The organism is Sphingomonas colocasiae (assembly GCF_019880585.1).
Lineage (GTDB): Bacteria > Pseudomonadota > Alphaproteobacteria > Sphingomonadales > Sphingomonadaceae > Sphingobium_A > Sphingobium_A colocasiae.
Window position 1 is genome coordinate 1,242,365 of sequence record NZ_JAINVV010000004.1, and the last position, 55,581, is coordinate 1,297,945.

Below are 55,581 nucleotides of genomic sequence, written 5' to 3' on the forward strand. Positions count from 1 at the left end.
GGTAATCCGGCCCCTCTCGTTGTTCGGAGGCTGATTTGCGCCGATATCAGCCTGTCTTTGCCACCGCGTCGATCGCCTGGAGTTTTATCAGCAACGGCTCGAACCGTTCCAGCGGCAGCGCATTGGGTCCGTCGGACAGCGCCTGGTCGGGATCGGGGTGGGTTTCCATGAACACCCCTGCGACGCCCGCCGCGACCGCCGCGCGGGCCAGCAACGGCACGAACTCGCGCTGGCCGCCTGACCGTTCGCCAAGACCGCCGGGTTGCTGCACGGAATGCGTGGCGTCGAACACCACCGGGCAGCCGGTTTCTGCCATGATGGCCAAGCCGCGCATGTCGGAGACGAGCGCGTTGTAGCCGAACGACGTGCCGCGCTCGCACAGCATGAAGGCATCGGGATCGTGCCCCGCAGCGGTGGCGGCATTGCGCGCCTTGGCGACGACCTGCTTCATGTCGGCCGGCGCCATGAACTGAGCCTTCTTGATGTTGACCGGCTTGCCGCTTGCCGCCGCCGCCGCGATGAAGTCGGTCTGCCGCGCGAGAAAGGCAGGGGTCTGCAGCACGTCCACGACTTGCGCCGCGGCTGAGACCTGTGCGGGTTCGTGGACATCGGTGAGCACCGGAAGGCCGGTTTCCGACCGCACCTTTTCAAGGATGCGTAGGCCTTCATCCATGCCGAGGCCGCGGAACGATCTGTCCGAACTGCGATTGGCCTTGTCGAACGAACTTTTGAAGATCAGCAGCAGATTCAGCCTGCTTGCCACGTCTGCCAACGTTTCGGCGACGGAAAGCGTCAGTTCCTCGCTTTCGATGACGCAAGGCCCGGCAATCGCAAATAAAGGAGATCTCGCGTCGATCTTGTAGTCACAGAGGATCATGATGTGCCTGCCAGCTTGATTGTTGAAGCGTTCCGGATTCTCGCATGCCGCCCGCTCAATGCGCGCGCATGTGATGCAAGGCACATTCCCTGGCGGGGAATGAAATGGCTGGCAATCCCTTGCGGGTTCAAATATGCCCTCTGCTCTCCCACAAGCGTAAGTACTCGAATATGCGTAATGTACCGAGTGCCATGACTGCCGATATACTCCCGACCCGCTACGCCGACTCGGCGTTGAAGACGTTGGATATCGAACTCCAGGCGCTGGAAACTCTCAAAGAGGCCTTGCAGGCGCCGGCTCTTGGCCGTTCGGTGGACGAGGCGATTCAGACTCTCGCCGCAACGCCGGGGCGCGTGATCGTCACCGGCATGGGCAAGAGTGGGCATATCGCCCGCAAGATCGCCGCGACCATGCGTTCGACGGGAACATCGGCGCTCTATCTCCACCCCGGCGAAGCGAGCCATGGCGACCTCGGCGTCATCACCAAGGAGGACGTTGTCCTGGCCATCACATGGTCGGGCGAAACGGCCGAACTGGGCGATATCTTTCATTATTGCCGCCGCTACGGCGTGAAGCTGATCGTTGCGACCTCGCACGCGAACAGCACCGCCGCACGCGCTGCCGATATCTGCTTGATCATGCCCCCCGTGCGTGAGGCTTGCCCCAACGAACTGGCGCCGACCTCGTCGACAACGCTGCAACTGGTCCTTGGCGATGCGCTGGCGGTCGCCTTGATAGAGGCGAGGGGGTTCACCTCGTCGGATTTCCGGGTGTTTCATCCCGGCGGGAACCTCGGTGCGCAATTGTGCATGGTGGGCGATATCATGGGGACCGGCGACGCGATTCCGCGTGTCGGCAGCGATGCTTCGCTGACCAGCGCGACGATCGAAATGAGCCGCAAGCGCTATGGCTGCACCGCCGTGGTGGACGGGGCGGACCGGTTGATCGGCGCTTTCACCGATGGTGACCTGCGCCGCTGCATCACGGTATATGATCTCAACGACAATATCGGTCTGCACATGTCCCCCAATCCACTGACGGTGGCACGTGATACGCTTGCCTCGGAGGCGCTGCGGATCCTCAACGAGAACGCCATTTCGGTGCTTTTCGTGGTCGATGCCGACAAGCTGGTGGGGATCGTTCACATGCATGACATCGTCAGAGCCGGTGTCGCCTGATAGAAGCGGGGTGTGAAGCCTTCTCCGCAAGATCCGGCCGCTGCCCTCATCGTCATTCCGGCGCGTTTCGGCTCGACGCGACTGCCGGGCAAGCCGTTGCTCACGATCGCCGGGCGTACCCTGCTTGAGCGTGTGGCGGCGGTGGCGCGCGTCGCCGCCGACATTGTGGGCGGCTGCGAAGTGGTGGTGGCCACCGACGATCATCGTATCGCCGATCACGCCCGTGCAATCGGCACCGATGTGGTGATGACGGCATCGGATCTGGATTCCGGCTCGGCTCGAGCCTGCGCCGCAGCGCGGGCGAGGCTGTCGCGACCCGAACTCGTCATCAATCTGCAAGGCGATGCGCCCTTTGTGCCTCCGGCGGTGGTGGCGGGGCTGATCGTTGCGTTGCAGGAGAGCAAGGCGGATGTCGCAACGCCGGTCTACAGGCTCGACTGGGACCGGCTCGACCGTTTGCGCGTGCACAAGCAGCGTGCGCCCTTCAGCGGTACGACCTGTATCAGGGGCGTGGATGGGCGGGCGCTGTGGTTCTCCAAAGCCATCATCCCCGCCATTCGTGACGAACCGAATCTGCGCAGGGCGGGGCCGGTTTCGCCGGTGTGGCAGCATCTGGGGCTTTATGGCTACCATATGGCCGCACTGGAATGGTTTGCCGGCGCGCCGCAAAGTCCCAGCGAGGAGCTGGAGGGGCTGGAGCAGCTCCGCTTCCTGGAGGGGGGCAGGGCGATCGTCACGGTTGAGGTCGATCCGCCGGCGCATGCCATGTCTGGAATTGACACGCCGGAGGATCTCGCGCTGGCCGAGGACGCGATCGCACGGCTAGGCGATCCCTTTCCGGCCTGATACCGAGCACCTCATGTTCGTTATCGTCCGCCACGGCAACACGTTCGCCGCAGGGGAGCCGTCGCGCCGTATCGGCGCGCGGACCGATTTGCCGCTGACGAGGGCGGGGCGCGAGCAGGCACAGGCGCTCGGTGTGCATTTCGCGTCGCTTGGCTGGCATTTTTCGCGGGTGCTGGTTTCGCCGCTTGTCCGGACCGTCGAGACGGCGCGCGCCATTCTTCGGCATCAGCCCGAACCGGTGATTCCGGAGGCCTGCGAATGGTTGCGTGAGATCGACCATGGTCCTGACGAGGATATGCCGGAGGATGCCGTGCTCGCCCGGATCGGCCGCGAGGCGCTGTCCGCATGGGACCTGGAAGGACGACCGCCGCCTGGCTGGATCGTCGACGGTGAAGCGCGGCGAGCGGCCTGGCGCGACCTTTTTTCCGCGGAAACATCTTCGGGTCCGATATTGCTCGTTACCAGCAATGGTGCGGCACGCTTTGCGCTGCTCGCCGCTCCGGAACTTGCGCTGCCCGATGGAATGAAGCTCCCCACGGGCGCTTATGGCGTGATCCGACGGGGCGCGGGCGACGCGTTGACCGTGCCGGCATGGGGCATGAGGCCGTGACCGCGATACCGTCTCGTCCGCTTCTGCGCGCGCCGCCTTTTCCAGGGAGTGATGCGTCCGTCTCATGCGCCTTGCCAAATGATGGCGCCGCGCCGGACGATCCCGCCGCACTGTTCGCGTTGGTGCGCGAGGCGCGTGTGGGAGGGCGGTTCTGGGCGGATCCGGCACAACTCCAGCATCCGGTCGAAACGGTTGTGCGCGTTCGCCGAAGCGAGGAGGTCAACGCTCATCGCCAGGCGCTGAACGCCGCCGAGCGCTGCAAGATATTGTGGATGGCGAGTTCTCCGGATCGGCACTGGACGCGGCTTTTCACCCGCCTTGTCGCGGCGGATGGCGGCTATTGGCGCGATGATGTCGATCCCTGGTCGGTGCTGGAGGGAGTGCGAGAGCTTGCGGCTCATGGCGACGACGAATGGGTGGCACTCGCGCGGATTGCGGGCGTGCGGGTGCGTCTGCTCTCACCCGGCTGCTTCGGCGCACCTGATGACGATGATGCGACACTCGATTGCCGTGCGGCGAAGGCTCTGATCGCGGCGACCTGGCGCAACCCCTTCACTGATGGGCCGTCGACGATCGAAGCGACGATAGAATTGCTTGCGACCTGGCGTGAGATCCTGTCGGCGAACCGGCCGATAGCTGTAGCCTCCGGCATAGCGTGGTGGAAACGGGCCGAGATCCGGCGTTTCCTGTGGCATCCACAGCGCCGGTTGCGGATCGTCTCCTCGGCCTCCCGGGCGATCGCGACGGCGCGCAAGGCCGGCGGCGCCGTCGCGATCTGGCCTTCGCGCGTTTCACCTGCACTGATCGAGAATGCGCGGCGGCAGGACGTGCCCCTGGTGCGCGTGGAAGATGGTTTCGTCCGTTCGGTGGGGCTGGGTGTCGATCTGGTGCCGCCGTCCTCGGTGGTTGTCGATGCCTCCGGCATTCACTTCGACCCTTCACAGCCGAGCGACCTCGAATCGATACTGAACGGCGCAAGGATCACGCAAAGGCTGCTGGAGCGTGCGCGCGCCCTGCGCGAGATGATCGTCTCGGCGGGCATCAGCAAATATGCGGCCGAACCGGGCGGGCTCGCGCGTGAGAGGCAGCCCGGTCACAGGCTCGTGCTGGTGCCGGGGCAAGTCGAGGACGACATGTCGGTGCTGGCCGGCGGTGGTGGTCTGGTCTCGAATCTGGATTTGCTGCGCCGCGCACGTGCGTTGGAACCGGAGGCGGAGATCTGGTTCCGACCACATCCCGATGTTGATGCCGGCCATCGGAAGGGACGTGTCCCCGATGCGGACATTCTCGGCTATGCCGATCGCATCATGCGTGGCGGCGGTATGGCCCCTCTGCTGAACGTGGTCGACGCGGTCCATGTGCTGACTTCGCTGACGGGCTTCGAGGCGCTGATGCGCGGGTGCGAGGTGGCTTGTCATGGCACGCCTTTCTATGCGGGCTGGGGGCTTACGCGCGATCTTGGCGCAGTGCCGGAACGACGTGCGCGGACATTGACGCTCGACGCATTGGTGGCCGGCGTGTTGATCCTCTACCCGCGCTATCTTGATCCCGTTACCGGTTTGCCCTGCATGCCCGAAATACTGGTCGACCGCATCACCAGCGCAAATGTGCCCAATCGCCTTGCATGGATAGCGCCCTTGCGCCGCCGGCAAGGCAGGCTGATGGCCATTTTTCGATGACTGAAGTGATCCTGGATATCTCGCGCCTGATCTCGCGCGTGCGCTATTCGACGCCTTCCGGGGTGGATCGGGTGGAAATGGCCTATGCGCGGGGTCTCCTGAACCATTATGGTGAAGCGCTGACTTTCGCGGCTGTGCATCCCAGTGGTCTTTATGGCCGATTGTCGCGTCGCGCAGCGCTCGCCTATCTCGATGAATTGGAGCGCCGATGGTCACTCGAAGAGGGTAGCCCGCGGCAGCGCTCGCTTGTCTCGGTCATTCCGCAACTGGCGGCGCTGCTGCCCTCGCGCGGGGCGGCGCTTCTTTCCGGTACGGTCTATGTGCAGGTCTCTCCTCATCATCTGACCAACGCCGCGAAGGTGCGGCGTATCCTGATGCGCGAGAAGGCGCGGTTTCTGTGCCTGGTCCATGATCTCATTCCGATAGAATTTCCCGAATATGCCCGTCCTTCGGGGGCGGCGCTGCACCGACGGCGCATCGGGACGGTCGCGAAGCTGGCGGACGGAATAATCGTCAATTCCGCCGCCACTGGACGCTCACTCGAGCCCTGGCTCGAAAAGGCCAGGCAAGGTTCTGTCCGCAAGCCGAGAATTCATGTCGCGCTGCTCGGTACCGAGCAATTGCCGCCGGTGGCGCCCGAGCCGGGTGACGGCCGTCCCTATTTCGTGTGCCTCGGTACGATCGAGCCGCGCAAAAATCACCTCCTGCTGCTTCATCTCTGGCGACACCTGGCCGAGACCCTGCCACCACAGGAGGTGCCGCGCCTTTTTCTGATAGGCCGGCGTGGCTGGGAGAATGAACAGGTCATAGACATGCTGGAGCGTTGCCCGGCGCTCAGGGGGCATGTCGAGGAACTTGGCGGCTGCCCGGATGCGCGACTCTCGGGGCTGCTGCGCGGTGCGAGGGCGCTGTTGATGCCGTCCTTCTCGGAAGGGTACGGCATGCCGGTGGCCGAGGCGCTCTCCGTCGGTACGCCGGCGGTGTGCAGCAACCTGCCTGCCTTGCGCGAAGTGGGTGGCTCGGTGCCCGACTATCTCGACCCGCTGGACGGGGCGGGCTGGAAAGCCGCGATCCTCGACCATGCGAGGGGTGGGCCAAGTCATGTCGCGCAGATGTCACGCCTCCCGAAATGGCACAATCCCACATGGGAGGAGCACATGGCCATCGTCAGGGACGCGATCGAGGGGCTGTAGCAGGGGGAAAGAGCAAGGCGGTCCGCCTTGCGAATCCCGCAGCGCCTATCTCGACCCGGGCAGCTTGCTTCGAGGAGCAGTTATCGCTTGAACGACTTGATCTTGGAACCGAATATATAGTCCCAGAATATGGCAGAGATCGCGTAGTTCCCATGATCGTCGACATGGTGATGGCGCATATGGTGGCGCTTGAGAGCTGCACCCAGCCTGCCACGCATCGGCCATTGGTGGCAGGCATAATGGATCGCATCGTAGATCACGTACCCGGTGATGAAGCCCAGGAACAACCAGGTTCCCGGCGCGCCCAGCAGCAAGATGCAGAGTCCCCAGATCAGCGCGGAAACGGGTATGCTCACGGCAAGCGGCATCATATCCCGCATGGGATCGTTCGGGTTGTCATGATGGTTGCCGTGGATCAGGAAGACGAACCAGCGTACCGGCGACAGATCGACGGTGAGGTGAAACAGATAGCGGTGCATCGCATATTCGAAGAGCGTCCAAATCAGCAGGCCGCTGCCGACAAGGCCCAGGCACTTGAAAGGGGCGTCGAGCGGGTCTGCGGTGTTCGAACCCGCCCAAAGGATTGTCGGGAGCATGAGCGACCAGCCCAGCGCGAAGGCTCGCGGCGAGATCAAGGTAAGCTTTTCTAGGCGCTCGCTTTTGAACAACCTGACGCGTTGCTGACTGAAAACCGGAGCAGACATTGGGCACGATGCTGGACAGCAGGTGCGATTGACTGTCAAGCCGAAATAACTCCACGTTGGATGAGGTATTGAAAAAGTGGGTTGCGACGAATGAAGGCGCGCGCGTGAAGGATAGCCGTGTGAATATACCGCGTCGGCGCCATATTCTTGTGACTGGTGCTTCGGGGGGGCTCGGCGGTGCGTTGGCACGGCATTACGCGGGATGTTCCGGCGTCGGCGCAGTCCGCTTGAGCTTGTGGGGGCGAGATCCGGGGCGTTTGTCGGCTCTGGCCGAAGAGTGCCGGGCGGCAGGCGCCCTGGCCGAAGTCCGCTCGCTCGATATCACCGATATCGAGGCTGCGCTTGCCGCACTGGTCGCGGAGGACGAAGCCGATCCCTTTGATCTCGCTCTCTTGTGCTCGGGGCGGGGGGATATCCGCGCGTCGGGGGAGAGGGTCGAGGATGCCCGGCTTGTCGCTCTTCTCGGGGCGCTCAACTTTACCGCGCCGGCGGCCATGGCGGCGGCGATCGCGGCGCGAATGGCGCAGCGCGGGCATGGCGGGATTGTGCTGGTGGGCTCGGCGGCCGCCTTCCACGCCTTGCCGTTCGCCGCCGCCTATTCGGGGACGAAAGCGGGGCTGGCGCGTTTCGCACAGGCGCTGCGACTGGGTGTGCGGGAGCATGGTGTGGCCGTCACGCTGGTCTCGCCGGGATTTATCGATACCGCGGCGGGGCGCAAGGTGCCGGGGCCCAAGCCGCTGCTGATGCGGCCAGAGAAGGTGGCGGCGCGGATCGCGCGCGCGGCGGCGCGGCGGCAGCCGCATCTCGTCCTACCCTGGCCTTTCGTGGCGTTGCGCTGGTTTGATCGCTTGCTGCCGAGCTGGGTGCGAGACCGCGTGCTACTCGGCCTTACGCCTCCGGAGCGGTAGCGGGTTCGCCGAGCACCGTGCGGAGTATGGCATGGTGCAGTTGCGCCGGAGTCAGGTCGATGCGGTTCTTCTCGCCACGTGCAATTCTGCCTCCGGCATCTATCCGGATCATCACATAGGGCGTGTGCCGCCCTTCGCCCGGCGCGGTCGCGCCAGGGATGCTCGGGCGATGATCGCCGAAAAATACCAGCATGGCCGGGCGACCCAATGTACGGAGGCGCCCGATCAGCATGCTCAGCATGGCATCGCTATTATGCACCAGGCGCAGGTAGCCGGCGACAGGATCTGCGTTCGGGGAGCCATCGGACGCCCAGGGGCCGTGATTCTCGATGGTGACGGCATAGATCAGGCTCGGCTGGACGGCTGTTTCGGCCAACGCCATGATTCGCTGGGCTATTGCGGCATCGGTAACATATCGGCCCTCCGCCGGTGTGGGTGGGGTGAAGCTGTCTTCACCCACCAGTTCGGAGAAACCCGCCGCGGGCATGATCCGGTTGCGCCCGTAGAAGCGCATGTCATGTGGATGGACAAAGAGGCTGCGCCAGCCCCGGAACTGCCGAGGGAGCGCGTAGCTCGCTTCGCCCGTCGCGGTCAGGAACGGATCGTAGCGCCGGAAGCCGAGCGCTTCCTCTTCCCGCCCGAAGATCACGCCATATTCCGTGCGCATGGTATAGGCACCGAAGCCGCTGACCTCGAGCCGGCCCCACTGCCAGGCATTTTCGCGTGCGAAGGAGAGCCCCGGCAAGGCAAGGGTGGCATCATCGAAAAGGTCGGCCGGATCGGCAAAGCTTTCGCATTGTATGAGAATCAGCAGTTCCGGGGCGCATTCCGGCGTATGCCGCTCCATCTTCGGGCAAGGTGGCGGATCTGGATCCTCGCGCCATCGCAGCCAGTACAGCAGGAGCGTCGGCAGCAAGCCGTGGCGGTGCAGATCGGCATGGGTATCGGGCATGCTGGCGAGGCGACGCAGCGGCGCCACATGCAGCGACAGTGCCAGTATCGTGAGGCTGCCGATGAGCAGCGCAAGGCCCAGGACATGCGCAAGCAGATCTGCGACGGAGAGCCAAGCGATCACCGTCAGCAGCGCCATCGTCGCCATGCCGACCGCCACGCGTTGCCAGGGGCGTATGGCCGAGAGATAAAATTGAGGGTGGCGAAAGATCGCGCCGACGAGCGCGAGATCCGAAAACAGCAATGGTTCGCCGAGCACGGCATGCTTGGCATTCGAGGCCAGAGCCAGCAATGCCTGAAGGGTGAATGCCAGCATCGCCGCCACCAGGCTATTGCCGCACAGCGCCAGGAACAGGCCAAAAAGTGCCGTCGTCATGCACGCAACAAGCCACAATCCGGCTGCGTCGCGTATGGCTCCGCGGGTTCGAGGGCGCACCAGGGCGTCGAGGAGAACGGCACTGGCGAGCAGGGCAGCGAATGTCAGTCCTTCAAGCGTCACTGTCCCGCCATATCGCCATCAGCGCCGGATTCCCGCCATGGTTGCGGGGACGGGCTCATAGCGGCCATGAGCAGAGTTGTCATCCAGCAACTCTCTCATACGGGTTCTCGGCTGTCAGGCTTGCCGCATGTCATCAGAGGGACTAACTGCCTGAAAATCAGGCCGGTCGGGTAGTTGATCAAGTCTTTGCCGCTGAGCATCTTTACGGATGTCAATACGGAGCGCGTTTTTTGCATGCCTGAACTCGAAGCTCCAGAAGCTGATTCTCTTGGCGTCCGGGTGGGGGGGCGTGTGCAAATGGAGCCGACTTGTGCGCAGCGCGACGAACAGCGGACGGTGCTCCTGCTTCAGGGGTTGATGGGCCCTTTGTTCCGTCGCCTTGGTCAAGAGTTGGCCCGTGCGGGGCACAAGGTCTACAAGGTCAACTTCAACGGTGGGGACCGTCTGTTCTGGCGCTTGCCGAATGGTATCGACTATCGTGGTTCGCTGGCGGATTGGCCGGCGGTGTTCGAGCGGATGCTTCGTGCGCGCGGCATCACCGATGTGGCGCTGTTCGGTGATTGTCGCGACCATCATCTGCCGGCTATCCGCGTGTGCCGCGAACTGGGAATCCCGGTGCATGTCTTTGAAGAGGGCTATATCCGGCCCGACTGGGTGACGCTCGAACTGGGCGGCGTCAACGGGCATTCGTCACTGCCGCGTGACCCCGATTGGTATCGCAAGACGGCAGCCGCCTTGCCCCCGGTGCCGCCGCACGCGCAAGTCCCCGCGTCGTTTCGTCGCCGGGCCACCGAAGGTCTCCTCTACAACTTCGCCGATGTGCTGACGCGCTGGTATTATCCGTACTGGACCAACCATCGGCCCTGGCATCCGGTGGTGGAAGGCATGGGCTGGTGGCGAAAGCTGTGCCGCCGCAAGGAGCGTCAGGGAAGCGCGGTGGAACTCATGGCGCGGCTGGATCGTAAGGGCGATCCTTATTTTCTGTTTCCGCTGCAACTCGATTCGGATGCGCAGATCCGCCTGCATTCGCCTTTCGCAGGGATAGCCGATGCATTGAGGCTGGTGATCGGTTCTTTCGCCACCCATGCTCCGGCTGGTACGCGCCTGGTGGTCAAGGAGCATCCTCTCGACAACGGAGTGCGCGATTGGCGGCAGGTGACGGCGGACATGGCCGACTTGTTCGGCGTGGCGGAGAGGGTGGATTATCTCGCCTGGGGAGATATTGTTCCGGTTACCCGATGCGCACGTGGCGTCGTCACGATCAACAGCACCAGTGGCACCCTGGCCTTGGCTGAGGGAGTGCCGGTGGTGGTACTGGGGCATGCCGTCTACGATATCCCGGACATTACCGATCAGGGTGGGCTGGACTCCTTTTGGCAAAATCCCGTTGCGCCCGACGCCGGGGCTTTCCTTGCGTTCCGGCGTGTCCTTGTCGAGCGCTGCCTGATTCCCGGTGGCTTCTTCTCCGAGGAAGCGCTCGACAAGGTGGTCCGTCACGCTGTCGCGCGCTTCGAAGGGCGGCCGATCGCACCGGAATGAGAGGGGCTCTCATCGGGCGCGATCTTGACGAGGCCGGGGCGCCGTTGCCCGCTTCACCCGACGCCACTTGATATCAGCCCCTCGCCGATGCCGGGCTTGATCCGTCGATCCCGCAATTCGCGCTGATTCCTCCCGATGGGGTGAACTGTTCCGCAAATTGCCGCTTTCCGATCACGCGTGTTTCTCGCAAAGGGCAGGCTTGAAGATCGGGCGCGATTGGCCCGAATGCCGAACCGGAAAGGACGGATCATGGATTTTTCGCAGCTGGAATTGTCGAGCAAGATTGGCGAAGGCTGGAAATATCCGCAGCCGCCGCTGCTCGACAGCGGCTGGCTCCAGGTCGATGAGGCGCCGGCGCACCGGCTCTACTGGGAGGAATATGGCAATCGCGACGGCGAGCCGGTGATGTTCCTTCATGGCGGCCCCGGCGGGGCATGCGCGCCCGTCATGGCGCGCTTCTTCGATCCCGATCGCTATCGCGTCATCCTTTTCGATCAGCGCGGCTGCGGTAAGAGCGAGCCCAATGTCGCCTCGGCGGGGGCGGCGGTCGCGCTTCAGCGCAATACCACCGATCTGCTGATCGCCGATATCGAGAAGCTGCGCGATCATCTCGGCATCGCCGGCCCCATGCATGTCTTCGGCGGAAGTTGGGGCAGCACGCTCTCGATGGCCTATGCGATCGCGCATCCCGCCAATTGCGCCAGCCTCGTCCTGCGCGGCATCTTCCTGGGATCGAAGGCGGATCTCCATTATTTCTACCAGGGCAATGCCGCGACCTGGCAGGAGGATCCCTACGGCCTCGCCACGCCGGGTGCCTATATCCATTATCCCGACGAGTGGCGCGATTTCCTGGCGATCCTGACGCCCGACGAGCGGCAGGACGTGATGGCGTCGTACAAGGCGATCTTCGACATGGTTCCCGCGACCGCCGAGGAACGCGAGCGGCAGCTTGCCGCGGCGCTTGCCTGGTCGGTCTGGGAAGGCGCGACCTCCAACATGATCCCTGAAGCCGCCGATACCGGCAAATTCGGCGAAGCCGATTTCGCGCTCTGCTTCGCGCAGATCGAGGCGCATTATTTCGCGAACGCGCTGTTCCTGCCGCCCGCGCATTTCGAGGACAATGCCGCCACGCTGGCGTCGATCCCGGTTCATATCGTGCATGGCCGCTTCGATCAGGTCTGCCCGCTCACCCAGGCGTCGCGTCTGGTCGCGGCGCTGCGCGGCGCTGGCGCGGAACCGGCCAGCCTGGTCTTCACCAATGCCGGGCATAGCGCCATGGAGCGCGAGAACGCGCTGGCGCTGACCGCGATCATGGACGGGTTGCCGCGCATCTGACGGCTGGTCCGGAGCAGAGGCACGCCCCTGCTCCGGATATCCGGCGTATACGCGATCTTCGAAGATGCTGACGCATCCTCGATCGGTTCGCTCAAGTACCGCGCGGGCTGATACCGGGGCTCGACGAGCCAGGCTCACCGAGGCCCGGTATTATGGCAGGTCGAAGAAGTCGACCTCGCCCTTTTCGAGATGATAATAGGCGCCGACCACTTTCAGCCTGCCCGCCTTTTGCGGTTCGATGAGCAGCGGGTCGCTGCCTTCACGCAGCTTGCGCACGACGCGGCGGACATTCTGGCGCACCGCTGCTTCGGTGGCGTCACCCGCCTCGCCGCGCGCCTCGAGCACCGCGGGAATGATCGGTTCCACCATATTGCCGATCGCGCCGGGAAAACGCGCATTTTCGCTGACGACGGACATGGCGGCCTTCACCGCGCCGCAGCTTTCATGACCCATCACCACCACCAGTGACACGCCGAGTTCGGCCACCGCGAATTCGATCGAGCCCATCGCGACGGTATCGACCGTGTTGCCTGCATTGCGGATGATGAACAGTTCGCCCAGGCCGCGGCCGAAAAGCAGTTCCGGCGGAACCCGGCTGTCCGAACAGGAGACATAGGCGCAGAAGGGCGCCTGACCCTCCTTGGCGAGTTCGAGGCGTCGGGCCGAGCCGATATCGGGCTGGATTTCGCCGTTCAGAAAAGCGCGATTGCCGTCGCGCAGGGTTTGCAATGCCTCGTCAGGGGTCATGTCTACTCGCTTGTCATGGGGTGCTTCCGGTCGCGTTCAGGGTGGGGCGCGCACCGCGTCCGAAAGCCAGATGGTTCGCCGCATTCGGTCTGTATTCAGGGGGGAGGATGGAGCGGCCCGGAGGATCCGGACCGCTCGTCGAGATGTGCGATCAGTTGGCGACCGCCAGTTCGCGACGCCAATGGCCGGTCAGGCGATCCTTGACCGCGAGCTTCAGCTTCTTGAGCCGCAGCAGGCGGAACCCATCGGGTACGCGCCGCTTCGCTTCGCGCTTGATCTCTTCATCCAGCCGACGATGCATCAGGCTCAACCGGTAAAACACAGCACTCATACTGCCTCCAAATCGATACGTTGATCGATCGGGCGCTCGGCCGCCTGCATGAGGAAAGGAACCCGGTCATGCCAGCATCGGAGCTGCCCGATGCGGTCCGACATCACGATCGATCGATCGCCAGAGGGGCCCGGTCCGCACCATCATGATATGCGTGAAATGGCGGTGTTCAAGATATGCGCATGGAGAAGGCAGCATAAGTTCGAGCGGGATCAGTATATCGATCGAATATCCTTGAGGATTATCGTTCGAAAAGCCCATGAATTCAGGGGGTGACGGGGCATGTTTCTGGATTGTTGCTGATATTTTAAATTTTTGGACGGCAAGAAGGATGTGTTTCTAGGCGATGTGGTGATCGAATTTCTGTTCGTTCGAGCTGGCATGGCCTGATGGATGGCGCATGGATCGCACTCGCGCCGCGTCGCGCGATCCCGTACAAGCGCTGCCCATGAAGATTCCCGATCTTGCCTTCACCGTCACCGACTGGTCGACCGTGCCAGCGAAAACCTATCCCGGAGAGACGGGAGAGGCGATCTGGCGCACATTCGAGATCGGCGACCTGCGCGTGCGCCTTGTCGAATATTCGCCCGGCTATCTGGCGGATCACTGGTGCGAACGCGGCCATGTCCTGTTCGTGCTCGAAGGCGAACTGACCTCGGAACTGCAGGATGGGCGCCGCTTCGTGCTGACGCCGGGCATGAGCTATCAGGTATCCGATTCCGGTGATGCGCCGCACCGCTCGGTCACAGAGAAGGGCGCGAAGATCTTCATCGTCGACTGAACGGCACGGAAAGGATCCGGCGCTACTTCGCCGGCGGCACCTTGGTGGAATGATAGAATTCGAAACGCCAGCCTGCCTTGGTGCGGCTGAGCACTGCCGATTCCAGCCAGAGCGTCGGCGTGCCGGCGATCTTGCCGTCATTCTTCCATACCGCCCAGGCGGTGTTGCAGGCGACATGGGTCTCGACCGTGGCGATGCCGAATTCCAGCGTGACGCCCTTTTGTTGCGCGCCGCCGACCATCGCGAACAGTTCGGGGCCGGTGAACGCCTTGGCGACATCGAAGGAATGGAAACCGGGTGTCGTCATCGCCGCCGCCGCCGTCAGGTCGCGTCGTTCGATGGCGGCGAAGAAATCCTTGACCATGGTGGCTACGTCGGCCTCGTCCGTGGGGTTGCTCTCGCATGTCCGCGTCGTCGCCTGGGCGCCGGTGGCCATCATGAGCAGCGCGCAAGCGGTGGCGGTGAAGGGTCCTGAACGCATCCTCTTTTCCTTTTCGAATTTCGACTGGAGGAAGCATCGCGCGGCGCCGGTCGTCAAGCAGGAGATCGCAACCTGGATGTCGGACGTCGAAGACAGGCATTTATCCGTCGAAAACCGGCCGCATTATTCCCTATGATGCGCATGGACGAAGGCTTGATCGCGCGGTGGCGCGCAAAGGGGGAGGGTTGGACATGAACATCATGACGGGCAAGGCGCGGTGTGCGGCGATGGCGCTGCTGCTTTCAGGGGGGCTGGCGATCACGCTGCCCGGCGTCGCGATGGCGCAGCCGGCGGCGGCGCCGGTCGATCCATCCACCCAGGTGCCGGCGCCGAGGCCGGGGGATGTGTCGTCTCCGCACGCGGCGGTGACGGCGCTGTATCAGGTCATTTCGGGCGATGCCGGCGTGAAGCGCGACTGGAACCGGTTCCGCTCGCTCTTTCACCCCAGGGCGCAGATGATCCCGACGGGCAAGAATGCGCAGACCGGACAGATCGGCGCTCGCGTGATGACGCCGGAGGACTATGTCAACATCAGCGGCCCCAATCTGGAGAAGAACGGCTTCCATGAAGTCGAACTGGCCTATCGCGAGGAGCGCTACGGCAACATCTCGCATATCTTCACCACCTATGCGGCGCGGCGCAAGGCGAGCGATGCGGAGCCCTTCATGCGCGGCATCAACAGCGTTCAGCTCTTCAACGACGGCAAGCGCTGGTGGGTGCTGAACATCATCTGGAGCCCGGAGACGCCCGAGCATCCGATTCCGGCGGACTATATGAAGAGCGTGAAATAGCGTGGCAGGCGCGGGGGATCATGGCAGATCCCCCAGCCAATCGCCCCGGGCGACAAGCGTGCATATGGTTTCGCGCAGCACCGTTTCGACGGCGGCGCGGGCGCCGTCTTCGGCGTCGCGATCGCGCGTTTCGAGCACGACCGAACGATGGATTCGCGGATCGACGATCGCGCGCGCGCGCACCTCGCCGCGCCGCCATTCGTGCAGGAAGGCCGGCGGGGTCAGGATGGAATGGGCGCGCGATGCCTTGACGAGATCGAGGATGCTGCTGAGCGAGTCGAGTTCATATTCCACCATCAGGTCATGGTGGCGTTCCCTGGCCTGGGCGGCGATGAAGGCGCGCGCATTGTTGCTGCCGGACGGTAGCGCGAGGGGCAACCCGGCGAGCGCTTCGAAGCGGATCGTGGTCTCGTCGGCGGGCGTGTCGGCGGACGACACCAGGTAGAAGCTTTCCTTCACGAGCTGCGCGTGCGCGTCCGAACCGTCCCACGGCCGATAGAGCACGGCCAGGTCCAGCCGCCCCTCGGCGAGCCAGTCTTCAAGATATCCCGTCATCGCATCGACGATGCGGATCGATATGCGCGGCAACGCCGTTTTGCCGGCGCTCAGCAGTGGCCCGGCCAGGACGCGCGCCGCGCCGGAGGGAATGCCGATCGATACGATTCCGCTGGGGTTCGCGCGTTCCTCGCCCACCTCACGCTCCGCGAGCGCGAGCTGGCCGAAGATGATCCGCGCATGATCGAGCAGTTTCGCGCCGGCGACGGTCGGCCGGACGCCATCCGGCTCGCGCACGAACAGCTTGACGCCCAGCCGATCCTCCAGCCGCCGGACATGCAGGCTCAACGCGCTCTGCGCCACGTTCAGACGGGCGGATGCCCTGGTGAAACTGCCCGCGTCTGCGACGCCCTTGAAATAGCGGAGCTGACGAAAGTCGATCATCCCAATATGCCCCGGCTGCCATCGGAAAATGAGATCGGGAATTAACGCAGAGTTCGCAGGATACCAGTGAATCTTGGTTCTGGGACAATCATGACCATCTTGTTTCAAGATGTCTTGCTGACCGAAGCGCTATTTGCCCGCTCATGGATCGACCCCTAATCTCCGTGCCGAACGCTCGCATCGCGCCGGATCCGGCCTGCCGGGCGTATTCGAATTGGCGGAGAGGCGGATATGGCGCAGGCCGGGATCGACCTGGAGGAATTGCAAGAGCTTGCCGTTGCCGAACTCGGAGAGGATGTTCGGACCGAAGCGATCGACCTTGCGGCGGGGATCATCGCCCATATCGCGGACATGACGATTCCGGACGACGAGACTGCCGCATGACGCTGGCCCGCCTCCGCGCCGCCCTTGATGGGGGAGAAATATCGCCCGCCGAACTTTCCTCTCGGACGGTGCGCGCGATGGCCGATCTCGACAAGCTACTCAATCTTGCGATCCCCGCCGAGGATCGAGAAGGCTTGGATGTGGCGCCATCCGTTCGCGGCGCGCGCAAAGGCGCGCTCGATGGCATACCGCTCGCGCACAAGGATATGTTCGACCGACGCGGCCACCGCTGCTCGTTCGGCGCACGCATGCGCCAGCAACGGCCGCCCCGGCGCACAGCGACCGCGATCGCGCGGCTGGAGGCCGTGGGCGCGGTCACGTTCGGCGCGCTGCAGATGGCGGAATATGCGCTGGGGCCGACCGGGCACAATCTGGTCTTCGGCGATTGCCGCAACCCGTGGAATCCCGATCATGTCACGGGCGGATCCTCCAGCGGCTCGGCGGCGGCGGTGGCGGCGGGGATCGTTGCCGGATCTTTGGGTTCCGATACGGGGGGATCGATCCGCCTTCCGGCCGCCTGTTGCGGCGTTACCGGGCTGAAACCGAGCTGGGGCGCGGTCGATGCGGCGGGCGCGATGCCATTGTCGGCCTCGCTCGACTGCGTGGGGCCGATCGCGCGGACCGTCGAGGATTGCGCGCTGCTGTTCGATCTGATCGCCGGGCGTCCGCCCGCCAGGTTGTTCGAAGGGCAGGTGCGTATCGGCTATGCCGTCCGGGCCGCGGGCCGCTCCATATCCCCGATCGTGGAGCAGGCGGTGCGATCCGCCGTCGGCACGCTCGCCGCGACGGGCATGCCGGTCAGCGAGGCCGTGTTGCCCGATATCGCCAGGCTTCATGGCCTGGCCGATCTGATCCAGAAGGTGGAATCGAGCACGGTCCATCTGGCGAGGCTCCAGTCCCGGCGTCATCTGTATTCCGAACATGTCCGCAAGCGCCTGTCGGGTGGCTTGTTCGTGCCCGCGATCGCCTATCATCAGGCGCTGCGCGAGCGCCCGGCGCATCTGGCGCGTTTCGTGAGACAAAGCCTTGCCGATATCGACGTGCTGGTCATTCCGACGCTCGCTTTCCCGACGCCGTCGCGGGCGGAAACCGATGAGCGCCGATTGGCTGGTACGTTCGAGCGGGTCGCGGCGATGACGGGATGGACGCGGTGGTTGAGCTATCTCGGCGTGCCTGTGCTCGCTTTGCCGTGCGGCATCGATGCGAACGGCTTGCCGATCGGCCTGCAACTGGTGGGGCGGCCGAACAGCGAGCATCTGCTGTTCCATGTCGGCCGGATCTTCCAGTCGGCAACCGACTGGCATCTGCGGGAACCGCCGCATTTCACGCATATTCTCTGACCTGATGGATGGTAACATGATGCAGATCGCGGATGTCGTCTTCGCACGCGGAACCGGCGCCTATTTTTATGATGACCAGGCCGCCATTCGCGCCGGCGTGGAGAGTGACGGCTTCACCTATCGCGGACAGGTGCGGACGCCGGGCTTCCACCGGATCAGGCAGCCGGCCGAGGTCCTCGGCATCGGTCTTCGCCTCTCCGATGGCGCGGTGCTTTGGGGCGATGCGATGAGCGTCCAATATTCCGGGGCGGGCGGTCGCGATCCGCTCTTCTATGCGGCGGAGGCGGAGGCCTTTGCGCGCGCGGCGATCGTGCCTCGCCTGATCGGGCGGGAGGTGCGCGATTTCCGTTCGACCTGCGAAGCGGTGCTGGCGCTGGAGGATGGGCGGTCCGCGCCGGGCATGGCGCTGCAATATGGGATCAGCCAGGCGCTGCTGCGGGCGAGCGCCCATGCGCGCCGCGAAACCATGGCGGAGACGGTGTGCCGCGACTTCGGCCTGCCCGTCGTTCCGGAGCGCGTGCCGATCTTCGCGCAGAGCGGCGACGATCGCGTCGTCAATGTCGACAAGATGATCCTGAAGGGCTGCGATATCCTGCCGCACGGCTTGATCAACGCCGCCGCCAAGTTCGGCCGTCAGGGCGAGGCTTTCCGCGAATTCATCCGTCATGTCGCCGCGCGGAGCATCGCGCTGGGCGGTGAGGATTATCGGCCGATCCTGCATTTCGACCTTTATGGATGGGTCGGGCTGGAATTCGGCCTGGACGTGCACGCGATCGCTGACTTCCTGGCGGTGGCGGCGGAGGATGCGGCGCCTTTCGCGTTGCAGATCGAATCACCCGCCGATTTCGGCAGCCGCGATGCGCATGTGGCGGGGTATAAGGCGCTGGTCGAACGCCTTGCCGCCAAGGGCGTCTCGACTCGGATCGTCGCCGACGAATGGTGCAACACGCTCGAGGATGTCGAACTATTCGCCGCTGAGCGCGCGGGGCATATCCTGCAGATCAAGACGCCCGATCTCGGCAGCATCGCCAACAGCGTGCAGGCCGTGCTCGCCTGCCGCCGACATGGCGCGGGTGCCTATCTGGGCGGCAGTTGCGTGGAGACCGAGGTGTCGGCGCAGGCCTGCGTCCATGTCGCGGTCGCCACCCAGGCGGATATGATGCTGGCGAAACCCGGCATGGGCGTGGACGAAGCGATGACCATCGTCGGCAACGAACAGAACCGGTTGCTGGCGATGCTGGCGGCGGGCGGGGACCGGTGATGCGCGATCTGTCGGGATTGACGGTGGTTTCGGTCGAACAGGCCGTGGCCGCGCCCTATGCGTCGTGGCGGCTGGCCGAAGCGGGCGCGCGCGTGATCAAGGTCGAGCGGCCCGGCGGCGATTTCGCGCGGCGTTACGACGATTATGTGAAGGGGCAGAGCGCCTATTATATCTGGCTCAATCGCGGCAAGGAATCGGTTCGCGTCGATCTCGACAATGGCGAGGACCGGGCATTGCTCGACGCGCTGCTGGCGCGCGCGGACGTCTTCATCCAGAATCTGAAACCCGGAGCGCTCGCGAGGAAGGGATTCGCCTCGACGGTGCTGCGCGAACGCTTTCCCCGGCTGATCACCTGCGACATCACCGGTTTCGGCGCGACTGGTCCCAATGCGAAGCTGAAGGCCTATGACCTGATCGTTCAGGCGGAAGTGGGCCTGTGCGCGATCACGGGCAGCGCCGACGAGCCCGCCCGGGTCGGCGTGTCGGTCGCCGACATCAATGCCGGGACGACCGCCTATTGCGCGATCCTCGAGGCGCTGTTGGGGCGCGAACGCAGCGGCGCCGGGCGCGCGATCGAGGTGTCGCTGTTCGACAGCATCGCGGATTGGATGAATGTGCCGCTGCTGCAATATCTGCACGGCGGCCATGAAGTCGCGCGCGGCGGCGTCGCCCATCCCACGATCGCCCCTTACGGCGCATTCCGCTGCGCCGGTGGCGAACAGGTCATCATCTCGGTCCAGAATGATGCCGAATGGGTGCGGTTCGCGAACCTGTTCATGGACGCACCCGCGCTCGCATCCGATGCGCGTTTCGCCGCCAATATGGATCGTGTGGCCAATCGGCCCGCGCTGGATGCGCTTGTTGCCGGCGTCTTCCTGACGATCACGCTGGACGAGGCGATGGCCAGGCTTGAACGCGCCGGCATCGCCTATGGCCGGTTGAACGGGATCGCGGAGGCGGCGAGGCATCCGCATCTGCGCTTTGCGGATGTTGATACGCCGGCCGGCCGGGTCCAGGTGGTTGCGCCCGCCGCCATCCATGACGGGCGGCCGGCGGCGGCCGGCCGGGTCGCTGCGCTTGGTGAGCATGACGCGGCCATTCGCGCGGAATTCATGGCGTAAGGGCGTCCCGAACGGGACTATCTCTTGGTCGCGTTCAACTGGCGCCTGAACTGCCCGGGGGCGGCGCCATAGGCCGCCCGGAAGGCGTGATTGAGATGGCTCTGGTCGGCGAAGCCGGTATCGAAGGCGACGTCGCAGATCGAGATGTCGTCCCTGCGCAGCGCCTCGGCCGCAGCCGACAGCCGGACGTAGCGGATATATTCGAGCGGCGTGCATCCCATCAGCTTGCGGCAGACGCGCGTCAGATGGATGGGGTGGACGCCGGCATCGCGGGCCAGCCCGTTCACGCTCAACGACTCGCCATAGCTTTCCCGCACCTGTTCACGGAACCGCCGGAACCATCCGGGCGTGCCGGTTTCGCCGTCGAATGCACAGACTTCCGACAATAGCTCGAAGCAAAGCGACTGGATTTCGCCGTCGCCGCGATCGTCGGTCGATCCGCAGAGGCGCAACAGGTCGCGCAGGATCCAGCGCGCGCGCCAGCTATGTGGCTGCAATGCCCGGTCGGGCGGCAGGAAATCCTTGATATCGATCAGCGTATCGTTGGCGACCGATACCGAAAAGAAACTGCCATTGCCGATGAAGCGGTCGCTATGGACGATGTCGGCGGGCGTGTAGATGATCGGCGGCAGCGCACGATTGGGCGTGGCGGTCTCGGATTCGAAGCGCCCGCTGGTGATCCACAGGAAATGCGCCGACTCATGCGAATGCGGATGGGTGGAGCCGTCCGGATTGTTCGCGAACCAATGGCCGATGGTGAACCGCCCGCTGGCGCGCGATTGCGTGGCGAGGCCTCGGAAACGGCCTTGCGACAGGGGTTCTGCATCTCGCGTCATGCGCGCTCGGGCTTTCTTGCTCCATTGGATCCGATGACGGGAAAGTTGCGCCACCCGCCCGATCCAAGTCAATCCGGATGTTTGATCGAGACAAGACGGCGCGCGCCATTGGTCGCAAGGTCAGGGTGCAGGACAGAACATATCATATTTCGGACGTTCAGGGGTGCCGCGATCGGAACCGGGAAAGGCCGGCATGCGTGACGCATGAAAAATGGCCGAACCGCACCCGCTGATGAACGAGGGGAGGCGACATGATTGATTATTCGTCGAACGAGAAGGGCCGCCGCCGGATCAGGGGCATGCTCATGGGAACCGCGCTTTGCGGCCTGTCGATGTCGGGCGCACTCCATGCCCAGGCGTCCGCGCCCGCGACAGCGGCCGATGAGGACGCCGCCACCGATATCGTGGTGACCGGCACCAGGCTGATTTCGCCCGGCCTCCAGTCGGCGGCGCCGATCAGCGTCACCTCATATGAGGAGATCAAGACGCAGGCGGTGGTCAATGCGGAAGCGCTGATCCGCGATCTGCCGTCCGCGACGCCCGGCCGATCGGCGGCGACGAACAATAACGGCAACGGCAACACCACCATCAATCTCCGCAATCTGGGCGATCAGCGGACGCTGGTGCTGATCGACGGCAAGCGGCTGCCCGCCGTCGATTTCTCGGGCGTGCCCGATGCCAACACGGTTCCGGTCAACATGATCAAGCGGGTCGAGGTGCAGACCGGCGGATCCTCGGCGGTCTATGGCTCGGATGCGATCGCGGGCGTCGTCAACTTCATCCTCCGCGACGATTTCGAGGGGATCGAGATCGACGCGCAGAGCAGCCTGTACGGCGGCGGTGACGGCCACTCGTTCGATGCGAACCTGATGTTCGGCGTCAACACCGGCAACGGGCGCGGCAATATCACTGCCTATGCCGGCTATACCGATCGTAATGCGATCCTGGCGTCGAGCCGCGATTTCTCGCGCACCATCTTCACGTCGAACGGCACCTCGCTGATCCCGACGGGCAGCGGCATCATCCCGGCGGCGCGCGATCTCGATCGCGGGCTGATGTTCAACGCCAATCGCCAGCTCGTTCCCTATGACGGCAGCCGCTTCAACAACAATGCCAATCGCTATCTGATCGTGCCGCAGCAGCGCTATCTGCTGGGCGCGGTGGGGCATTATGAAGTGTCCTCGGCCTTCGTTCCCTATTTCCGTTTCTCCTTCTCGCAGAACAAGGTGGATCGCCAGCTCGCCGAGCCGGGCTTTGCCGGCGTGGTCGACGTCAACTACGGCAATCCCTTCCTGTCGAACCAGGCGCGGGCCATCCTGTTCGGACCGGGCAGTTTCGGCCCGAACGATGTGGCGCAGATCAACATCGGCCGCCGCTTCACCGAAAGCGGCTTCATCCAGGAACGGAACAGCTATCAGCAGTTCCAGGTCGTCGTGGGGGCGAAGGGCGATCTGGGATCGGGCTTCTCCTACGATGTGTCGGGCCAATATGGCCATGTCGACTGGACGCAGCGCCTGCTCGGCGACTTCTCTTTCAACCGCGTCCAGCAGGCATTGCTCGTCAATCCCAACGGCAGTTGCATCGATCCCAGCGGCGGTTGCGTGCCGCTCGACATCTTCACGACGGCGCCTGGCGCGGTCAGCGCGGCGGCGGCGAACTTCGTCGCGCTCGACCAGCAGGCCAATTCGGACTCCTCGCAATATGTGGTGACGGGTTCGCTCTCGGGCGATCTCGGCAAGATCGGTATCCGCAGCCCTTGGGCGGAAGATGGTGTGGCGATCGCCATCGGGGCCGAATATCGGCGCGAAAGCGCATCCTACCGGCCTGACGACAATCTGGCGGTCGGCAACAATGTCGTGTTCGGCGCGATCCCGGCCACGTCCGGCCGGATCAGCACGCACGACCTGTTTGTCGAAGCCAATGCGCCGATCGCCCAGGATGCGCCGTTCATGCATTTGCTGGCGATCAACGGCGGTTATCGCCGGTCCGACTATAATCTCGCCGGCAAGGTCAGCGCCTATAAATATGGCGCGGTCTGGGCGCCGATCGAGGATATCCGCTTCCGCGGCTCGTTCCAGCGCGCGGTGAGGGCGCCCAATATCGGCGAATTGTTCGCGCCAGCCCAGCCATCGGCGGACGTCGCGCTCGATCCCTGCTTCGCCAGTGATACCGGCGCAGCGACGGCGGCGTCGGCGCTGTGCCGGGCCACCGGGGTTCCGGCCGCGAATTACGGTGACATCAACTATCAGTGCTTCAGCACGCAATGCACCACATTGGTGGGGGGCAATCGCCGGCTGCGGCCTGAGAAATCGGATACGATCTCGTTCGGCGTCGTGCTGCAGCCGCGCGTGCTGCGCGGCCTGTCCGCGACGATCGACTATTACGACATCAAGCTCAACGGCGCGATTGCCCCGTTCGGCGCATCGGCGCAGAACATCTTCGACAATTGCTACGGCACGGGCGCGGGGCAGAATCCCGGCCAGGATCCGGGCAATATCTATTGCCAGCAGATCGTTCGCGACGATGTCGGGCGCGCGAGCGGCGGCGGCAGGCTTTCCAAGGCGGACGGCTATATCTCGCTGCTCAACTCCAATATCGGTTTCCTCCGGACCAAGGGCATCGATGCGGAAATCGCCTATCGCGGCCGGTTCGACGATCTTGGCCTGGGCCTGCCGGGCGGGTTCAGCCTGTCGGTGATGGCCACGCATGTCCGCACTTACGATCAGAAGCTCAATCTCGATTCACCGGTGCAGCAATGCGCGGGCACCTATGGCTTCGTCTGCGGCCAGCCCAATCCGAAATGGCGCGTCAACACCCGGTTTAGCTGGTCGCCCAACGATGATGTGCAGATCACCGCGCGCTGGCGCTATGTCGGCGCGGTCACGCTGGACGTCGACAGCTTCAGCGGGACGGTGAGCGATGCGGTGGCGCATCGCATCGCCAGCCAATCCTATCTCGATCTGACCGCGCAGTTCGACGTCGGCAAGGCGTTCGCGTTGCGGGCCGGCGTGATCAATCTCACCGGCAATGGCCCGCCGGTGGTTCCCAATACGGCGGCGGGCGCGAACAATCGGGGACTCTCCAATACCTTCCTGGGAACATATGATCTGGGCCGGCAGCTGTTCGTCGGAATGACGACACGGTTCTGACGGTTGGGGGATCGGGAGATGGCTTTGGGAGGTTTCCGTTCGGACGATGGCGTCACCCGGCGCGATTTCGTCAACGGCGCGCTGGTCGCGGCGACGGCGCTGGCGGCGAGCGGCTGCTCGGCGGCGGAGGCGCCGCTGGACGAAGCCGCCGCCTGGGACGGTTTCGGGGGCGTGGGCGATTATGCCCGCGCCCACGGCAACAGCCATGCGATGCAGGCCGCCGGTCATCTGGTGCGTGACGGTGCCTATGATACGCCGCCGCGCACGACGCCGACGGGCGAGACCTATGATCTCGTCATTATCGGCGGCGGGCTCAGCGGTATGGCGGCCGCGCTCGAATTTCTCGGCAAACGGCCCGGCGGATCCTGCCTGATCATCGAGAATCACGCGATCTTCGGCGGGGAGGCGAAGCGCAACGAGTTCGATGTCGACGGCATCCGGCTTGCCGGCCCCCAGGGCGCCAATTCCTTTCCGGTGCCCGCCGGGCCGGGCAGCCGTGGTTACGACGTGTTCACGGCGATCGGCATGCCGCGCGGCTTCGAATATCTGCCGGCCGGCGGAACGGCGAAGGCGCTGGAATTCTGCAAGGACAATTTCGAGTTCCAATATTGGAAGGATCGCTCGCCGTCCTTCGGCTGGTTCTTCGGCGAACAGGGCGGGGCCGGGCGATGGGCGCGCGATATCTGGAGCGACGATCTCGCGCGCGCGCCTTATCCCGATGCGGTGAAGGCCGATTTCGTGAAATGGCGGTCGCACGTCGCCCCCAATGGCGGAGCGGATCAAAGCGAGGCGGGATTCCTGCGCTGGCTCGACAGCATGAGCTACAAGGATCTGATCGAAAAGGTGATGGGGCTCAGCCCGCAGGTGACCGCCTATGCTGATCCGATCGTCGCATCCGCGATCTCGGGCATGGGGTGCGACGTCACCTCCGCACGGGCGGCTTATGGATCGGCGATGCCCGGCTTTCGTACGCCACAGGATCTCGCCCGGCTGCTCGAACCCGAACAGCATAGCTTGCCCGGCGGCAACGACGTGCTCACGCGGCATTTCGTCAAGACGCTGATCCCGGCGGCGTTGCGCGGTGACCGTTCGCTGGACGCGATCATGAACGACAGTGTCGATTTCACCGCGCTCGATCGGCCCGGCAATCCGGTGCGCATGCGGCTCGGCGCCACGGCGATCCGCGTCGTTCATGACGGCCCGGCCGGGGCCGCGCGTGCCGTGAAGATCGATTATGCGCAGGGCGGAAAGCTGTTCGGCCTGACCGCCAGATCCGTGGTCATGGCAGGGGGCAGTTGGGTTACGCGCAACATCGTGCGCGACCTGCCCGAACCGCACGGCGCCGCCTATCGACAATTCCATCGCACGCCGCTGCTCGTCGCCAATGTCGCCGTTCGCAACTGGCGTTTCCTGGCGTCGCTCGGCCTGACGGCGTGCCGCTGGTTCGACGGTTTCGGCTATTGCTGCAATATCCGCGCGGCGATGGCGGTGGGGCGGGACCGGCGGCCGCTCGATCCCGACATGCCGGCGGTGATCACCTTCTATGTGCCCGTCTTCTATCCCGGCGAAGGCACGATCCAGGAACAGGCGGCACGCGGGCGGTTCGAAATGCTCGGTACCAGCTATGCCGATTATGAACGCCGCATCCGCGACCAGATGGCGCGCCTGTTCGGCTCCAGCGGTTTCCGCCAGTCGGATATCGCCGGTATCATCCTCAATCGCTGGGGCCATGCCTATCTGTGCCCGCAACCCGGTTTCTACACCGGTATCGATGGCGCCCGGCCGGCGCGCGACATCATCCGAACGGCGCATGGCCGTATCGCCTTCGCCCATTCGGAGCTGAACGGTCAGCAGAACTGGATCGCCGCGACCGATGAAGGGCGCCGCGCCGCCGAACAGGCGATCGCGGTCCTTTAGCCATCATGCGCACCGCCCGGCCATCCGCACTCAGCCTGTTTCCCGGGCATCCGCCCGGGCTGACGATCATCGTCCTCACCGGATTGTGGGAGGTGTTCGCGCTGTTCGGCATGCGCACCATCCTGGTCTTCTACCTGCTCGAACTCGGCTATGGCGCCGGGCGCGCGATCGAGATCTATTCGCTGTCCACCGCCGCCGCATTCGCGGTGACGTTGCTGGGCGCGGTGCTGGCGGACCGTGTTCTCGGCGTGCGGCGCGCGGTCGTGATCGGCGCGCTCGGCATGGCCGCCGGCCATCTGCTGCTGATCTGGCCGTCCGTCCTGTTCCCCGCGCTCGGCCTGATCGTGCTTGCCAACGGCTTGTTCAAGCCGTCGCTCGTTTCGCAGATCGGCACGATCTATCACCGGGACGATCCGCGCCGGGATCGTGCCTTCCTGCTTTACAAGGCGGGCTGCAATGCCGGTGCGATCTTCGCCCCGATCATCTGCGGGCTGATCGGCCAGGCCTATGGCTGGCGCAGCGCGATCGCGCTGTGCGGCGGCGTGATGTGCCTGTCGGCGCTGATCTATCTGTTCGGCAATGGTCTGATCCGGGCGGTCGAACAGGATCGGGGCGACACGACCGGCGACGATGCCGCCATGGCGGCGGGCGGCGGGCAGAAGGCGCGCTGGACGTTGCTGGTGCTCATCTTCGTCAGCGGCGTGCTGTTCTGGGCGGCGCATGGCCAGCAGGGCGGCGCCGTCGCGATCTGGGCCAGCCAGTCGGTGGATCGCGGCATCGGCTGGGCGGGAGAGCGCTTCACCGTGCCCGCGGCCTGGTTCCAGTCGGTCAATCCGATCATCATCGTGCTGTTCACACCGCTACTGGCCTGGATCTGGTCGCGCCGAGACCGCCGCGCCGATGGCCGCCACGAACTGCGCAAGATGGCGTTCGGCGCGCTTTTGCTGGCGGGCTCATTCGCGCTGCTCGTCGTGGCGGCCGGCATGGCGGGGCAGGGCATGGCGGCGATGTCCTGGCTGATCGCCGCGCTGGTCCTGCTGGCGGTGGGGGAACTCTATTTCGATGCGATCGGCCAGGCGCTGCTGGTCCGTCTGGCGCCGTCATCGCTGACCACCGTCTTCATCAGCCTGTGGTTCCTCGTCCAGGCATTGGGCCTTGGTATCGCCGGCTGGCTTGGCGGCACCTGGGAAACCGTGTCGCCCGCCGCCTATTTCCTTGTCGTCACCGGCATGGCCGCCGTCGCCGCGATCGTCGCGATGGCGGCCGCCGCCGCAATGCGTGAGCGTACACCATCGTGATCGATTCCGTCCTTACTCCCCCGGCTGCCCGGTATATCGACCGGCAGGCCGCTATCATCGATGCACTTTCGCCCGACGGGATCGTCGCGCATATCGAACGTCTCGTCGACGTGCAGGATCGCTGGCGCGGCTCTGCAAGCCTGAACCTGAATCCCGCCGAAGGACTCATCTCCCGGCGCGCGCGCGCACTGCTGGACAGCGATCTGGCGACACGGCTGACCGAGGGGATCCCGGGCGACAAGATATATCCGCACGGCCCGCTCAACGAGCATGTCGATGCGATCGAGGCGACCGTGATCTCACTCGCGCGCCGCCTGTTCGGCGCCGCTCATGTCGAATGGCGACCGGTCAGCAATTCGATGGCCAATATGGCGATTTTCGCCGCATTGCTCGAACCCGGCGATCGCATCCTGGCGCAGGACGAGGATGGCGGCGGCAATTTCAGCTATCACCGCTCGGGCGTCGCCGGCGTGCTGCGGCTCGATCCGATCGTGTTGCCGATCGCCTCGACCTGTTTCGAGATCGATCTCGCTGCCGCCGAACGGCTGATGGCGGCGCACCGGCCGAAGCTGATCGTGATCGGCGGTGGCAAGGTGTTGTTTCCCTATCCGGTGCATGCGCTGCGCGCCCTTGCCGACCGTTTCGGCGCGCTGCTCGTCTATGACGCGGCGCATCTGGGCCTCCACATATCGGCGGGCGATTTCCAGCGCCCGCTGGAGGAAGGCGCGCATGTCGTCACGCTCAGCACGCACAAGGTGATGGGCGGTCCCGTCGGCGGACTGATCCTGACCAACGATGCCGAGATCGCGCGCCGGGTCGTGCGGATCTGCTTTCCGGGCCTGCTGCAGACCCGCGACCTCAACAAATATGCCGCGCTTGCCGTCTCGCTTTCCGAAACCCTGGCCTTCGGCGCGGCATTGTCGCGCGCGATGGTCGCCAATGCGCAGGCGCTCGGCCGGGCGCTCTCCGCGCGCGGGTTCGACGTGATCGGCGCCGATCGCGGCATCAGCCGGACCCATCAGCTTTTCCTGCGTTTCGGCGATGCGGAGGCGGCGGGGCGCTTCGAACGCGCATGCCATGCCGCCAATATCTTCCTGTCGGATTGCGCGCTGCCGGGGGACATGGCGTTGGGGCGCCGGTGCGGCGCGCGGGTGGCGACGCATGAGGTGACCCGGCTGGGCATGGTCCCCGACGACATGGAGCAGGTGGCGGATCTCATCGCGCAGGCATCGCGCGCGGACGACGGTACGGCGCTGCGCGATGCCGTCGCCGGGCTGCGCGCGCGTTTCCCGGCCATAGGCTACAGTTTCGACACGCAATCCGCGCCGGTTGCGGTGAGAGCGCTATGACGCCGCGTTTCGATTTCGCGTCGGACAACACGGCGGGCATGGCGCCGGAGGCGCTGGCTGCGCTTGTCCATGCCAATGCGGGGGCGGCCGAAGCCTATGGCGAGGATGCGACCAGTGCGCATGCGGCCAGGCTCGTTCGCGAGCTGCTCGATGTCGATGCATCCGTCCATTTCGTGCCCACCGGCACCGCCGCCAATGCGCTGGCGCTGGCGACGCTGTGCGGATCGCATCAGGCGGTGGCGGTGCACGGGCACGCCCATGTCCGCCGGGGAGAGGCGGGGGCGCCGGGCTTTTTCGGCGGTGGGCTCGGGCTGGTCCCGGTGGGGGGCGAGCATGGCCGGATCGCCATGGCCGATCTGGAGAGACTGCTGACGCGTCCGAACTCTTCGTCGGACCAGCCGATTGCAGCGCTCTCCATTTCCAACCCGACCGAATATGGCGCGCTTTATCCGCTGGACGCCTTGGTCGCGCTGGTCGGGATGGCGCGCGATCATGGGCTTGCCGTCCATCTCGACGGCGCACGCCTCGCCTGCGCGGCGGCGGCGGGGCTCGATCTGCGCGCGCTCGCGCGGCTCGATATCTCGATCCTGGTGCTGGGCGGCACCAAGGCGGGCATGCCCGGCAGCGAAGCGATCGTGCTGCTTGACAAGACCAGGGATCGGCACTTCGTCGCACGCATCAAGCAATCGGGCCATTTGCTGTCCAAGGGGCGGTTCCTGGCCGCGCCCTGGATCGGAATGCTCGAAAGCGGCGCCTGGATCGAACGGAGCCGGCATGCCAACGGGATGGCGCGGAGGTTGATCGACCGGCTGGCCATCACGCCCGCCCATCCGGTCGAGACCAATGCCGTGTTCCTGGCGATGGAGGCGGAACAGCGCGCGCGGCTGCGGGCGCTGGGCTGGGTCTTCTACGGTCTGGCCGACGGGCATGCCCGCTTCTTGTGTTCCTGGTCCACCACCGAAGCCGCGATCGACGAGCTGGCTGACGCCATCGTCGCGACGCGCCCCTGAGGGAGGAGATGAGATGCTGAAGATCCGCCTGGCGGCATTGCTGCTGATCGCGACGACAGGTGACGCGGCCATGGCCGCGCCTTCATGCCTGGTGGGCGCCTATGGCGCGGGGGCGGAGATCACCGCGCTCACCGAAACCAATCCGCCCAACGCACCCGGCACATTGCGCTTCACCGGCGTCGACGGATCGAACGGCGCGCTGACACCCAGGCCGGACGGCAGCTATGCCGGCACCTTGTGGACGCCGACGGGAAAGGCGGATGCCGTTCTGAGCGCGAAAAGCTGCGACACGGGGGAGATCGCGATCGCGATCGGAACCGCACCGGCGCGGAGCTGGACGCGGTTCAAGCTGCGCGAGACGCCCGTCGCGTTTTCAAGCGATGGCGCGACGTTGCACGGCAGGCTGATCGAGCCGGACGCCGCGTCGGGCGCGGCGCTTGCCGTTCTGGTTCACGGATCCGAGAACAGCCGTGCGATCGGCGTCTATTCCTTCCCCTATCTGCTCGCGGCGCAAGGCGTGGCGGCCCTGGTCTATGACAAGCGCGGCACCGGATCGTCGGAAGGCAGCTATTCCCAGAATTTCGAGCGGCTGGCGAAGGATGCCGCAGCGGCGGCGGACGCGGCACGGCGAGCCGCGGGCGACCGCTATCGCCGGATCGGCTTTTTCGGGGCCAGCCAGGGCGGCTGGATATCGCCGCTCGCGGCGCGCAAGACGCCGGTCGACTTCGTCGTCGTCGCCTATGGACTGATCGAGACGCCGTTGGGCGAGGACGCCGAACAGGTGGCCGACGAGCTCCGCCGCAAGGGCTATGGCGAGGATGTCATCGCCAAGGCGCGCATCGTGACCGACGCCACCGGCGCCGTGGTCGCATCGCATTTCAAGACGGGCTTCGATCGGCTGGACGCGATCAAGCGGCGCTATGGCGGGGAGCCCTGGTTCGGCGCGTTCGAGGGCGAATATAGCGGGCCGATGCTGCGCGAAGCGCCCGAAATGCTGCGCGCTTCGGGCCGGGATCGCTACGACAATCTCGACATCATCTGGCATCACGACGCATTCGGCACGCTCAAGGCGCTCGCCATTCCCCAGCTCTGGATGATGGCCGTCAACGATATCGAGGCGCCCAGCGCGCATTCGATCGCGCAGCTCCGCCAGTTGCGGCGCGCGGGCAAGCCGATCGATCTGGCGGTGTTTCCCGATGTCGATCATGGCATCCGCGAATATCAGGTGGAGCCGGACGGCACGCGAAGAGGAACGCGCTTCGCCGCCGGCTATTTTCCGCTGATCGCCGATTGGATGAAGGGCCATCTCAAACCCTCCTATGGCCGCTCCATTATCGAGCTTGCGCCGGTGTCGGCCCGGCGGCCATAGCCGGACGATCTTTGCGACCAAGGAGAGGGTGACTCATGTATCCGACGATCAACATGCATATCGCGGGCGCGGCCATTTCGGCGGCCGATCGCGCGTCGGAACCGGTGATCGATCCCGCGACCGAGGAAGTGCTGGGCCATGTTCCGCACGCGACGATCGACGATCTCGATCGCGCGCTCGCATCCGTCGATCGGGGCTTCGGCGGTTGGAGCGCCGCAGCCCCGCTGGTCCGTGCGCAGATCCTGCGCCGCGCCGGTGATGTGCTTCGCGCCCGTGCAGACGATTATGCCGCCGTCCTGACCGCGGAGCAGGGCAAGCCGCTCGCGGAGGCGAAGGGTGAAGTGCTGACCTGCGCCGATGTGCTCGACTGGTATGCGGAGGAAGGGCGCCGCGTTTATGGCCGCACCGTGCCGGGCCGCAATCCGGCGGTGCGGCATATCGTGGTGCGCGAGCCGGTCGGTCCCGCCTTGGGGCTGACGCCCTGGAATTTCCCGATGTTCATGGCGGCGCACAAGGTGGGCGGGGCATTGGCCGCGGGGTGCTCGCTGATCCTCAAGCCGTCCGAGGAAACGCCCGCGAGCGCGATGTTGCTGGTCGAGGCGCTGTACGAAGCGGGGCTGCCCGCCGATGCACTCGCCCTCGTCTTCGGGGTGCCGGCGCAAGTGTCTTCGCATCTGATCGCGTCCGACGTCATCCGCAAGATCTCGTTCACCGGCTCCGTCGCGGTCGGCCGCCACCTGATGACGCTCAGCGCCGAGGGGCTCAAACGCACCACCATGGAGCTTGGCGGCCATGCGCCGGTGATCGTCTGCGACGATGTCGACGTCGCCGCGATCGCGCGCCAGGCGAGCGCGGCCAAGTTCCGCAATGCCGGGCAGGTCTGCGTCTCGCCCACGCGCTTCTTCGTGCATCATGCGGTGCACGACCAGTTCCTGGAGGAGTTTTCGAAGGCGGCCTCGGCGATCCGCGTTGGCCCCGGCAGCGATCCGCAGTCGCAAATGGGGCCGCTCGCCAATCCCCGTCGTGTCCAGGCGATGGAGCGGCTGGTCGCCGATGCCCGGCAGCGTGGCGCACAGGTCGCGACGGGCGGCGAGCGGATCGGCAATCAGGGCTTCTTCTTCGCGCCGACCATCCTCCACGACATCGGCGAGGACGCGCAGATCATGCAGGAGGAACCCTTCGGCCCGATCGCGACGGTTTCCCCCTTCGCCGACCTGTCCGAAGCGATCGAGCGCGCGAACGAAACGCCTTACGGGCTTGCCGGTTACGCCTTCGCCCAGTCGAGCGCGGCGCTGGCCGAACTCGGCAATCGCGTGCGCGTCGGCATGCTCGGCCTCAACACCTTCTCGATATCGACGGTGGAAACGCCGTTCGGCGGGATCAAATATAGCGGCCATGGCCGCGAGGGCGGCAATGAAGGGCTGGACGGCTATCTCGACACAAGGCTGCTGACCCAGGCCTGAAGGTTTGATCTGTGCAAGACAGAGGCTGCGCGCGTGCCGAATAGGGCGGTGAAGTCCTTAATTCACCAGCCCGCATGCGACGGGCGATCGGGAGAAGCGTGATGTGCCTTGATATGCTTGTTGATGATGCGCCCGTGGCGACGCCGCTCCGGCTTGTCACCGTCGCCGATCTGGCCGGCTTGCTCGCCGGCCAGGCTGCGCCGGTTAGGGCGCGGATCGAGCAGTCCGGCTTTTCCGGCGCTGCCGGGCAGGTGGTGCAACTGCCCGATGCCGACGGTTCGCTATGGGCCGGCGTCGGCGACGGCGTGTCGCGCCGTTCGGCGGCGGCGGTGGCGATGGCGGTTCCGCCGGGCGTCTATCGGATCGAGGGGTTGCCGGCCGAAACGGCAACCGAGGCGGCATTGGGTTGGGCGCTCGGCAGCTACAGCTTCGATCGGCTGAAGCGCGCGGACGATACGCCAAAGGCCCGGCTGGTCTGGCCCGAACGGGCCGATCGCGCGCAGGTGCGCCTGTTCGCGGAAGCGACCACGCTGGTACGGGATCTGATCAATCTGCCGCCGAACCTGATGGTCCCCAACGATCTCGCCGATGCGGCGCGTCGGATCGCGTCCACGGGTGGTGCGACGCTGGATGTGATCGCCGGCGACGATTTGCTGGGCGAGAATTATCCGCTCGTCCATGCCGTCGGGCGCGCCAGCACCCAGCCGCCCTGCCTGATCGACCTGCGCTGGGGCGACGCATCGCATCCCCGGGTGACATTGGTCGGCAAGGGCGTGTGCTTCGATACCGGCGGATCGAACCTGAAACAGGCGCCCGGCATGTTGCTGATGAAGAAGGACATGGGCGGCGCCGCGCATGTGCTCGCATTGGCGCAGATGATCATGGCGGCGCGATTGCCCGTGCGCCTGCGTGTGCTGGTGCCCGCTGTCGAGAATTCGCTGTCGGGCGATGCGATGCGTCCGCTCGACGTGATCAAGGCGCGCAACGGGTTGAGCGTCGAGATCGGCAACACCGATGCCGAGGGCCGGCTGATCCTGGCCGACGCGCTGGCGGAAGCCGTCACCGAAACGCCCGACCTGCTGATCGATTTCGCGACACTGACCGGCGCCGCCACCACCGCGCTCGGCACCGATATCGGCGCGATGCTGACCAATGACGATGGGCTCGCTGCGGAGGTTGCCGCATCGTCCGCCGCGATGGACGATCCGCTCTGGCGACTGCCGCTCTGGGCGCCCTATGCGCCGCATCTCAAGGGCAAGTCGGCGGACCTGATCAATATCCCGGACATGAACATCGGCTCGATCTCGGCCGCGGGCGCGATCTATGGCGGGCTGTTCCTCCAGAATTTCGTGGCGTCGGACACGCCCTGGATCCATCTCGACATCTTCGCCTGGAATCTCTCACGCAAGGACGGCCGCCCCGAAGGCGGCGAAGCGCACGGCCTGCTGGCGATCTACGATCTGATCGCGCGCCGCTGGCCGGTGGCGGGATAGGCGATCATGCCAGCGGGTTCGAACTTCCCCGCCGTCGACGGCGATCGCCTGTGGCGGTCGCTGATGGATCTGGCGGCGATCGGTGCGACGCCGAAAGGTGGCGTTTGCCGCCTGGCGCTGACCGACGAGGACCGCCGCGCACGCGAAATGTTCGTCGAATGGGCAAGGGCGGCGGGCTGCACCGTGCGTGTCGATCCGATCGGCAACATCTTCGCGCGACGCGCGGGCCGCGATCCCGCCCGGCCTGCGGTGATGACGGGTTCGCACATCGACACCCAGCCCACGGGCGGCAAGTTCGACGGCAATTACGGCGTGCTGGCCGGGCTGGAAGTGCTGCGCAGGCTGAACGATCTGGACATCGATACCGAGGCGCCGGTCGAAGTCGTGGTCTGGACCAATGAGGAAGGATCGCGCTTCGTTCCGGTGATGATGGGATCGGCGGTGTTCGCGGGCGCCGTCGCGCTCGACGATGCCCGCGCCGCCCGCGATGGCGACGGGATCAGCGTGGGCGATGCGCTGGACCGGATCGGCTTTGCCGGCCCACCATGCGAGCGCCCTGCGATCGACAGCTATTTCGAAGCTCATATCGAACAGGGGCCGGTGCTCGAGGATGCCGGCCAGACGATCGGTGTCGTCACCGGCGCGCTGGGGCAGCGCTGGTTCGATTGCGAGGTGACGGGGTTCGAGGCGCATGCCGGACCGACGCCGATGGAATTGCGCCGCGATGCGCTTCAGGCGGCGGCGGTGCTGATGCGGCGCGTCGTCGAGATTGCGCTTGTCCATGCGCCGCATGCGCGCGGCACGGTGGGGCAGGTGCAGGTCCATCCCAATAGCCGCAACGTCATTCCCGGCGGCGTCATCTTCAGCGTCGATTTCCGCGCGCCGGACGATGCGATGCTGGATGCGATGGAGCAGGCGTTTCGCGAGGCGATGTCGGTGGTTGCCATCGATCACAAGGTCGATGTGGCGCTGCGCGAGACATCGCGCTTCGCCGCCCTCCGGTTCGATGCCGGTTGCGTTGCGGAGGTCGCGGCGGCGGCGCGGGATCTCGGCGTGGGCGCGATGGAGATCGTGTCCGGCGCGGGGCATGACGCGATCCATATCGCCACATGCGCGCCGAGCGCGATGATCTTCGTGCCGTGCGCGGGCGGTATCAGTCACAACGAACTGGAGGATGCCGATCCGGTAGATCTGGCGGCCGGCGCGAACATATTGCTGCGTTGCATCCTCAATCGCGCGCGCGTGGTCGAGCGCGGTTGATCGCGCTCCGTCGAGGCGCGTTTACTGGCCTTCCAGATCGCGTCTGCAGGGGTGGGGGCGGGCGCCGCTTTCGTCTTCCAGCCGGTCCACGGTCGCGAGCGCCATCGCGCGATAAGCCGGCAATATGGCGGGGTGATGGTCTCCGAACGCGGTCAGATGGTTCCGGACGGTCGCTTCGTCGCCACGCAGCAAGGGGCCGGACAAGGCTGAAAATCCGAGCTCGAGGCTGTTTTCCAGCGATGCGCGCGCAAGCGGGGCCAGTACCTGATAGGGTGTGTCGATACCCGCCGCCCGAAGTGTATCGGCCGCACCGGCAAGGAGTGTGACGAGATGGTTCGCGGCATGGCTGAGCGCGCCGTGGTAGAGAGGACGCAATATCTCCTCGATCATGAAGGGCGCGCCGCCAAGCGCTTCGACAAGTCGGGCGGCGAACGCTGACGCCGCCGGGCCCGATCCGGTGACACCGAACGGAGATCCTTTCATCCGCTCCGCTTCGACCTGCGGATCGCCGGTGAACGCCATGACCGGATGGATCGCGGCGGTCAGCGCGCCCAGGTTTTCCAGTGGGCGCAGCACAGCCGCGCCGCTGCGTCCGCTGACATGGAAGATGAAGGGCTGTTGTCCCGGCCGGTAATGCCCGGCCAGGTCGGTTGCGATGTCGGCGACGGCGTCGTCCGAAACCGCGATGGCAATCACGTCGCACTGGTGGAGTAATTCACCCAGGTCGGCGGCCATGTCGGCATGGCCCTCCAGCGCGGCATTGCGTGCGTTTTCGAATGATCGCCCGAACAGCATCGGCGTGGTTCGGGAGAACGATGCCAGTGCCAGGAGCATGGCTCGGGCGACCCGGCCGGTTCCGATCACGCCAAGTCGATTGCAGGATAGTCCGTTGCTCATCCATTTCCTCTCGCATCATGCAGTGACGCGAGACGAAGATAGGCCGATCGAAGACGCTTGATCCAGATGATGTGATGAACGGGCCGAGTCAGGAAGAGTGGAACTCGAACAGGCGATGGATTGCCGGCGGGATCGTGAAAGTCCGTATTCATGCGGCTCAGGCAGCATTTGTCATCGGCCAGCAAAGGAGCAGCAACACAGCGTCCCTAGATGCGCCTGCAACGGTCCGAGGGCAAAAGCCACGGATCATGCAGGAGAACGGCATGATTGACATCTTCATCGCGCTTGCGGCCGCGGCGGCGACGCATAATGTGCAGGTCGAGCATCGCGGCGCGCCGATCCAGGCGGTCTACAGCGCGCAGCCCGATATCCGGATGCGGACGATCGGCGCGGCGACGCCCAACCGCATGGATGGCCAGCGCTGTCGCTGGACGGCCACGGTCAAGGTTGAGCGGCGGCTGGAACAGGGCGGGGCCTTGACGCGTACCTTCTCCGGAGACCAACAGCTCTCCGGCAGCGCGCCCGGCGCCTGCGCGCAACAGGCGAAGGGGATCGAACGTGAAGTGGCCGGCCGGAGCGATTTTGTCCGCGCGCAGCTGCTTGCGGCCGCGGAACAGGACCGTGCGCAGCTGCTCGCGGAACTCGACGCCGTTCGCAGCATGGCTTCGAACTGACCGCTTGCCGGGCATCGTCGCGCCGCATGCCCGGCCGGCCTTGCTGGCGGCGGCATTGTTGCTTCCCGGCTTCGCCGCACCTGCGTTCGCGCAGGACGATGGCGGCCTCTCCGCCTCTGTCGAGGTCGCGAGCGACGATCGGCGGCGCGGCCTGAGCTGGAGCAGCGGCGATCCGGTGCTGCGCGCGAGCGTCTCTGTTCCGGTCGCGGACGGCCTCGTGCTCGACGCGACGGGGGTTTCGCTCCGGGGGAGCCGCCGGCATGGCGGCGCGGATGGCGTGATTGATCTTCGTGCGGGATATACCCGCCAGACCGGCGCATGGAGCCTGACAGCGGATGCGACCTATCACGCATTCCCCGGTGCATCGGGGCAGGGTTATGCCGAACTGGGCGCCGGCGCCGGTTTCCTGATCGGCCCCGCCAATATTGGCGCCTTCGCGCGCTATGCACCGCGCCAGGATGCCATCGGCGGCGATAATCTCTATCTGGGCGCGGAAACGTCATTGGGCATTCCCGGCACGCCGTTCACCGTGTCCGGCCATGTCGGCCGGTCATCCGGAAGCGTTCGCGATCCCATGCGCGCGTGGCGCCTGCGTCCTGATGGACGCTATTGGGATCACGGCGTGGCGCTCGACTATCGCCGGGGGCAATGGGCGGCGGGCCTGCGCTATGCCGATAGCAGCATCGATCCCGGCGCTTCCGATCACGCCGGCGCGACGCTGGTCGCACGCTTCGGGATCGATTTCTGAAAGCGGCCGTCGTCAGGCGATGCGCTCGGGCACTTCGGCGGCATCCTCTTCATGCGTCGTGGCTGGCGCCATCGCTTCCCAGGGGAAGACGAACCAGTCCTTGGTGATCGACCGATCGATCGTGCGCGACCAGTAATCGACCTGCGCCGCCGAACGGACATTGTTGAGCAGAACGGCGAAGCGCACATTCTCCGAAACGCCGCCGGCGTCGTCGATCGCCTCGCGCAGATAGCAGATGGTGCGGCCGGAATCGTTGATGTCGTCGATCACCAGCAATTTCCTGCCCTGGCCCGATTTCGCCGCAAGCTGCTCCAGAAGCTGGTCGCCAAAGCCATGGACTTTCGCGGAATGGTCGACGGAGAGCAGGTTGATGCCGGTCGCGTGGCTCAGATAGGCGCCGGGCACCAGCCCTCCGCGCCCGATGCCGATCAGGAAGTCGGGCTGCCATCGATCCTCCGTCAGCGCGGCGGCAATCACGCGGACGTCCGCGACGAAATCCTCATACGGAATGGGCGTGAAGATCGGCATCAGCCATGCTCCGCGACATAATCGTCGATCGCGGCGAGGTGGTGCGCGACATCAGCATCGTCAAGGAAGGATCCGGTGAAGCTGTTGCGCGCCAGGGTCGCGATATCGACGGTGGACAATCTGCCCTGTGCGGCGAGCGCGCGGTAATTGTCGTTCACATAACCGCCGAAATAGGCGGGGTCGTCCGAATTGATCGTTGCGGCAAGACCGAGCTCGAGCATGCGGGGAATGGGATGATCGGCCAGATCCCCAACCACGCAGAGCTTGAGGTTGGAGAGCGGGCAGACGGTGAGCGTGATGCCGCTTTCCGCCAGCCGCCGGACGAGCGCCGGATCCTCCAGCGAGCGATTGCCATGGTCGAGCCGGTCGATCGCGAGCAGATCGAGCGCCTGGACGACATAATCGGGCGGTCCTTCCTCGCCGGCATGGGCGACGCGTTTCAATCCCATTTCGCCGGCACGCGCGAAGACGCGCGCGAATTTCTCCGGGGGATGGCCGAGTTCGGAACTGTCGAGCCCGACGCCGGCGATACGGTCGAGCCAGGGTTCCGCCTGACGCAGCGTTTCGAACGCGGCCTCCTCGTCGAGATGGCGCAGGAAGCACAGGATCAGTTTCGACGTCAGCCCGTGTCTAGCTTCTGCCTCCGCCATCCCGTCCAGCAGCCCTTCGGCGACGATACCGAAGGGAATGCCCCGATCGGTATGCGTCTGCGGATCGAAGAAGATCTCGGCATGGCGGACGTTATCCGCCGCCGCGCGATCGAAATAGGCGAGGGCGAGGTCGCGGAAATCCTCCTGCGAGCGCAACACGTCCGCGCCCTGATAATAGATGTCGAGAAAATCCTGGAGATTGGAGAAACTGTACGCCGCACGGACCTGTTCGACGCTGCCGAAGGGAATGTCGACGCGATTGCGGCGGGCCAGCGCGAACATCTGTTCGGGTTCCAGGCTGCCTTCGATATGCAGATGGAGTTCCGCCTTGGGCAATCCGGCGATGAATGTGTCGAGATCGGTCATGGCCCAGTCCCTTCGGCACGACTCGGTTTTCGAAAAAGCCAGCATGACATGCCGGTTGCGCGCTGGACAGTTCGCCCGCTCTTGAAAGCGGGGGGTGGGAAGCACTAGCTGGGCGCCATGCGCGGGGGCAAGGAAATCGACTGGAAGGCTCTGGTGACGGGGATCGTCGCCTATGAACAGCCTTTCGCGGCACTGGACGGTGAACGGTTCGAACGGATCGAGCGCGGTTTCGGCGAACATTATCAGGTCGATCGGCTCTCGTCCGACGCGTTCGGCTTCTCGCGCGGCGAGGGCTATACGCGGCTGCCGCGATGGGACGCCTTCGGCTATGTCGATCGCGGCACCGTCGCGCGGGTGCGCAATGCCGAAACCGAGCTGGCGGACGTGGGTTCGAATATCGCGGTGCTGCCCGCCGGTTGGAAGGCGATCCGCTTCTCGCTCGATATCCGCGTCATCCTGATCTTCTGGGCGGCGTTGATCGCGGGCACATATTTCTTCGCCGCGCCGAACAGCCCGATCCAGTTCTGGGTGGGCGGGTTCGTGGTGATCTGGGCGCTGCACGTCCGACTGGTGATGCGCAGTCTGGACGGCAAGCTGGCGCGTTGGATGGCGCGATCGAGCTGGAACTGAGGTCGAGGCTTTCGGTCGTTCTTGGAAAAACATGGATTGTCATTCCCGCTTTCGCGGGAATGACAGGGGGCGAGGCGCGCGCCTATTCCAGACGGAAGCTCAGTCCTGCATTGGCTTCCAGCCGCGCGACCAGGGCGTCGCCCATCGCGCTCGCCGGCGTCCAGATCCCGCCGGGGCCTTCCACGTCCCGCAACAGGCAGAGTGCGCTTTCGGCGATCATCTTGCTCGTCGATCCATAGCCCGGATCGCGGTCGCCAGTGACGATCAGCCGCATCGGCTCACTGCCCGAAAGGTCCTCGGCGGTGAAGACGATTTCGTAAAAGCCGTTCTCGCGTTCTTCCCTGCTCGGGCCTTCGCCGGGCTCCAGCGATTTGCCCTCGCCGAACGGATTGAGCTTCGCCATGGCCTCCACCGCCGCATGGGCGGCCTCGCTCAGCGTCGTCAGCATCATCTCGTCATAGACCAGATCCTCACCCCAGAGGTGTCCGAGAAGCTGGTTCGATCGATGGACATTCTTGGTGTTGATCGGCGCCATGATGAACGGGACGGCCCAGACGCCCTCCGTGCGATCATATTCGGGGACAAGGCCGCTGGGCTGGTGCGGCCCCGCAAAGCCCGGCGTCAGCGCGAAGGGATCCTTGAGAAGGCGCACGACGTCCAGGCTCTTGGTTGCGGCCGCCATCGTCGCCTTCATGCTCGCGACGGTTCCGCCCGATGCGCCGCCGCGCATCTTGCGCACGCGCCCCTTGACGCGCGGGGCCGGTTTTCCATGGCGCGCGATCACGGCCTTCTGAAGCTGGTGGACGCCCATGTCGAAGGGGATCGAGTCGAAACCGCAGGAAAAGACGATGCGCGCGCCTGAAGCCTTGGCCGCCGCTTCGTTGGCATCGATCATGTAACGCATCCAGGCGGGTTCCCCGCACAGGTCGACATAATCGGTTCCGGCCTGCGCGCAGGCCGCGACCAGTTCGTTGCCGTAAAGCTGATAGGGGCCGACGGTGGTGAGGACGGCGCGGGCCTGCGCCGCCATCGCGGCGAGGCTGGCGGGATCGGACGCATCGGCGGCGATCAGCGGCGTATCCTCGGGCGCGCCGATCTCGTCGCGAATCCGGGCGAGCTTTTCGATCGACCGTCCCGCCATCGCCCAGCGCGGCGCATCGGGGGCCTTGTAATTGGCGGCCAGATATTCGGCGACGAGCCGTCCGGTGAAGCCCGAGGCTCCGTAGACGACGATATCGAAGTCACGCGCGATGCTGGCCATGCATTCTCTCCCATTTCCAGGGAGAGAGTGCATGGCGAGCGGAGCGCATTCAAGCCCTGGAGATCAGACCTTGGGCGTCTCGCGCACGACCACCGGATCGCGCTCGACGATGATCTCGCGCTGGGTGACGGCTTCGCGCCGGCGCGCGCGCAGGCTGTCCAGGCTGTGCGAGACGCCATTATAGGCGAAGAGGACCAGGAAGCCGCCGGCAAGCGCGACATTCTTGAGGAAGCTCGCCTGCTGCATCGGGTCGGCGAAATTGCTGTGCGCGGTGAGCGCGGTCACGATGCAGAAGCCGGCGAGCAACAGCGCGAACAGCCGCGTGAAGATGCCGAACAGGATCGCGAAGCCCGCGACGATCTCGAAGATCGCGGCGGGCCAGGCGAGGCTCGCGGGGAGCCCCAGCGACGTCATGTACCCGGCGAAACTCGAGATATCCCCGACTTTCCCGAAGCCGGCGAGAATGAAAAGCGCCGACAGCAAGATGCGGCCGATCAGCGCGACGAAACCGTTGATGACGATCATGACGTCCTCCCTGTTTCCTGGCGATCTCAGGCTAGCCTGCAATGGTCTCAGCGCCAACCAGATAGATCAACGCCCGGAAACCCGCGGATTTCCTTCGATTGAGCGAGAAAATTCATTGGCCGCGTTTTCATCGATATGACATTGAAGTGTCATAAATCTGAAACAGAGACGTCATCGTGGCGTCATGAACAAGGAGCTGGACGATGAACAAGCGGATCGCGAGCGCATTGATTGTGGCTTCGATGGCGATGATCGGCGGCGCGGCGCACGCGCAGGACGCCAATCCCTATGGCTATGACCAGATCGCGGCGAAAAACCTGAAGGCGGCGGAAACGCGCCTGATCGCGCAACGCGCAGCGGAGCCCGACGAACCGTCGGTTCTGATCAACCTGGCCTATGTCTACAAGAAGACGAACCGCGTCGCCGAAGCGCGCGACCTCTACAATGCGGTGCTGGCGCAGCCCGATGTGCTGATGGCGCTGGGCAGCGGCAAGCCGGCCTGGAGCCACGCGCTCGCCATGAAGGGTCTTGGCCGCTCGACCGATTTCGCGGGGCGGTAAAAGACACCTCCTGTCGCTCCAGCGAAAGCCGGAGCGACAGCGGCAATGCGTCTCGAAATTGCGTTGGAAATGCGCGCCCGCGCCTTCCTATAGCCTCGGCAGGGTCACCCCGCGCTGGCCCATATATTTACCGGCGCGGTCGGCATAGCTTGTTTCGCACGGCTCATTGCCCTGCAGGAACAGGAACTGGCACGCGCCCTCGTTCGCGTAGATCTTCGCGGGCAGGGGGGTAGTGTTGGAGAATTCCAGCGTCACATGGCCTTCCCAGCCCGGCTCCAGCGGTGTCACGTTCACGATGATGCCGCACCGCGCATAGGTGGATTTGCCCAGGCAGATCACCAGCACGTCGCGCGGCACGCGGAAATATTCGACGGTGCGGGCAAGCGCGAAGCTGTTGGGCGGGATGATGCAGACGTCGGTCTTGCGGTCAACGAAGCTGTTCGACGCGAAATCCTTGGGGTCCACCACCGCGCTGTCGACATTGGTGAAGATCTTGAATTCGTCGGCGACGCGCGCGTCATAGCCATAGGATGACAGGCCGTAGCTGATGCAGCCGTCGCGCCGCTGCGATTCCACGAACGGCTCGATCATGCCGGCGGTGGTCGCCTGTTCGCGGATCCATTTGTCGGACAGGATGGACATCTTCTTCCTTCTGTTCTGCTTGAAACCGTCATGCCAGCCAAGGCTGGCGTCTCTCAACGGAAAAAGGCGACTTGTTCTGATCGGGGCCCCGGCGTCCTCCGGAACGACAGGATATCGGCTGAAATCATCCGATCCCCAGATCCGCCGGTCCGAAGGCATGGGGCAGCAATTCCGAGAGCCGGTGCGTTTCGATCGTCGCGCCGTCCGCCGATGCGCAATGAACCAGGATGTCGCGTCCCGCCAGTTGCGCCGCTTCGTTCAGTATCTGCCGGCAACGGCCGCACGGCCGCACCGGATCGGCGCCGGTGATCGCGCCGTCCACGCCCAGCATGCCGCCGATCACGCCGATCTCGACCACCTGGCGCAGCCGGCCTTCGCTGTTCGCCTTGGCGAGCGCGACGGTTTCGGCGCAGAGCGACAGACCATAGCTCGCATTCTCGAAATTGGTGCCCGTCACCACGCTGCCATCGTCGAGCAGCACCGCCGCGCCGACGCCGAAGCGCGAATAGGGGGCATGGGCGTTGGCGGCGGCGATGCGCGCCGCGTCGATCAACCGTCCCGCAGTCTCATTCATGGTCGCACCACATTCCAGTCCACCGGGCCTTCGATTCCTTCGATACGCCGCACCGACGACGCCTGCCACATCACCCAGGGGCGTTCGCCGTAATTGGGGGGCAGGAACAGGCGCCGCAACCACAGCGTCCGGTGGATGCCGCGGCTGATGGCGTAAGTGTCCTCGAATTCGCTGGTGACGTAGAGGATGGCGGGCTTGCCGGCATGCGCCTCGATCATCTCCAGGAAGCTGGTCAGATCGGCGATCAGCGTTTCGCGCGAAGGGCGGGCGGCGCAATTGCCGCCGAACTCCAGATCGACGGCGGGGGGCAGCGCCTGTTCCTCCCGCGGGACGGTGGCGATGAAGTTGGTCGCCTGGTCGATCGCCGGCCGGCAGAGCGTGTAGAAATGATAGGCACCGTGCTTCAGCCCGGCCGTTTCCGACTGTTGCCAGTTTTCGGCGAAGCGCGTGTCGCGATGGTCGGCGCCTTCGGTCGCCTTGATATAGGCGAATTCGGCGCCCGCCGCCTTGACGCTCGGCCAGTGGATCTCGCCCTGGTGATGCGAAACGTCTACGCCCTGCAGCGGATATTGCTCGATCGAGGGGCGCCATTGCAGCGCATAGGCGTAGAGCGCGCCCGCCAGCGCGGCCAGCGCCGCCAGGGCCAGGGCTGCGAAGCCCAGCCTCCGCTTCCACGTCCGTGCCGCCATGCCCCCGCCTTCTACCCCTTGATGTGCAGCACGCAGATCAGCGTGAACAGGCGCCGCGCGGTATCGAAGTCCACGTCGATCTTGCCCGCCAGCCGCTCGATCAGCAGTTCAGCCGCTTCATTGTGGATGGCGCGTCTGGCCATGTCCACCGTTTCGATCTGCTGCGGCGTCGCATTGCGGATCGCCTGGAAATAGCTGTCGCAGATCGCGAAATAATCCTTGATCGGCCGACGGAAGCGGCCGAGCCCGAGGATGAGGGATTCGAGCGGGGTGCGATCCTCGCGCCCGATATCGATCGCCAGCCGGCCTTCCTCGACGCGCAGGCGCACGGCATAGGGGCCCTTATAGCCGTCCTCATGATCGCGCTGCGGCGCGAAATGATTGCCTTCGAGCAGGTCGAAGATGGCGATGCGGCGCTCCTGCTCGACATCGGCGGAGCGCCAGACGATCGTCGCCTGGTCCAGTTCGATATCGATGATGCGCGGATCCGCCATTGGGGGGCTTTATCGGGGAAGGGCTGGCGCCTCAACACCCCGTGATTGCCGCTTTGGCGCCGGGACGGAGGATGATATGATTCTCCACAAAGTTTTCCACAGGCTTGCTGTGGGTTGAGCCGCTCCCCTGGGTGCGCGAGAAGCGACATATGGCCGAACCGTTCCGAATCGTTGCCGCCCAGGAGGGCGAACCCGTCGAATTGCCGCACAATATCGAGGCGGAAGCCGCGCTGCTGGGCGCGATGATGATCGACAACCGCGTCGCCGAAGACGTGATGCAGAAATTGCGCGGCGACCATTTCTTCGAACCGGTGCATGGCCGCATCTATGACGGCGTGCTGAAGCTGGTCGGACGCAGCATGGTCGCCAACCCGGTGACCTTGAAGCCGATGTTCGAAAGCGACGAGGCGATGCGCGAACTGGGCGGCCCCGCCTATCTCGCGCGGCTGACCGGCAGCAATGCCGCGCTGATCGGCGCGCGCGACTTCGCCGAACAGATTTACGAGCTGGCGCAGCTTCGCGCGCTGATCCAGGTGGGCCGCGATCTCGTTACCAAGGCGATGGACACCACTGACGAGGTCAATCCCAAGAAGCAGATCGAGGAAGCCGAGGTCGCGCTTTATTCGGTCGCGGAAGAGGGTGGGGAGACCGGATCGGTCAAGAGTTTCCTCCAGGCCAGCCGCACCGCGGTCGAGATGGCGGAAAAGGCGCTCAATGCCGGTGGCGGTCTGTCCGGCGTCACGACCGGCCTCAATTGCATCAACGAGCGGATCGGCGGCCTCCACCATTCCGACCTTATCATCCTGGCCGGACGACCCGGCATGGGCAAGACGTCGCTGGCGACCAACATCGCCTTCAATGCCGCGCATCGCTGGCAGCGCGACATGGAGGACGGGATCGAACCCAAAAAGTCGATCGGCGCGAAGACCGCGTTCTTCAGCCTCGAAATGGCGGCCGACCAGCTCGCCACGCGCGTGCTTTCGGAGCAATCGGGCATTTCGTCGGAAAGCCTGCGCATGGGCAAGATCAGCCAGCAGGAGTTCCGCAATCTGGCGCGTGCCTCCGGCGAGCTCGAAAATCTGCCGCTCTTCATCGACGATACGCCGGGCCTCACTATCGCGGCGCTGCGCACACGCGCGCGCCGGTTGAAGCGGCGCCACGATATCGGGCTGATCATCATCGATTATCTCCAGCTTCTCCAGGGCTCGGGCAAGAGCAGCGACGGCAATCGCGTGCAGGAAATTTCGGAGATCAGCCGTGGCCTCAAGACGCTGGCCAAGGAAATGAACGTACCGGTGATCGCGCTGTCGCAGCTCAGCCGCGCGGTCGAGCAACGCGAGGACAAGCGGCCGCAGCTCTCCGACCTTCGCGAATCGGGCTCGATCGAACAGGACGCCGACATGGTCTGGTTCGTCTATCGCGAGGATTATTATCACTCGTTCAAGAAGCCGGCCGAACCGGACGCCAACTCCACCGCCGACCAGCACGATGCCTGGAATGCCTGGCTTCAGGAGGATTTCAGGATCAGCGGCATGGCGCAATTGATCATCGCCAAGCAACGTCACGGCGCCACCGGTGCGGTTCGCATGCGCTTCGACAGCAAGATCACGCGCTTCTCCGATCCGATCGACGACGATCGTCTGCCGCAGCAGTTCAACTAGGGGCCGGACCCTAGGATGCATTCCGCCTACCGCCGGACAAAGCCGAGCAACCTGAGCAGCAGATAGGTCGCCAGCGATGACGCGACGGCCAACGCGCCGGCGACCAGGGTGCCATTGTCCCCCGTCATCGGCAGTCCACCTGTGTTCATCCCGAAAAAGCCGGTGACGAGCGTCGCGGGCAGCATCAGTGCGGTCATGATCGACAGGAAATAGATGTTCTGGTTGGTGCGTTGCGCCGCCTGGAGATCGAGTTCGTCGCGCAGCAATCGCAACTGGCCCTGAACGCCGACGACATCGGTGTCGAGCGTGTGCAGCCGCTGGTGGAAGCGTTGCGCGACGGGGGCGAGCGCTGCGGGCAGCGCCGGATCCTCGTGCAGGCGCTGCAACGCCGCGCGCATGCCCGCCAGCATGCGGTGGATCTGCGCGGCGCGGCGCCGGACCGCGACCAGATCGCGCGTGTCGGGCAATGCGCCACGGGTCAGGAACTCGTCTTCGTCTTCGAGCAGTTCGGCGGTCATGCCCGCGACGATCCGGGTCAGCCCGTCGGTCAGCGATCCCATCAGCAGGTCCAGCGCATCGGCGGGGCCGGCGAAGCGTTCGCCGGCAAGCAGACGCTGGCGAACGATGTCGGCGGAATGGAGCGGGTGGAAACGACCGGTGACGATCGTCGTCGGGCCGATCGCGACATGGAGCGCGCCGATACGGTTGGTCCGGTCGACATCGAAGTCGCGCTCGAAATCATGAAGGACGAGGCCGGCCACCCCCTTCTGGACAAGGGCGCGCTGGATTTCGTCCTTGGAGAGCATCAGGTCGCGGATGAGCGGCGGCAGTTTCGCCTTCTCCTCGATCCAGCGCAGGCTGCGATGGTCGGACAGATTCAGGTGCAGCCAGCGCAATCCGCCATCGGCAGGCGCGTCGCAATCTTCGATCGCGGTGATCCCGTCCTCGTTCGCGGCGCAGCCCCAGATCAGGCCGGGGCGCATCACGGTTTCTCCGAGCGAGAGGAGGTTTTCGGGCATGGCCAATCCCCCAGGGGAAATTGCGGGTTAGGACCGTGATGTGACGCTTTCGTGACGGGTTTGGCGATGGAGGGCGAAGGCGACGATCGTGAGGATCGCGATCGCCCAGGGGGCGTGACCCAGCAGCATGTCGAGCGCCCGGCCAAATCGATTGTCTGCGCCGCTCAGTCTTTCGCTCAGCCATGCCAGCGCGGCAACGGCGGCGATCGTCGATCCGGCGAGCCGGAACGCCCGATAATGACGGGTCCGCGCCAGCATGATCAGCGCCGGCATGGTGCAGGCGACGACGATCAGTTGAACGGCCTCTATGCCGAGGTTGAAACCCAGGATCGAAAGCGCCTTCTCGTCCGCGTCCAGGCCGTGGCCGCCGATGAGCGTGGCGAAGGCGAGGCCGTGGACCAGCCCGAATCCGCCGGCGACGAACATCTCCCGCCTCGGAAAAATCGGCCGGAAGCCATGAAGCGCGGAGATCAGGATCGACAGTGCGATCAGCGCCTCGACGGGTTGCGCGGGCAATCGCCAGTCGAAGAACGCACCGCCGATCAGCGTCAGCGAATGGCCGATGGTGAATGCGGTGACGACGCCGATCAGATGGCGGATCGTCGGCTTCAGTCCGGCATAGCCGCTCCAGCGCCGTCCCCGCGCGATCAGCGGCGCGGGGATCAGCAAGGTGATCAGGAATAGCAGGTGATCATGCCCCTCCGCGATATGGTGCATGCCCAGGCCGATCGAGGCGAGGAAACCGCGAAAGCGGCTGGGGTCGCCGCGATCGACAAGCAATATGGTGCGGCCGGGCTGGAGGCCGCCGACCAGTCTGGCGTCGCCGCCGACATGCCCCCCCGCGAAGTCGCGGCCGATCAACACCAGCGCGAAATGGTTGGGAACGCGGTCCAGCACGGGCTCCCAGCGCAAGATCAGCCGGCGTGGCGACGTGCCGGGCGGCGGCGTCAGCCGGATGGCGAAGCGCAGATCGGGCGGCCCGGCATCGTAGCCGATCCGGAGATCGGCGATCCCGGTGGACCAGGCGCGCCCGTCCGGCGTGGCTGCGCCGATCCTCGGCTTCAGCCATGCGGCGAGTGCCGACGGATCGGCGAGTTGGCCGTGCCGATCGAGCGCCGGCTTCGCGCGCATCGCATATTCCAGTTCGCCCAGCGGAATGATCGCATGTCCGATGATGTGATCGGCCGAAAAATCGAGAGTGACCTCGCTGTTCGGAGTCAGGTGCGCGGCGGCGGGGCGGCCGAGGAGCAGGAGTGCGCAAAACAGCAGCGCGGCCAAAACGGCAATCCGGCCGATCGCATCGGTTCTCGGTCTCAATGGCCGAACCATATCAGCGCCGATCGGCGATCTAGGATCCGGGGATTGATCGCGGCGGCCTTGTCCCGTTCCTCCGCGGCCTCATCACCGTGGCCGAGCATCGCCTGGGCGTCGGCGGCGAGCATATGCTGTTCCGCCGAAACCCAGCCGCTTTGCGAAACCGCCTGGGCGATCCGCAACGCATCGTCCGCGCGGCGATTGGCGAGCAAGGCCCAGCCGAGCGCGATCGCGGAGGCGCCGTGCGGGCGGGCGTGGAAGCCGGCAAGCGCGAGGCGAAGCGTCCGCGCGGTCGGGCCGAAAGCGAGATAGTGATCGAGCGCATGGGCTTGCGCCGCTTCCGGGAAGGCCTTCAGCCTCGCATCCCATATGTCCGCCGCCTGTCGCGATAGCGCATCCGCTCGCGCGTGATCGCCCCGCGCACGGTAGAGCGCGGCCAATGCGTCCATCGTCTCCGGTGCGCCACCATGCGCGATCGCGGTGCGATAGCGCCCGATCGCCCCCTCGATATCGCCGCGCAGCGCCGTCATCTGCGCGCGATTCTGTTCGATCTGCCAATATCCCGGGAACAGCGCGTCCGCCTCGGCGAAGGCGCGATCCGCGTCATCCCAACGCCCGATCCGCAACAGGATCGTGCCGCGCTGAAGCTTGAGCCCTGCCGCGGCCTGGGGCGTGGTGAAATTGCCCGTGCGTTCGGCATGATCCAGCGCCGCAAGAGCGCGGTCCGGCTGCCCCAGATATGCGTCGAGCATCGCCCGGCGCGCGAACAGGCCCGCGCTTGGCGCCAGTGCCTCGGCCGCGTCATAGCGGCGGGCCGCCGCCGCGTAGCGCCCGCGATACAGGGCGATGTCGCCGCGCATCGCTTCCGCTTCCGCGCGGATTTCCGCTTCGGCGGGCATGGCATAGCGGTCGATCTCCGCCAGCATTGCTTCCGCTGCTCCCAGCCTGTGCGTCTGCATCGCGAACGCGGCGGCCGTCAGATGCGGGCCGGCGCGTGGACCGGACGCGACGAACGCGCGATCGAGCGCGGCGCCGGCGGCGCTGAAATCGCCATAATTTCCGGTCAGCCGGGCATGCGCCATCGACAGGGTCGCGATCTTCTCGAGCGCCAGCCAGTCGTCCGGCCGTTTCGCCGCATCGGTGCGCGCGGTCACCAGATCCTGCGCCAGGCGCGCGACCGCATCCTGCTGGCTCGCGGGGGCGACCGTCGGCGGCAGGATGCGCGCGGTGCGCATGGCCGTTTCATTCGCACGGGGCCAGAGCGAAAGCGTGGTGGAGACCGCCGCGATCAGCGCCGCCGCCGTCAGCAGCCGCGCGGCGCTCAGGCGGGCGTGGCGCAGGATACCAGGCTGAGGCGGGCGAGATCGTCGCCCAATATAGTGTGCAGGCCGGTGAGCGTCGCCTTGATCTCGCTGGTCCAGCGCCCGGCCGCATCCTCGCCGGTGTTGCTGTCATTATAGGGGATCTTCGCCGACGTGCCGATCAGCGCGGTCGCGATCGCGGGCATGCCCATGCGATCGACGGAGATGAAGGCGGTGTCCGGATCCTTTCTGAAATCATAGCTGGATGCGCTGCCGCTCGCGACCGGCGGCTTGCCGAGCGGTGGCGCGAGATAGGGGAAATCGGGTAGGAAGGTCGCATCGTTGCGGCCGGGATTGAGCGGCAGATCGGCAAGCGTGCGCAGATTGTGGCGCCGCATGTCGAGCAACAGATAGGACAGGGTGATATCGACGACCTGATCCTGCAACCGGCGGCCATTGGGGAAGCTGGGGGGCAGATTGAGGTCCAGCTTCACGGTATCGGGTATGATCAGCGCGGTCACGCTGTTGCCGGGCGTAACGATCTGATCGAGGCAGGGCTGGACGTTGAAGCTGGTCGGCGTCGGTGTCGGCGCGGGAGATGTCGGCGTGGGCGTCGGTGTCGGCCCCGGCGTCAGCGTGCCGCCGTCGCCGCCGCAACCGGCGAGCGGCAGGAGCATGGCGATCACCAGCGCGCTCGCGCCCGGACGGAGACCGCGCATCAGATATTCCCCCCGAAACGGGCGCTCGTCGCCCAGATATCGAGCGGATGCGCACCGTTCTCCAACGCCGCTCGCGGCATCTGGATGACGATCGCCGTATCGTCCTTGCCGGCGAAGAAATCGCGATCGTTGCGCATCTGGAGCGTACCCGTCGAGCGGGTCGCGCGAAAGCCGAGCAGGTCGAAATTGAACGGATCCTCGAACAGGCCCGCGCGCAGCATCGCGCCGCCGCTCGCGATATTGGTCTCGACCGGCCCGGAAACGATCGCGGACGCGGCGCCTGGCACATTCTCGAACTGGACGCCATTGGCCGTGCCGTTCTGCCCGAAACGGACGCGGATCACGAATTCCGGATCGCTGCGCGCACCGGCGTTGGAGATATTGACCTTGTAGAGCACGTCGCGATCGTAGCTCGCGGCCCTGCCGGCCTGCGGCCCCGCGAAGGTGACCGCGATGATCACATGGCTGGTGGTATGCCAGGCATAGACATCCGCGATATCGGCCGCGAAATCCGGCAGCGTGTCGAGATCCGGATCGGTTCGCGTCGGCGGATCCAGATGGTCGGCGGCGACCGTTGCGCTGTCACCCGACAAGAACGCGATCGGAACGGTAAGGGCGAGCGATCCCGCCGCAAGCAAGCTGGTGCTGAACGAGGACATGGTCACGCGCATTCCCCCTGCTCGGCAGGCTGATGGATCGCGACCGTGCGTCGTCCCGGCGCCTGACATGGGCATTCGGGATCGGCGTGGCGGAGAGTAATCCCTTGGCGCGGCGGCTCAAGGGGGAAAATAAGTGGGCGCCCAAACAGGGGGACGCATGTCGCGCCGCCCCTTTTGGATCAGAACACCGGCTGGTTGGCCGGATCGTCGGGATCGGCGACGGGCGTGTGGATACCGCATTCCACCTTGTCCCAGCCGCGCCAACGGCCGGCGCGGGGATCCTCGCCGGGCTTGACCTTGGAGGTGCAGGGCGCGCAGCCGATCGAGGGATAGCCTTCCGCCTCCAGCGGATGGCGAGGCAGGTCGTGCGCCTCGAAATAGGCGTCGAGCTCGGCCTTGCTCCAGTTGGCGAGCGGATTGACCTTCAGCCGGTCGCCATCGAGCTCGAAGCGCGGCAGGCCCGAACGCGTCGCGGACTGGAAGCCCTTGCGGCCGGTGATCGAGGCGTCGAAATGCGCGAGCGCGTTTTCCAGCGGCACCACCTTGCGGATCTCGCAGCAGCCGTCCGGATCATAGGACCAGCGCAGCCCGGTCTCGTCCTTCTTCAGGATCGTCTCCGGGTCGGGCGTCAGGATGCGCAGATCGGTCAGGCCCAGCCGCTCCACCAGATCGCCGCCATAGGCGAGCGTCTCCGGGAAATGCTTGCCGGTATCGAGGAACAGCACGGGCGTCGCGGGCGCGGCGGTCGCGATCATGTGAAGCAGTACGGCGGATTCGGCGCCGAAGGACGAGACGGCGGCGACGTCGCCCAGCATGTTCTCGGCAAGCAGCACGCGCAGCATCTCGACGGGATCGACGCCACGGAACATGTTGTTCAGCCGGATCGCGTCGGCGGTGGTGAAGCGGGGGCCCACGTCGATCCGATCGCGCACGCGCGCCTCAGCCATGACGCAGCTTCCAGACGGGCACGGTCGCGTCGGCCGCCCGCTGATAGACATGGTCGTAGCGCGCCAGCGACGCTTCCACCACCGCCGGGTCGAGCGGCTTTTCGGGCGCGAAGCTGTCGAATCCGCAGCGGCGCATGAACGCGATCTGGTCGACCAGCACGTCGCCCTGCGCGCGCAGTTCGCCCTGATAGCCGGCTTCGCGCAGGATGCGCGCCGCCGAATAGCCGCGCCCGTCGCGATAGCCGGGGAACGCGATCTCGACGAGCGCGAGCCGGTCGAGATAGGGCAGCAGTGCGCGCGCATCTTCGTCGGGTTCCAGCCGGACCGAGGTCGCGTTCGACTGGTCGAGAAAGGCGTCGAGCGTCACCGCGGGCTCTTCGTGCGCGGCGTCGGTGCGGAAGCTCAGCGGGTCACCCATAGATCGCCTCCTTGAAGGGCTCGATGCCGACACGGCGATAGGTGTCGACGAAACGCTCGCCATCCTGGCGCAGCGACTTGTAGGTATCGGTCACTTTCTCCACCGCATCGACGATGCCGTCCTCGTCGAAGCCGGGGCCGGTGATCTTGCCGAGCGACACGTCCTCCGCGCCCGATCCGCCGAGCAGGAGCTGGTAATTCTCCGTGCCTTTCCGGTCGACGCCGAGGATGCCGATATGGCCGGCATGATGGTGGCCGCAGGCATTGATGCAGCCGCTGATCTTGAGCTTGAGTTCGCCCAGGTCGCGCTGCCGGTCGAGATCGGCGAAGCGCTCGGCGATCTTCTGCGCGACGGGAATCGAACGCGCATTGGCGAGGCTGCAATAGTCGAGGCCGGGGCAGGCGATGATGTCGCTGATCAGATCCAGGTTCGGCGTCGCCAGACCCGCTTCGTCGAGCGCCTGCCAGACGGCGTAGAGGTCGGCCTTGCGGACATGCGGCAGCACGATGTTCTGCGCATGGGTCACGCGCAGTTCGTCGAAGCTGTAGCGTTCGGCGAGGTCGCCCATCAGATCGATCTGGTCGGCGGTGGCGTCGCCGGGAATCCCGCCGACGGGCTTCAGGCTGATATTCGCGATCGCATAGCCGGGCTGGGCGTGCGCCGCGACATTCTGCTGAACCCACAGGCGGAAATCGGGATCGGAGAGATCCAGTTCGTCGCTCAGGCCGGTTGCGAAGGCGGGCGGCGCGAAGAAGGCGGTGATCCGCTCCAGTTCGGCGGCGGGCGGATCGATGCCCAGGGTCTTCACATGCGCGAATTCCTCTTCCACCTGGCGGCGATAGTCTTCGGCGCCGATCTCGTGGACGAGGATCTTGATCCGCGCCTTGTAGATATTGTCGCGGCGGCCGTGGCGATTATAGACGCGCAGGCACGCCTCCAGATAACTGAGCAGATCTTCCGCCGGTACGAAATCCTTGATCTCGGGCGCGATCATCGGCGTACGGCCCATGCCGCCGCCGACGAAGATCTTGCCGCCCAGCGTGCCCGCTTCGTTGCGGACCAGCTCGATGCCGATATCGTGCAGGCGCATCGCCGCGCGATCCTCGGCGGCGGCGATCACCGCGATCTTGAACTTGCGCGGCAGGTAGCTGAACTCGGGGTGGAAGGTGCTCCACTGGCGCAGCAGCTCCGCCCAGGGTCGCGGATCGGTGACCTCGTCGGAGGCCGCGCCGGCATATTGATCCGAACTGATGTTGCGGATGCAATTGCCGCTGGTCTGGATGGCATGCATCTCGACGCTGGCCAGATCGGCCAGAATGTCGGGCGCTTCCTCCAGCTTGATCCAGTTATACTGGATATTCTGGCGCGTCGTGAAATGGCCGTAGCCGCGATCATATTTGCGCGCGATATGGCCGAGCATCCGCATCTGCCGGCCGTCGAGCGTGCCATAGGGCACCGCGACACGCAGCATATAGGCGTGGAGCTGCAGATAAAGGCCGTTCATCAGCCGAAGCGGCTTGAACTGATCCTCCGACAGGGCGCCGGACAGGCGCCGGTTCACCTGGTCGCGAAATTCCTCGACGCGGGCGTCGACGATCGACTGGTCATATTGGTCGTACTTGTACATGTCAGATCTCCGAACCGTTGGGTTCGAGCAAGGTTCGAGCAACGTCGAGAACCGTGGTCGAGAACCTTGGCGCCGTGCTTCTCGACGGGCGCGTCTCGGCAAGCTCGACGCTGCTCGAAGCGAACGGAAGGGTGGTGGCGATCATCAGATCACCCAGTTGCCGGCGGCGGGGTCGGCGGGTTTCAGCGTCAGGTCCGGGCGGACGGTCGGGCCAAGCGCGCGCACGCGGTCCTTGATATGCGCGGGGCGGGGGCCTTCCGGGGTCGCGGTCGCCTCGATCACATAGGGCGCGTTGACGCGGCGCGCGCCTTCCTCGGCGCGGGCGATGCTCTCGCCTTCCTCACCCACATCGGCGGCGTCCTCGACATGGCGGGACCATTCGGTCCCCGTCCACCAGATCACGTCGCCTGTCGGCAAATCATTGCCCGTCAATATCTTCACGCAAGATGCTCCGCCTGTTTCTCGAATGCGGCCAGCCGATCCTCGGCATCGGCACGCAGCACGACTTCACCCACCACGATCAGTGCCGGGCTCTCGACCTGTTCGCGCGCGATCATGCCGCCAAGATCGGCAAGCAGGGTACGCAGCGCACGGCGATCCGGACGGCCGCCCTTTTCCAGCACAGCCACCGGCATGCCGGGCGATACGCCGTCGGCGATCAGCTTGTCCGCGATCTGCTCGGCGGTGGCGACGCCCATATAGATGACGAGCGTACGGCCCTTGCCGGCAAGCCCCGACCAGTCCTGCTCGGTCAGCCCCTTGCACTGGCCCGCGACGAAGCTGACCGCGCTCGCCGCCTCGCGATGGGTCAGCGGCAGCAGTGCCTCTGCGGCGCAGCCGATCGCCGCGGAAATGCCGGGAATCACCTCGACCGCGACGCCGGCCGCGCGGCAGGCTTCGACTTCCTCGCCGCCGCGTCCGAAGATGAAGGGATCGCCGCCCTTCAGGCGGATCACCGTCGCGCCGCCAAGCGCCTCCGCGACGATCAGCGCGTTGATCGAGTCCTGCGCCAGCGTGTGGCGGGCGCGGCTCTTGGCAA

56 protein-coding genes (1 of these 56 running past the window's edge) are annotated in these 55,581 nt (G+C 65.3%); 28 read left to right on the plus strand and 28 right to left on the minus strand.

What is annotated here, in order from left to right:
- Window positions 1-46: 46 nt before the first annotated feature.
- Window positions 47-877, minus strand: coding sequence for a 3-deoxy-8-phosphooctulonate synthase (gene kdsA / locus K7G82_RS12175; protein WP_222990085.1), 831 nt, complete (start codon window positions 875-877; stop codon window positions 47-49).
- 191 nt (window positions 878-1,068) lie between these two features.
- Here kdsA and K7G82_RS12180 point away from each other — a divergent pair, with 191 nt between their 5' ends.
- From K7G82_RS12180 to K7G82_RS12200, 5 genes are all read left to right on the plus strand, one after another.
- Window positions 1,069-2,055 (plus strand): KpsF/GutQ family sugar-phosphate isomerase, encoded by a 987-nt coding sequence (locus K7G82_RS12180; protein ID WP_222990284.1) that lies wholly within the window; start codon window positions 1,069-1,071, stop codon window positions 2,053-2,055.
- 48 nt (window positions 2,056-2,103) lie between these two features.
- Window positions 2,104-2,901: a 3-deoxy-manno-octulosonate cytidylyltransferase gene (locus K7G82_RS12185; protein WP_222990285.1), complete on the plus strand. Its 798-nt coding sequence runs from the start codon at window positions 2,104-2,106 to the stop codon at window positions 2,899-2,901.
- Between the two features lie 13 nt (window positions 2,902-2,914).
- Window positions 2,915-3,511 carry a histidine phosphatase family protein gene (locus tag K7G82_RS12190; protein WP_222990086.1) on the plus strand — a complete coding sequence of 199 codons (597 nt, stop codon included), beginning with the start codon at window positions 2,915-2,917 and terminating at the stop codon, window positions 3,509-3,511.
- Window positions 3,512-3,783: 272 nt separating this feature from the next.
- Window positions 3,784-5,190 (plus strand): capsular polysaccharide export protein, LipB/KpsS family, encoded by a 1,407-nt coding sequence (locus K7G82_RS12195; RefSeq protein ID WP_246623427.1) that lies wholly within the window; start codon window positions 3,784-3,786, stop codon window positions 5,188-5,190.
- Window positions 5,187-6,383 (plus strand): glycosyltransferase family 4 protein, encoded by a 1,197-nt coding sequence (locus K7G82_RS12200; RefSeq protein WP_222990088.1) that lies wholly within the window; start codon window positions 5,187-5,189, stop codon window positions 6,381-6,383. Before K7G82_RS12195 ends, K7G82_RS12200 begins: the two co-directional genes overlap by 4 nt.
- 80 nt (window positions 6,384-6,463) lie before the next feature.
- Here K7G82_RS12200 and K7G82_RS12205 read toward each other — a convergent pair whose 3' ends face one another.
- Entirely contained in the window at window positions 6,464-7,087 is a 624-nt protein-coding gene (locus tag K7G82_RS12205; RefSeq protein WP_222990089.1) for a sterol desaturase family protein, read from the minus strand.
- A gap of 149 nt (window positions 7,088-7,236) precedes the next feature.
- Here K7G82_RS12205 and K7G82_RS12210 point away from each other — a divergent pair, with 149 nt between their 5' ends.
- Entirely contained in the window at window positions 7,237-7,995 is a 759-nt protein-coding gene (locus tag K7G82_RS12210; protein WP_343228577.1) for an SDR family NAD(P)-dependent oxidoreductase, read from the plus strand.
- Here K7G82_RS12210 and K7G82_RS12215 read toward each other — a convergent pair.
- Window positions 7,976-9,322, minus strand: coding sequence for an LTA synthase family protein (locus K7G82_RS12215; protein WP_246623428.1), 1,347 nt, complete (start codon window positions 9,320-9,322; stop codon window positions 7,976-7,978). The two genes, K7G82_RS12210 and K7G82_RS12215, sit on opposite strands and share 20 nt — an antisense overlap.
- A 420-nt stretch (window positions 9,323-9,742) precedes the next feature.
- Here K7G82_RS12215 and K7G82_RS12220 point away from each other — a divergent pair, with 420 nt between their 5' ends.
- Window positions 9,743-10,984, plus strand: coding sequence for a capsule biosynthesis protein (locus tag K7G82_RS12220; RefSeq protein WP_222990288.1), 1,242 nt, complete (start codon window positions 9,743-9,745; stop codon window positions 10,982-10,984).
- Window positions 10,985-11,233: 249 nt separating this feature from the next.
- Entirely contained in the window at window positions 11,234-12,319 is a 1,086-nt protein-coding gene (gene pip / locus K7G82_RS12225) for a prolyl aminopeptidase (RefSeq protein WP_222990090.1), read from the plus strand.
- Between the two features lie 150 nt (window positions 12,320-12,469).
- Here the strand turns inward: pip and K7G82_RS12230 are convergent, their stop codons facing one another.
- On the minus strand, window positions 12,470-13,066 hold the full coding sequence (locus K7G82_RS12230; RefSeq protein WP_222990091.1) for a carbonic anhydrase: 597 nt from the start codon (window positions 13,064-13,066) through the stop codon (window positions 12,470-12,472).
- A gap of 151 nt (window positions 13,067-13,217) precedes the next feature.
- On the minus strand, window positions 13,218-13,397 hold the full coding sequence (locus tag K7G82_RS12235; RefSeq protein ID WP_222990092.1) for a DUF465 domain-containing protein: 180 nt from the start codon (window positions 13,395-13,397) through the stop codon (window positions 13,218-13,220).
- A gap of 400 nt (window positions 13,398-13,797) precedes the next feature.
- Here K7G82_RS12235 and K7G82_RS12240 point away from each other — a divergent pair, with 400 nt between their 5' ends.
- Window positions 13,798-14,178 carry a DHCW motif cupin fold protein gene (locus K7G82_RS12240; protein WP_222990093.1) on the plus strand — a complete coding sequence of 127 codons (381 nt, stop codon included), beginning with the start codon at window positions 13,798-13,800 and terminating at the stop codon, window positions 14,176-14,178.
- Window positions 14,179-14,200: 22 nt separating this feature from the next.
- On the opposite strand, the gene K7G82_RS12245 is transcribed toward K7G82_RS12240, so the two are convergent.
- Window positions 14,201-14,659, minus strand: a complete 459-nt coding sequence (locus K7G82_RS12245; RefSeq protein ID WP_222990094.1) for a nuclear transport factor 2 family protein — start codon at window positions 14,657-14,659, stop codon at window positions 14,201-14,203.
- 191 nt (window positions 14,660-14,850) lie between these two features.
- Here K7G82_RS12245 and K7G82_RS12250 point away from each other — a divergent pair, with 191 nt between their 5' ends.
- Window positions 14,851-15,450, plus strand: a complete 600-nt coding sequence (locus K7G82_RS12250; protein WP_222990095.1) for a hypothetical protein — start codon at window positions 14,851-14,853, stop codon at window positions 15,448-15,450.
- Window positions 15,451-15,468: 18 nt separating this feature from the next.
- On the opposite strand, the gene K7G82_RS12255 is transcribed toward K7G82_RS12250, so the two are convergent.
- Window positions 15,469-16,389, minus strand: coding sequence for a LysR family transcriptional regulator (locus K7G82_RS12255; RefSeq protein WP_222990096.1), 921 nt, complete (start codon window positions 16,387-16,389; stop codon window positions 15,469-15,471).
- 231 nt (window positions 16,390-16,620) lie between these two features.
- Between K7G82_RS12255 and K7G82_RS12260 the strand changes: the two genes are divergently transcribed.
- The 4 genes from K7G82_RS12260 to K7G82_RS12275 are packed head-to-tail and all read left to right on the plus strand — an operon-like array spanning window position 16,621 to window position 20,495.
- Window positions 16,621-16,773, plus strand: a complete 153-nt coding sequence (locus K7G82_RS12260) for a hypothetical protein (RefSeq protein WP_222990097.1) — start codon at window positions 16,621-16,623, stop codon at window positions 16,771-16,773.
- Entirely contained in the window at window positions 16,770-18,113 is a 1,344-nt protein-coding gene (locus K7G82_RS12265) for an amidase (protein WP_222990098.1), read from the plus strand. The genes K7G82_RS12260 and K7G82_RS12265 overlap by 4 nt, the downstream gene beginning before the upstream one ends.
- 16 nt (window positions 18,114-18,129) lie before the next feature.
- Window positions 18,130-19,374 (plus strand): methylaspartate ammonia-lyase, encoded by a 1,245-nt coding sequence (locus K7G82_RS12270; RefSeq protein WP_222990099.1) that lies wholly within the window; start codon window positions 18,130-18,132, stop codon window positions 19,372-19,374.
- Window positions 19,374-20,495 (plus strand): CaiB/BaiF CoA transferase family protein, encoded by a 1,122-nt coding sequence (locus tag K7G82_RS12275; RefSeq protein WP_222990100.1) that lies wholly within the window; start codon window positions 19,374-19,376, stop codon window positions 20,493-20,495. The genes K7G82_RS12270 and K7G82_RS12275 overlap by 1 nt, the downstream gene beginning before the upstream one ends.
- 17 nt (window positions 20,496-20,512) lie before the next feature.
- On the opposite strand, the gene K7G82_RS12280 is transcribed toward K7G82_RS12275, so the two are convergent.
- Window positions 20,513-21,331, minus strand: a complete 819-nt coding sequence (locus K7G82_RS12280; RefSeq protein ID WP_222990101.1) for a helix-turn-helix transcriptional regulator — start codon at window positions 21,329-21,331, stop codon at window positions 20,513-20,515.
- A 251-nt stretch (window positions 21,332-21,582) separates the two neighbouring features.
- Between K7G82_RS12280 and K7G82_RS12285 the strand changes: the two genes are divergently transcribed.
- The 9 genes from K7G82_RS12285 (at window position 21,583) to K7G82_RS12325 (ending at window position 35,639) form a co-directional block, all read left to right on the plus strand.
- On the plus strand, window positions 21,583-24,480 hold the full coding sequence (locus K7G82_RS12285) for a TonB-dependent receptor domain-containing protein (RefSeq protein WP_222990102.1): 2,898 nt from the start codon (window positions 21,583-21,585) through the stop codon (window positions 24,478-24,480).
- A gap of 18 nt (window positions 24,481-24,498) precedes the next feature.
- Entirely contained in the window at window positions 24,499-26,397 is a 1,899-nt protein-coding gene (locus K7G82_RS12290; RefSeq protein WP_222990103.1) for an NAD(P)-binding protein, read from the plus strand.
- A gap of 5 nt (window positions 26,398-26,402) precedes the next feature.
- Window positions 26,403-27,695 (plus strand): peptide MFS transporter, encoded by a 1,293-nt coding sequence (locus tag K7G82_RS12295; RefSeq protein ID WP_222990104.1) that lies wholly within the window; start codon window positions 26,403-26,405, stop codon window positions 27,693-27,695.
- The gene (locus K7G82_RS12300; protein ID WP_222990105.1) at window positions 27,692-29,044 is read left to right on the plus strand and encodes a DegT/DnrJ/EryC1/StrS family aminotransferase; all 1,353 of its coding nucleotides are present in this window, start codon (window positions 27,692-27,694) and stop codon (window positions 29,042-29,044) included. Before K7G82_RS12295 ends, K7G82_RS12300 begins: the two co-directional genes overlap by 4 nt.
- Window positions 29,041-30,054 (plus strand): threonine aldolase family protein, encoded by a 1,014-nt coding sequence (locus tag K7G82_RS12305; protein WP_222990106.1) that lies wholly within the window; start codon window positions 29,041-29,043, stop codon window positions 30,052-30,054. The genes K7G82_RS12300 and K7G82_RS12305 overlap by 4 nt, the downstream gene beginning before the upstream one ends.
- Window positions 30,055-30,067: 13 nt before the next feature.
- Entirely contained in the window at window positions 30,068-31,423 is a 1,356-nt protein-coding gene (locus K7G82_RS12310) for an alpha/beta hydrolase family protein (protein WP_222990107.1), read from the plus strand.
- A gap of 35 nt (window positions 31,424-31,458) precedes the next feature.
- Window positions 31,459-32,886 carry an NAD-dependent succinate-semialdehyde dehydrogenase gene (locus K7G82_RS12315; protein ID WP_222990108.1) on the plus strand — a complete coding sequence of 476 codons (1,428 nt, stop codon included), beginning with the start codon at window positions 31,459-31,461 and terminating at the stop codon, window positions 32,884-32,886.
- Between the two features lie 134 nt (window positions 32,887-33,020).
- The gene (locus tag K7G82_RS12320; RefSeq protein ID WP_222990109.1) at window positions 33,021-34,379 is read left to right on the plus strand and encodes a leucyl aminopeptidase family protein; all 1,359 of its coding nucleotides are present in this window, start codon (window positions 33,021-33,023) and stop codon (window positions 34,377-34,379) included.
- Window positions 34,380-34,385: 6 nt separating this feature from the next.
- A complete protein-coding gene (locus K7G82_RS12325) occupies window positions 34,386-35,639 on the plus strand; it encodes a Zn-dependent hydrolase (protein ID WP_222990110.1) in 1,254 nt (417 codons plus the stop codon).
- Window positions 35,640-35,660: 21 nt separating this feature from the next.
- Here K7G82_RS12325 and K7G82_RS12330 read toward each other — a convergent pair whose 3' ends face one another.
- The gene (locus K7G82_RS12330; RefSeq protein ID WP_222990111.1) at window positions 35,661-36,536 is read right to left on the minus strand and encodes a Rossmann-like and DUF2520 domain-containing protein; all 876 of its coding nucleotides are present in this window, start codon (window positions 36,534-36,536) and stop codon (window positions 35,661-35,663) included.
- A gap of 74 nt (window positions 36,537-36,610) precedes the next feature.
- Here K7G82_RS12330 and K7G82_RS12335 point away from each other — a divergent pair, with 74 nt between their 5' ends.
- Window positions 36,611-37,210, plus strand: a complete 600-nt coding sequence (locus K7G82_RS12335; RefSeq protein WP_343228566.1) for a hypothetical protein — start codon at window positions 36,611-36,613, stop codon at window positions 37,208-37,210.
- Window positions 37,211-37,214: 4 nt separating this feature from the next.
- Window positions 37,215-37,958 (plus strand): TorF family putative porin, encoded by a 744-nt coding sequence (locus K7G82_RS12340; RefSeq protein ID WP_343228567.1) that lies wholly within the window; start codon window positions 37,215-37,217, stop codon window positions 37,956-37,958.
- 12 nt (window positions 37,959-37,970) lie between these two features.
- On the opposite strand, the gene K7G82_RS12345 is transcribed toward K7G82_RS12340, so the two are convergent.
- Together K7G82_RS12345 and K7G82_RS12350 are read right to left on the minus strand one after the other, a co-directional pair.
- Window positions 37,971-38,486, minus strand: a complete 516-nt coding sequence (locus K7G82_RS12345) for a phosphoribosyltransferase (RefSeq protein ID WP_222990112.1) — start codon at window positions 38,484-38,486, stop codon at window positions 37,971-37,973.
- On the minus strand, window positions 38,486-39,502 hold the full coding sequence (locus tag K7G82_RS12350; RefSeq protein WP_222990113.1) for an adenosine deaminase: 1,017 nt from the start codon (window positions 39,500-39,502) through the stop codon (window positions 38,486-38,488). The genes K7G82_RS12345 and K7G82_RS12350 overlap by 1 nt, the downstream gene beginning before the upstream one ends.
- A 117-nt stretch (window positions 39,503-39,619) precedes the next feature.
- Between K7G82_RS12350 and K7G82_RS12355 the strand changes: the two genes are divergently transcribed.
- Window positions 39,620-40,132, plus strand: coding sequence for a hypothetical protein (locus tag K7G82_RS12355; RefSeq protein WP_222990114.1), 513 nt, complete (start codon window positions 39,620-39,622; stop codon window positions 40,130-40,132).
- 82 nt (window positions 40,133-40,214) lie between these two features.
- Here the strand turns inward: K7G82_RS12355 and K7G82_RS12360 are convergent, their stop codons facing one another.
- Both K7G82_RS12360 and K7G82_RS12365 read right to left on the minus strand, forming a co-directional pair.
- Window positions 40,215-41,393, minus strand: a complete 1,179-nt coding sequence (locus K7G82_RS12360) for a saccharopine dehydrogenase family protein (protein WP_222990115.1) — start codon at window positions 41,391-41,393, stop codon at window positions 40,215-40,217.
- A gap of 63 nt (window positions 41,394-41,456) precedes the next feature.
- Window positions 41,457-41,918: a DoxX family protein gene (locus K7G82_RS12365; RefSeq protein WP_222990116.1), complete on the minus strand. Its 462-nt coding sequence runs from the start codon at window positions 41,916-41,918 to the stop codon at window positions 41,457-41,459.
- Between the two features lie 203 nt (window positions 41,919-42,121).
- On the opposite strand from K7G82_RS12365, the gene K7G82_RS12370 reads away from it, so the two are divergent.
- Entirely contained in the window at window positions 42,122-42,478 is a 357-nt protein-coding gene (locus K7G82_RS12370) for a tetratricopeptide repeat protein (RefSeq protein WP_246623429.1), read from the plus strand.
- A gap of 87 nt (window positions 42,479-42,565) precedes the next feature.
- Here the strand turns inward: K7G82_RS12370 and dcd are convergent, their stop codons facing one another.
- From dcd to K7G82_RS12390, 4 genes are all read right to left on the minus strand, one after another.
- Window positions 42,566-43,120 (minus strand): dCTP deaminase, encoded by a 555-nt coding sequence (gene dcd, locus K7G82_RS12375; protein ID WP_222990117.1) that lies wholly within the window; start codon window positions 43,118-43,120, stop codon window positions 42,566-42,568.
- Window positions 43,121-43,244: 124 nt separating this feature from the next.
- Window positions 43,245-43,694, minus strand: coding sequence for a cytidine deaminase (locus K7G82_RS12380; protein ID WP_222990118.1), 450 nt, complete (start codon window positions 43,692-43,694; stop codon window positions 43,245-43,247).
- Complete coding sequence (locus tag K7G82_RS12385; protein WP_222990119.1) at window positions 43,691-44,383, minus strand: GH25 family lysozyme; 693 nt, start codon at window positions 44,381-44,383, stop codon at window positions 43,691-43,693. The genes K7G82_RS12380 and K7G82_RS12385 overlap by 4 nt, the downstream gene beginning before the upstream one ends.
- Before the next feature lie 11 nt (window positions 44,384-44,394).
- Window positions 44,395-44,877 carry a UPF0262 family protein gene (locus tag K7G82_RS12390; protein ID WP_222990120.1) on the minus strand — a complete coding sequence of 161 codons (483 nt, stop codon included), beginning with the start codon at window positions 44,875-44,877 and terminating at the stop codon, window positions 44,395-44,397.
- Between the two features lie 149 nt (window positions 44,878-45,026).
- On the opposite strand from K7G82_RS12390, the gene K7G82_RS12395 reads away from it, so the two are divergent.
- Window positions 45,027-46,538: a replicative DNA helicase gene (locus K7G82_RS12395; protein WP_222990121.1), complete on the plus strand. Its 1,512-nt coding sequence runs from the start codon at window positions 45,027-45,029 to the stop codon at window positions 46,536-46,538.
- 26 nt (window positions 46,539-46,564) lie between these two features.
- Here K7G82_RS12395 and K7G82_RS12400 read toward each other — a convergent pair whose 3' ends face one another.
- The 11 genes from K7G82_RS12400 to cobA form a co-directional block, all read right to left on the minus strand.
- On the minus strand, window positions 46,565-47,557 hold the full coding sequence (locus tag K7G82_RS12400; RefSeq protein WP_246623430.1) for a CorA family divalent cation transporter: 993 nt from the start codon (window positions 47,555-47,557) through the stop codon (window positions 46,565-46,567).
- Window positions 47,558-47,584: 27 nt separating this feature from the next.
- Complete coding sequence (locus K7G82_RS12405) at window positions 47,585-48,835, minus strand: HupE/UreJ family protein (protein WP_222990122.1); 1,251 nt, start codon at window positions 48,833-48,835, stop codon at window positions 47,585-47,587.
- A 35-nt stretch (window positions 48,836-48,870) separates the two neighbouring features.
- Window positions 48,871-50,106, minus strand: coding sequence for a tetratricopeptide repeat protein (locus K7G82_RS12410; protein WP_222990123.1), 1,236 nt, complete (start codon window positions 50,104-50,106; stop codon window positions 48,871-48,873).
- Between the two features lie 86 nt (window positions 50,107-50,192).
- Window positions 50,193-50,891, minus strand: a complete 699-nt coding sequence (locus K7G82_RS12415; RefSeq protein WP_222990124.1) for a DUF4331 family protein — start codon at window positions 50,889-50,891, stop codon at window positions 50,193-50,195.
- A complete protein-coding gene (locus K7G82_RS12420) occupies window positions 50,891-51,550 on the minus strand; it encodes a DUF4331 domain-containing protein (RefSeq protein WP_222990293.1) in 660 nt (219 codons plus the stop codon). Before K7G82_RS12420 ends, K7G82_RS12415 begins: the two co-directional genes overlap by 1 nt.
- 179 nt (window positions 51,551-51,729) lie before the next feature.
- Window positions 51,730-52,497, minus strand: coding sequence for a phosphoadenylyl-sulfate reductase (locus tag K7G82_RS12425; RefSeq protein ID WP_222990125.1), 768 nt, complete (start codon window positions 52,495-52,497; stop codon window positions 51,730-51,732).
- Window positions 52,490-52,915, minus strand: a complete 426-nt coding sequence (locus K7G82_RS12430) for a DUF934 domain-containing protein (RefSeq protein WP_222990126.1) — start codon at window positions 52,913-52,915, stop codon at window positions 52,490-52,492. The genes K7G82_RS12425 and K7G82_RS12430 overlap by 8 nt, the downstream gene beginning before the upstream one ends.
- The gene (locus tag K7G82_RS12435; RefSeq protein WP_222990127.1) at window positions 52,908-54,542 is read right to left on the minus strand and encodes a nitrite/sulfite reductase; all 1,635 of its coding nucleotides are present in this window, start codon (window positions 54,540-54,542) and stop codon (window positions 52,908-52,910) included. The genes K7G82_RS12430 and K7G82_RS12435 overlap by 8 nt, the downstream gene beginning before the upstream one ends.
- 1 nt (window position 54,543) lies before the next feature.
- Window positions 54,544-54,687: a hypothetical protein gene (locus K7G82_RS12440; RefSeq protein WP_222990128.1), complete on the minus strand. Its 144-nt coding sequence runs from the start codon at window positions 54,685-54,687 to the stop codon at window positions 54,544-54,546.
- Window positions 54,687-54,983 carry a DUF2849 domain-containing protein gene (locus K7G82_RS12445; RefSeq protein ID WP_222990129.1) on the minus strand — a complete coding sequence of 99 codons (297 nt, stop codon included), beginning with the start codon at window positions 54,981-54,983 and terminating at the stop codon, window positions 54,687-54,689. Before K7G82_RS12445 ends, K7G82_RS12440 begins: the two co-directional genes overlap by 1 nt.
- Window positions 54,980-55,581, minus strand: partial view of a uroporphyrinogen-III C-methyltransferase gene (gene cobA / locus K7G82_RS12450; protein WP_222990130.1) — the 3' portion only. It continues 187 nt past the right edge of the window; 602 of the gene's 789 nt are visible here — the last part of the coding sequence; the start codon falls outside the window, past its right edge; its stop codon occupies window positions 54,980-54,982. The genes K7G82_RS12445 and cobA overlap by 4 nt, the downstream gene beginning before the upstream one ends.

Bases quoted from the DNA above. Each gene is read 5' to 3' on its own strand.
- kdsA (WP_222990085.1), bottom strand. From the start codon at position 877: ATGATCCTCTGTGACTACAAGATCGACGCGAGATCTCCTTTATTTGCG.
- K7G82_RS12180 (WP_222990284.1), top strand. From the start codon at position 1,069: ATGACTGCCGATATACTCCCGACCCGCTACGCCGACTCGGCGTTGAAG.
- K7G82_RS12190 (WP_222990086.1), top strand. From the start codon at position 2,915: ATGTTCGTTATCGTCCGCCACGGCAACACGTTCGCCGCAGGGGAGCCG.
- K7G82_RS12195 (WP_246623427.1), top strand. From the start codon at position 3,784: ATGGCGAGTTCTCCGGATCGGCACTGGACGCGGCTTTTCACCCGCCTT.
- K7G82_RS12200 (WP_222990088.1), top strand. From the start codon at position 5,187: ATGACTGAAGTGATCCTGGATATCTCGCGCCTGATCTCGCGCGTGCGC.
- K7G82_RS12205 (WP_222990089.1), bottom strand. From the start codon at position 7,087: ATGTCTGCTCCGGTTTTCAGTCAGCAACGCGTCAGGTTGTTCAAAAGC.
- K7G82_RS12215 (WP_246623428.1), bottom strand. From the start codon at position 9,322: ATGACGACGGCACTTTTTGGCCTGTTCCTGGCGCTGTGCGGCAATAGC.
- K7G82_RS12220 (WP_222990288.1), top strand. From the start codon at position 9,743: ATGGAGCCGACTTGTGCGCAGCGCGACGAACAGCGGACGGTGCTCCTG.
- pip (WP_222990090.1), top strand. From the start codon at position 11,234: ATGGATTTTTCGCAGCTGGAATTGTCGAGCAAGATTGGCGAAGGCTGG.
- K7G82_RS12230 (WP_222990091.1), bottom strand. From the start codon at position 13,066: ATGACCCCTGACGAGGCATTGCAAACCCTGCGCGACGGCAATCGCGCT.
- K7G82_RS12235 (WP_222990092.1), bottom strand. From the start codon at position 13,397: ATGAGTGCTGTGTTTTACCGGTTGAGCCTGATGCATCGTCGGCTGGAT.
- K7G82_RS12240 (WP_222990093.1), top strand. From the start codon at position 13,798: ATGGATCGCACTCGCGCCGCGTCGCGCGATCCCGTACAAGCGCTGCCC.
- K7G82_RS12245 (WP_222990094.1), bottom strand. From the start codon at position 14,659: ATGCGTTCAGGACCCTTCACCGCCACCGCTTGCGCGCTGCTCATGATG.
- K7G82_RS12250 (WP_222990095.1), top strand. From the start codon at position 14,851: ATGAACATCATGACGGGCAAGGCGCGGTGTGCGGCGATGGCGCTGCTG.
- K7G82_RS12255 (WP_222990096.1), bottom strand. From the start codon at position 16,389: ATGATCGACTTTCGTCAGCTCCGCTATTTCAAGGGCGTCGCAGACGCG.
- K7G82_RS12260 (WP_222990097.1), top strand. From the start codon at position 16,621: ATGGCGCAGGCCGGGATCGACCTGGAGGAATTGCAAGAGCTTGCCGTT.
- K7G82_RS12265 (WP_222990098.1), top strand. From the start codon at position 16,770: ATGACGCTGGCCCGCCTCCGCGCCGCCCTTGATGGGGGAGAAATATCG.
- K7G82_RS12270 (WP_222990099.1), top strand. From the start codon at position 18,130: ATGATGCAGATCGCGGATGTCGTCTTCGCACGCGGAACCGGCGCCTAT.
- K7G82_RS12275 (WP_222990100.1), top strand. From the start codon at position 19,374: ATGCGCGATCTGTCGGGATTGACGGTGGTTTCGGTCGAACAGGCCGTG.
- K7G82_RS12280 (WP_222990101.1), bottom strand. From the start codon at position 21,331: ATGACGCGAGATGCAGAACCCCTGTCGCAAGGCCGTTTCCGAGGCCTC.
- K7G82_RS12285 (WP_222990102.1), top strand. From the start codon at position 21,583: ATGATTGATTATTCGTCGAACGAGAAGGGCCGCCGCCGGATCAGGGGC.
- K7G82_RS12290 (WP_222990103.1), top strand. From the start codon at position 24,499: ATGGCTTTGGGAGGTTTCCGTTCGGACGATGGCGTCACCCGGCGCGAT.
- K7G82_RS12295 (WP_222990104.1), top strand. From the start codon at position 26,403: ATGCGCACCGCCCGGCCATCCGCACTCAGCCTGTTTCCCGGGCATCCG.
- K7G82_RS12305 (WP_222990106.1), top strand. From the start codon at position 29,041: ATGACGCCGCGTTTCGATTTCGCGTCGGACAACACGGCGGGCATGGCG.
- K7G82_RS12310 (WP_222990107.1), top strand. From the start codon at position 30,068: ATGCTGAAGATCCGCCTGGCGGCATTGCTGCTGATCGCGACGACAGGT.
- K7G82_RS12315 (WP_222990108.1), top strand. From the start codon at position 31,459: ATGTATCCGACGATCAACATGCATATCGCGGGCGCGGCCATTTCGGCG.
- K7G82_RS12325 (WP_222990110.1), top strand. From the start codon at position 34,386: ATGCCAGCGGGTTCGAACTTCCCCGCCGTCGACGGCGATCGCCTGTGG.
- K7G82_RS12330 (WP_222990111.1), bottom strand. From the start codon at position 36,536: ATGAGCAACGGACTATCCTGCAATCGACTTGGCGTGATCGGAACCGGC.
- K7G82_RS12335 (WP_343228566.1), top strand. From the start codon at position 36,611: ATGAACGGGCCGAGTCAGGAAGAGTGGAACTCGAACAGGCGATGGATT.
- K7G82_RS12345 (WP_222990112.1), bottom strand. From the start codon at position 38,486: ATGCCGATCTTCACGCCCATTCCGTATGAGGATTTCGTCGCGGACGTC.
- K7G82_RS12350 (WP_222990113.1), bottom strand. From the start codon at position 39,502: ATGACCGATCTCGACACATTCATCGCCGGATTGCCCAAGGCGGAACTC.
- K7G82_RS12355 (WP_222990114.1), top strand. From the start codon at position 39,620: ATGCGCGGGGGCAAGGAAATCGACTGGAAGGCTCTGGTGACGGGGATC.
- K7G82_RS12360 (WP_222990115.1), bottom strand. From the start codon at position 41,393: ATGGCCAGCATCGCGCGTGACTTCGATATCGTCGTCTACGGAGCCTCG.
- K7G82_RS12365 (WP_222990116.1), bottom strand. From the start codon at position 41,918: ATGATCGTCATCAACGGTTTCGTCGCGCTGATCGGCCGCATCTTGCTG.
- K7G82_RS12370 (WP_246623429.1), top strand. From the start codon at position 42,122: ATGAACAAGCGGATCGCGAGCGCATTGATTGTGGCTTCGATGGCGATG.
- dcd (WP_222990117.1), bottom strand. From the start codon at position 43,120: ATGTCCATCCTGTCCGACAAATGGATCCGCGAACAGGCGACCACCGCC.
- K7G82_RS12380 (WP_222990118.1), bottom strand. From the start codon at position 43,694: ATGAATGAGACTGCGGGACGGTTGATCGACGCGGCGCGCATCGCCGCC.
- K7G82_RS12385 (WP_222990119.1), bottom strand. From the start codon at position 44,383: ATGGCGGCACGGACGTGGAAGCGGAGGCTGGGCTTCGCAGCCCTGGCC.
- K7G82_RS12390 (WP_222990120.1), bottom strand. From the start codon at position 44,877: ATGGCGGATCCGCGCATCATCGATATCGAACTGGACCAGGCGACGATC.
- K7G82_RS12395 (WP_222990121.1), top strand. From the start codon at position 45,027: ATGGCCGAACCGTTCCGAATCGTTGCCGCCCAGGAGGGCGAACCCGTC.
- K7G82_RS12400 (WP_246623430.1), bottom strand. From the start codon at position 47,557: ATGCCCGAAAACCTCCTCTCGCTCGGAGAAACCGTGATGCGCCCCGGC.
- K7G82_RS12410 (WP_222990123.1), bottom strand. From the start codon at position 50,106: ATGCGCACCGCGCGCATCCTGCCGCCGACGGTCGCCCCCGCGAGCCAG.
- K7G82_RS12415 (WP_222990124.1), bottom strand. From the start codon at position 50,891: ATGCGCGGTCTCCGTCCGGGCGCGAGCGCGCTGGTGATCGCCATGCTC.
- K7G82_RS12420 (WP_222990293.1), bottom strand. From the start codon at position 51,550: ATGTCCTCGTTCAGCACCAGCTTGCTTGCGGCGGGATCGCTCGCCCTT.
- K7G82_RS12425 (WP_222990125.1), bottom strand. From the start codon at position 52,497: ATGGCTGAGGCGCGCGTGCGCGATCGGATCGACGTGGGCCCCCGCTTC.
- K7G82_RS12430 (WP_222990126.1), bottom strand. From the start codon at position 52,915: ATGGGTGACCCGCTGAGCTTCCGCACCGACGCCGCGCACGAAGAGCCC.
- K7G82_RS12435 (WP_222990127.1), bottom strand. From the start codon at position 54,542: ATGTACAAGTACGACCAATATGACCAGTCGATCGTCGACGCCCGCGTC.
- K7G82_RS12440 (WP_222990128.1), bottom strand. From the start codon at position 54,687: ATGATCGCCACCACCCTTCCGTTCGCTTCGAGCAGCGTCGAGCTTGCC.